General features: G+C 60.4%; 54 protein-coding genes (2 of these 54 only partly in view). 31 read left to right on the top strand and 23 right to left on the bottom strand.

Annotation, left to right across the window (positions count from 1 at the left end):
• From JMV15_RS00800 to yaaA, 4 genes are all read right to left on the bottom strand, one after another.
• A protein-coding gene (locus tag JMV15_RS00800; protein WP_201491223.1) for an alginate biosynthesis protein Alg44 crosses the window boundary here: on the bottom strand, window positions 1-663 show its 5' portion. It extends 504 nt beyond the left edge of the window; 663 of the gene's 1,167 nt are visible here — the first part of the coding sequence; the start codon lies at window positions 661-663; the stop codon falls past the left edge of the window.
• Between the two features lie 37 nt (window positions 664-700).
• Window positions 701-2,182 (bottom strand): mannuronan synthase, encoded by a 1,482-nt coding sequence (alg8, locus tag JMV15_RS00805; RefSeq protein ID WP_003188740.1) that lies wholly within the window; start codon window positions 2,180-2,182, stop codon window positions 701-703.
• 83 nt (window positions 2,183-2,265) lie between these two features.
• Complete coding sequence (locus tag JMV15_RS00810; protein ID WP_122299228.1) at window positions 2,266-3,582, bottom strand: nucleotide sugar dehydrogenase; 1,317 nt, start codon at window positions 3,580-3,582, stop codon at window positions 2,266-2,268.
• An 878-nt stretch (window positions 3,583-4,460) separates the two neighbouring features.
• Window positions 4,461-5,240 carry a peroxide stress protein YaaA gene (gene yaaA / locus JMV15_RS00815; protein WP_014717011.1) on the bottom strand — a complete coding sequence of 260 codons (780 nt, stop codon included), beginning with the start codon at window positions 5,238-5,240 and terminating at the stop codon, window positions 4,461-4,463.
• 120 nt (window positions 5,241-5,360) lie between these two features.
• Here yaaA and JMV15_RS00820 point away from each other — a divergent pair, with 120 nt between their 5' ends.
• The 6 genes from JMV15_RS00820 (at window position 5,361) to moaE (ending at window position 13,518) form a co-directional block, all read left to right on the top strand.
• On the top strand, window positions 5,361-6,485 hold the full coding sequence (locus tag JMV15_RS00820; RefSeq protein WP_014717012.1) for a polysaccharide deacetylase family protein: 1,125 nt from the start codon (window positions 5,361-5,363) through the stop codon (window positions 6,483-6,485).
• 340 nt (window positions 6,486-6,825) lie between these two features.
• Window positions 6,826-8,220, top strand: coding sequence for a PhoH family protein (locus JMV15_RS00825; protein WP_003188745.1), 1,395 nt, complete (start codon window positions 6,826-6,828; stop codon window positions 8,218-8,220).
• 295 nt (window positions 8,221-8,515) lie between these two features.
• Entirely contained in the window at window positions 8,516-12,244 is a 3,729-nt protein-coding gene (locus JMV15_RS00830; RefSeq protein WP_201491224.1) for an autotransporter domain-containing protein, read from the top strand.
• Window positions 12,245-12,353: 109 nt separating this feature from the next.
• On the top strand, window positions 12,354-12,827 hold the full coding sequence (gene moaC / locus JMV15_RS00835) for a cyclic pyranopterin monophosphate synthase MoaC (RefSeq protein WP_014717015.1): 474 nt from the start codon (window positions 12,354-12,356) through the stop codon (window positions 12,825-12,827).
• On the top strand, window positions 12,824-13,066 hold the full coding sequence (gene moaD, locus JMV15_RS00840; protein ID WP_014717016.1) for a molybdopterin converting factor subunit 1: 243 nt from the start codon (window positions 12,824-12,826) through the stop codon (window positions 13,064-13,066). The genes moaC and moaD overlap by 4 nt, the downstream gene beginning before the upstream one ends.
• 2 nt (window positions 13,067-13,068) lie before the next feature.
• Entirely contained in the window at window positions 13,069-13,518 is a 450-nt protein-coding gene (gene moaE, locus JMV15_RS00845) for a molybdopterin synthase catalytic subunit MoaE (protein WP_201491225.1), read from the top strand.
• Window positions 13,519-13,646: 128 nt separating this feature from the next.
• On the opposite strand, the gene rhlB is transcribed toward moaE, so the two are convergent.
• Both rhlB and JMV15_RS00855 read right to left on the bottom strand, forming a co-directional pair.
• Window positions 13,647-15,113, bottom strand: a complete 1,467-nt coding sequence (rhlB, locus tag JMV15_RS00850; RefSeq protein ID WP_014717018.1) for an ATP-dependent RNA helicase RhlB — start codon at window positions 15,111-15,113, stop codon at window positions 13,647-13,649.
• 95 nt (window positions 15,114-15,208) lie between these two features.
• The gene (locus tag JMV15_RS00855) at window positions 15,209-15,865 is read right to left on the bottom strand and encodes an alpha/beta hydrolase (protein ID WP_014717019.1); all 657 of its coding nucleotides are present in this window, start codon (window positions 15,863-15,865) and stop codon (window positions 15,209-15,211) included.
• 346 nt (window positions 15,866-16,211) lie between these two features.
• Here JMV15_RS00855 and JMV15_RS00860 point away from each other — a divergent pair, with 346 nt between their 5' ends.
• From JMV15_RS00860 to JMV15_RS00875, 4 genes are all read left to right on the top strand, one after another.
• On the top strand, window positions 16,212-17,243 hold the full coding sequence (locus JMV15_RS00860; RefSeq protein ID WP_014717020.1) for an amino acid ABC transporter substrate-binding protein: 1,032 nt from the start codon (window positions 16,212-16,214) through the stop codon (window positions 17,241-17,243).
• Window positions 17,244-17,315: 72 nt separating this feature from the next.
• Window positions 17,316-18,497 (top strand): amino acid ABC transporter permease, encoded by a 1,182-nt coding sequence (locus JMV15_RS00865; RefSeq protein ID WP_201491226.1) that lies wholly within the window; start codon window positions 17,316-17,318, stop codon window positions 18,495-18,497.
• A 10-nt stretch (window positions 18,498-18,507) separates the two neighbouring features.
• On the top strand, window positions 18,508-19,605 hold the full coding sequence (locus JMV15_RS00870; protein WP_014717022.1) for an amino acid ABC transporter permease: 1,098 nt from the start codon (window positions 18,508-18,510) through the stop codon (window positions 19,603-19,605).
• Between the two features lie 11 nt (window positions 19,606-19,616).
• Window positions 19,617-20,381, top strand: coding sequence for an amino acid ABC transporter ATP-binding protein (locus tag JMV15_RS00875; protein ID WP_003188759.1), 765 nt, complete (start codon window positions 19,617-19,619; stop codon window positions 20,379-20,381).
• Between the two features lie 53 nt (window positions 20,382-20,434).
• Here the strand turns inward: JMV15_RS00875 and JMV15_RS00880 are convergent, their stop codons facing one another.
• Together JMV15_RS00880 and JMV15_RS00885 are read right to left on the bottom strand one after the other, a co-directional pair.
• Complete coding sequence (locus tag JMV15_RS00880; RefSeq protein WP_014717023.1) at window positions 20,435-20,917, bottom strand: type II toxin-antitoxin system MqsA family antitoxin; 483 nt, start codon at window positions 20,915-20,917, stop codon at window positions 20,435-20,437.
• A complete protein-coding gene (locus JMV15_RS00885) occupies window positions 20,914-21,225 on the bottom strand; it encodes a type II toxin-antitoxin system MqsR family toxin (protein ID WP_019817631.1) in 312 nt (103 codons plus the stop codon). Before JMV15_RS00885 ends, JMV15_RS00880 begins: the two co-directional genes overlap by 4 nt.
• A 159-nt stretch (window positions 21,226-21,384) precedes the next feature.
• On the opposite strand from JMV15_RS00885, the gene JMV15_RS00890 reads away from it, so the two are divergent.
• Window positions 21,385-22,044 carry a FadR/GntR family transcriptional regulator gene (locus JMV15_RS00890; RefSeq protein WP_019817632.1) on the top strand — a complete coding sequence of 220 codons (660 nt, stop codon included), beginning with the start codon at window positions 21,385-21,387 and terminating at the stop codon, window positions 22,042-22,044.
• A complete protein-coding gene (locus JMV15_RS00895; RefSeq protein ID WP_014717026.1) occupies window positions 22,034-23,299 on the top strand; it encodes a CynX/NimT family MFS transporter in 1,266 nt (421 codons plus the stop codon). Before JMV15_RS00890 ends, JMV15_RS00895 begins: the two co-directional genes overlap by 11 nt.
• Here JMV15_RS00895 and JMV15_RS00900 read toward each other — a convergent pair.
• The 8 genes from JMV15_RS00900 to JMV15_RS00935 all read right to left on the bottom strand — a co-directional run bounded on the left by JMV15_RS00900 (window position 23,296) and on the right by JMV15_RS00935 (window position 31,124).
• A complete protein-coding gene (locus JMV15_RS00900) occupies window positions 23,296-23,937 on the bottom strand; it encodes a DUF1120 domain-containing protein (RefSeq protein WP_019817633.1) in 642 nt (213 codons plus the stop codon). The genes JMV15_RS00895 and JMV15_RS00900 overlap by 4 nt on opposite strands.
• 11 nt (window positions 23,938-23,948) lie before the next feature.
• On the bottom strand, window positions 23,949-25,088 hold the full coding sequence (locus tag JMV15_RS00905; protein ID WP_370694789.1) for a DUF1120 domain-containing protein: 1,140 nt from the start codon (window positions 25,086-25,088) through the stop codon (window positions 23,949-23,951).
• Window positions 25,089-25,099: 11 nt separating this feature from the next.
• Window positions 25,100-27,535 carry a fimbria/pilus outer membrane usher protein gene (locus tag JMV15_RS00910; protein ID WP_231982322.1) on the bottom strand — a complete coding sequence of 812 codons (2,436 nt, stop codon included), beginning with the start codon at window positions 27,533-27,535 and terminating at the stop codon, window positions 25,100-25,102.
• Window positions 27,536-27,654: 119 nt separating this feature from the next.
• On the bottom strand, window positions 27,655-28,359 hold the full coding sequence (locus JMV15_RS00915; protein WP_014717030.1) for a fimbria/pilus chaperone family protein: 705 nt from the start codon (window positions 28,357-28,359) through the stop codon (window positions 27,655-27,657).
• Window positions 28,360-28,387: 28 nt separating this feature from the next.
• A complete protein-coding gene (locus JMV15_RS00920) occupies window positions 28,388-29,071 on the bottom strand; it encodes a DUF1120 domain-containing protein (RefSeq protein ID WP_019817635.1) in 684 nt (227 codons plus the stop codon).
• A 3-nt stretch (window positions 29,072-29,074) separates the two neighbouring features.
• Window positions 29,075-29,695: a DUF1120 domain-containing protein gene (locus JMV15_RS00925; protein ID WP_019817636.1), complete on the bottom strand. Its 621-nt coding sequence runs from the start codon at window positions 29,693-29,695 to the stop codon at window positions 29,075-29,077.
• Window positions 29,696-29,707: 12 nt separating this feature from the next.
• Window positions 29,708-30,322 carry a DUF1120 domain-containing protein gene (locus JMV15_RS00930; RefSeq protein ID WP_038449004.1) on the bottom strand — a complete coding sequence of 205 codons (615 nt, stop codon included), beginning with the start codon at window positions 30,320-30,322 and terminating at the stop codon, window positions 29,708-29,710.
• A gap of 181 nt (window positions 30,323-30,503) precedes the next feature.
• Window positions 30,504-31,124: a DUF1120 domain-containing protein gene (locus tag JMV15_RS00935; protein WP_019817638.1), complete on the bottom strand. Its 621-nt coding sequence runs from the start codon at window positions 31,122-31,124 to the stop codon at window positions 30,504-30,506.
• 389 nt (window positions 31,125-31,513) lie between these two features.
• Here JMV15_RS00935 and JMV15_RS00940 point away from each other — a divergent pair, with 389 nt between their 5' ends.
• From JMV15_RS00940 to dacB, 7 genes are all read left to right on the top strand, one after another.
• Window positions 31,514-32,332: a response regulator gene (locus JMV15_RS00940; protein ID WP_038449006.1), complete on the top strand. Its 819-nt coding sequence runs from the start codon at window positions 31,514-31,516 to the stop codon at window positions 32,330-32,332.
• Window positions 32,333-32,531: 199 nt separating this feature from the next.
• Complete coding sequence (locus JMV15_RS00945; RefSeq protein WP_014717036.1) at window positions 32,532-33,167, top strand: response regulator transcription factor; 636 nt, start codon at window positions 32,532-32,534, stop codon at window positions 33,165-33,167.
• Window positions 33,168-33,399: 232 nt separating this feature from the next.
• On the top strand, window positions 33,400-34,044 hold the full coding sequence (locus JMV15_RS00950; RefSeq protein ID WP_014717037.1) for a DUF1120 domain-containing protein: 645 nt from the start codon (window positions 33,400-33,402) through the stop codon (window positions 34,042-34,044).
• 99 nt (window positions 34,045-34,143) lie between these two features.
• Window positions 34,144-34,614, top strand: coding sequence for a nuclear transport factor 2 family protein (locus tag JMV15_RS00955; protein WP_020301224.1), 471 nt, complete (start codon window positions 34,144-34,146; stop codon window positions 34,612-34,614).
• A 37-nt stretch (window positions 34,615-34,651) separates the two neighbouring features.
• Window positions 34,652-34,933, top strand: coding sequence for a GIY-YIG nuclease family protein (locus JMV15_RS00960; protein WP_014717039.1), 282 nt, complete (start codon window positions 34,652-34,654; stop codon window positions 34,931-34,933).
• Window positions 34,934-35,060: 127 nt separating this feature from the next.
• Window positions 35,061-37,475: a TonB-dependent siderophore receptor gene (locus tag JMV15_RS00965; protein WP_038449008.1), complete on the top strand. Its 2,415-nt coding sequence runs from the start codon at window positions 35,061-35,063 to the stop codon at window positions 37,473-37,475.
• Between the two features lie 169 nt (window positions 37,476-37,644).
• The gene (dacB, locus tag JMV15_RS00970) at window positions 37,645-39,102 is read left to right on the top strand and encodes a D-alanyl-D-alanine carboxypeptidase/D-alanyl-D-alanine endopeptidase (protein WP_201491227.1); all 1,458 of its coding nucleotides are present in this window, start codon (window positions 37,645-37,647) and stop codon (window positions 39,100-39,102) included.
• Window position 39,103: 1 nt separating this feature from the next.
• Here the strand turns inward: dacB and JMV15_RS00975 are convergent, their stop codons facing one another.
• Window positions 39,104-39,883 (bottom strand): IclR family transcriptional regulator, encoded by a 780-nt coding sequence (locus JMV15_RS00975; protein ID WP_014717042.1) that lies wholly within the window; start codon window positions 39,881-39,883, stop codon window positions 39,104-39,106.
• 120 nt (window positions 39,884-40,003) lie between these two features.
• Between JMV15_RS00975 and hmgA the strand changes: the two genes are divergently transcribed.
• The 4 genes from hmgA to JMV15_RS00995 all read left to right on the top strand — a co-directional run bounded on the left by hmgA (window position 40,004) and on the right by JMV15_RS00995 (window position 44,810).
• Window positions 40,004-41,287, top strand: a complete 1,284-nt coding sequence (hmgA, locus tag JMV15_RS00980; protein WP_038449012.1) for a homogentisate 1,2-dioxygenase — start codon at window positions 40,004-40,006, stop codon at window positions 41,285-41,287.
• 3 nt (window positions 41,288-41,290) lie between these two features.
• On the top strand, window positions 41,291-42,577 hold the full coding sequence (gene fahA / locus JMV15_RS00985; RefSeq protein WP_014717044.1) for a fumarylacetoacetase: 1,287 nt from the start codon (window positions 41,291-41,293) through the stop codon (window positions 42,575-42,577).
• Between the two features lie 12 nt (window positions 42,578-42,589).
• Window positions 42,590-43,225, top strand: coding sequence for a maleylacetoacetate isomerase (maiA, locus tag JMV15_RS00990; RefSeq protein ID WP_038449014.1), 636 nt, complete (start codon window positions 42,590-42,592; stop codon window positions 43,223-43,225).
• A 253-nt stretch (window positions 43,226-43,478) separates the two neighbouring features.
• On the top strand, window positions 43,479-44,810 hold the full coding sequence (locus tag JMV15_RS00995; protein ID WP_014717046.1) for an MFS transporter: 1,332 nt from the start codon (window positions 43,479-43,481) through the stop codon (window positions 44,808-44,810).
• Here the strand turns inward: JMV15_RS00995 and JMV15_RS01000 are convergent.
• Window positions 44,796-45,599, bottom strand: a complete 804-nt coding sequence (locus tag JMV15_RS01000) for a SirB1 family protein (protein ID WP_020301219.1) — start codon at window positions 45,597-45,599, stop codon at window positions 44,796-44,798. The two genes, JMV15_RS00995 and JMV15_RS01000, sit on opposite strands and share 15 nt — an antisense overlap.
• A gap of 187 nt (window positions 45,600-45,786) precedes the next feature.
• Between JMV15_RS01000 and JMV15_RS01005 the strand changes: the two genes are divergently transcribed.
• The gene (locus tag JMV15_RS01005) at window positions 45,787-46,806 is read left to right on the top strand and encodes a Glu/Leu/Phe/Val dehydrogenase family protein (RefSeq protein ID WP_014717048.1); all 1,020 of its coding nucleotides are present in this window, start codon (window positions 45,787-45,789) and stop codon (window positions 46,804-46,806) included.
• Between the two features lie 55 nt (window positions 46,807-46,861).
• Here the strand turns inward: JMV15_RS01005 and JMV15_RS01010 are convergent, their stop codons facing one another.
• Window positions 46,862-47,122: a YebG family protein gene (locus tag JMV15_RS01010; RefSeq protein WP_003188807.1), complete on the bottom strand. Its 261-nt coding sequence runs from the start codon at window positions 47,120-47,122 to the stop codon at window positions 46,862-46,864.
• Window positions 47,123-47,542: 420 nt separating this feature from the next.
• On the opposite strand from JMV15_RS01010, the gene JMV15_RS01015 reads away from it, so the two are divergent.
• The 4 genes from JMV15_RS01015 (at window position 47,543) to JMV15_RS01030 (ending at window position 49,045) form a co-directional block, all read left to right on the top strand.
• Window positions 47,543-47,788, top strand: a complete 246-nt coding sequence (locus tag JMV15_RS01015) for a DUF6124 family protein (RefSeq protein WP_014717049.1) — start codon at window positions 47,543-47,545, stop codon at window positions 47,786-47,788.
• A 151-nt stretch (window positions 47,789-47,939) separates the two neighbouring features.
• A complete protein-coding gene (gene relB / locus JMV15_RS01020) occupies window positions 47,940-48,128 on the top strand; it encodes a type II toxin-antitoxin system RelB family antitoxin (RefSeq protein ID WP_014717050.1) in 189 nt (62 codons plus the stop codon).
• Window positions 48,118-48,387, top strand: a complete 270-nt coding sequence (locus JMV15_RS01025) for a type II toxin-antitoxin system RelE/ParE family toxin (RefSeq protein WP_081088256.1) — start codon at window positions 48,118-48,120, stop codon at window positions 48,385-48,387. Before relB ends, JMV15_RS01025 begins: the two co-directional genes overlap by 11 nt.
• Before the next feature lie 169 nt (window positions 48,388-48,556).
• On the top strand, window positions 48,557-49,045 hold the full coding sequence (locus JMV15_RS01030) for a phosphate-starvation-inducible protein PsiE (RefSeq protein ID WP_014717052.1): 489 nt from the start codon (window positions 48,557-48,559) through the stop codon (window positions 49,043-49,045).
• Here the strand turns inward: JMV15_RS01030 and JMV15_RS01035 are convergent.
• The 3 genes from JMV15_RS01035 to JMV15_RS01045 form a co-directional block, all read right to left on the bottom strand.
• Window positions 49,042-49,359 (bottom strand): DUF3509 domain-containing protein, encoded by a 318-nt coding sequence (locus tag JMV15_RS01035; protein WP_014717053.1) that lies wholly within the window; start codon window positions 49,357-49,359, stop codon window positions 49,042-49,044. The genes JMV15_RS01030 and JMV15_RS01035 overlap by 4 nt on opposite strands.
• 265 nt (window positions 49,360-49,624) lie before the next feature.
• Window positions 49,625-50,914, bottom strand: a complete 1,290-nt coding sequence (locus JMV15_RS01040; RefSeq protein ID WP_014717054.1) for a serine/threonine transporter — start codon at window positions 50,912-50,914, stop codon at window positions 49,625-49,627.
• A gap of 61 nt (window positions 50,915-50,975) precedes the next feature.
• Window positions 50,976-52,352 carry an L-serine ammonia-lyase gene (locus JMV15_RS01045; RefSeq protein ID WP_014717055.1) on the bottom strand — a complete coding sequence of 459 codons (1,377 nt, stop codon included), beginning with the start codon at window positions 52,350-52,352 and terminating at the stop codon, window positions 50,976-50,978.
• A gap of 137 nt (window positions 52,353-52,489) precedes the next feature.
• On the opposite strand from JMV15_RS01045, the gene JMV15_RS01050 reads away from it, so the two are divergent.
• On the top strand, window positions 52,490-53,437 hold the full coding sequence (locus tag JMV15_RS01050; RefSeq protein ID WP_014717056.1) for a LysR substrate-binding domain-containing protein: 948 nt from the start codon (window positions 52,490-52,492) through the stop codon (window positions 53,435-53,437).
• Between the two features lie 213 nt (window positions 53,438-53,650).
• Window positions 53,651-54,061, top strand: coding sequence for an HPF/RaiA family ribosome-associated protein (locus tag JMV15_RS01055; RefSeq protein WP_003188815.1), 411 nt, complete (start codon window positions 53,651-53,653; stop codon window positions 54,059-54,061).
• A 56-nt stretch (window positions 54,062-54,117) separates the two neighbouring features.
• On the opposite strand, the gene JMV15_RS01060 is transcribed toward JMV15_RS01055, so the two are convergent.
• Complete coding sequence (locus JMV15_RS01060) at window positions 54,118-55,629, bottom strand: MFS transporter (RefSeq protein WP_019817649.1); 1,512 nt, start codon at window positions 55,627-55,629, stop codon at window positions 54,118-54,120.
• Between the two features lie 104 nt (window positions 55,630-55,733).
• On the opposite strand from JMV15_RS01060, the gene JMV15_RS01065 reads away from it, so the two are divergent.
• Window positions 55,734-56,544: the 5' portion of a LysR family transcriptional regulator gene (locus JMV15_RS01065; protein WP_038449017.1), read on the top strand. 62 nt of this gene lie beyond the right edge of the window; 811 of the gene's 873 nt are visible here — the first part of the coding sequence; the start codon lies at window positions 55,734-55,736; its stop codon lies beyond the right edge, outside the window.

Genomic DNA, 56,544 nt, shown 5'->3' on the forward strand with positions numbered 1-56,544 from the left:
CTTGGCCGCAACCGAATCACCTTTGAGCAGGCTCTGCACGGTGCCGTCACGGGGCATGGTCACGTTCATGCCCGGTACGCTGACGAGGCCGGCCTGGGCGTGGCTGACGAAGTACATGCCGTAGAGCGACTTGACCACAAAGCCGAAGGCCGCCAGGCCGACCAAAAAGATCGCCAGGCTGAATGTCACGGCGCGCAGGCGACCGAACGCAGTCATGCCGCTGCCGCCGTCCTTGACCTTGCGCGCTTTGGTGAAGTTGTCGCGTTGCAGGGTCGCCAACACATCGCCCATGGTCACGATGTCGCCGGACAGGTGCGAAGTGATCAGGTGACGCAGGGTAGAAATATCCTGGGCATCGAGGTTCTGGAACTGGCAGCCGGTGCGGCCGGTCTGGCGGTCGTAGGAGCGAATCTGCAGCTCCACATCCATGGCCAGGCCGAGGTTATCGATCACGAACTGCAGGCGGCCCTTGTGCACTTGGCCGACGGTGAGCGGCTGGGTGGCGGTAAAGGCCAGGCCACCGGCGGACAGGTCGATCACGCGTGCTTCAGTTGGCGTGCGGTCGCTGTTGAAGAAGCGCAGCTTGGCCGGGATTTTCACCCGGGCGTGCTGGCGCTGGGCTTCGGATTCGTGGACAACGTTGGCGTTTACTTGGCTGTTCATAGTATTCGATTTCCTAGTTAATTCAGGCTTGGCAGGGTCAGACCATCATCAGCAACACGGCAACGAAGATGCTGCCGGCGGAGAAGGTCATGGTCCGAGACGACCAGGTGTTGAACCAACGTTGAAAGCTGGCCAAATCGCGGGTCAGTTTGGTGTCCTGGCGGGTCCAGGACTGTTGATCAAGGCGGAAGAACACGTAGATCTTCACCAACGCGCCCATGATCTGGTTGTAATAGAGAATCAGCGGGTAGGCCGGGCCGATCTTGTGGCCGGAGCACGACAGCAGCAGGGTGAGGATCAGGCGGGTGATGCCGATCCACAGCAGGTAGGCGAGGATGAAGGCGCCGCCGTACTTGAAAGTGGCAATCATCGCTACGGTCAGGCCGAGCAGGGAGGTCCACATCGACACGCGCTGGTCGAACAGCACCACGCTGGTGAACAGGCCCAGGCGACGCACGCCCAGGCCGAGGGCACGGGAGTTCTGGCGCAAGTTGTTGCCGTACCAGCGGAACATCAGTTTGCGGCTGGCCTTGATAAAGCTCTTTTCCGGCGGGTGTTCCACGGTGTTGATGGCGGCGTCCGGCACGTAGAAGGTGTCGTAGCCCAGGCGCATCAGGCTGAACCAGCTGGACTTGTCATCGCCGGTGAGGAACTTGAAGCGGCCCAGGCGCCAGTGTTGCAGCGAGTCGCTTTCCACATCGGCGATAAAGCCCGGGTCAGTCACTACGCTGGCGCGGAATACCGACATGCGCCCGGTCATGGTCAGCACGCGCTTGGACAGTGCCATGGAGCACATGTTGATGTGGCGTTGGGCAAAGCGCAGCTTGTGCCACTCGCTCATGATGTAGCCGCCGCGCACTTCGCAGAATTCGTTGGTGGTCAGGCCGCCGACATTGCCAAACAGCTGGAACCAGGGGACAGTCTTGCGCACGACGCCTTCGGCCAGCACGGTGTCGCCATCGATCACGGCCACCACGGCGCGATCGTCCGGCAGGTGGCGGGAGATGGCGCGGAAACCAAACGCCAGGCCGTCGCGTTTGCCGGTACCGGCGATGCGCACGAAGTCGAGCTTGACGTGAGCCGGCGGGTTGAGCTTTTCCCAGAGGCTCTTGACCAGCAGCTCATCGGACATTTCCACCAGCGAGCACACCACGGTGGTGGGAAAGCCGCAGTCGATGGCTTCACGAATCACCGAGCTGTAGACCTGGGCGGTGGTCAGCGCGTCGATACGGAAACTGGTGACCATCAGGAACACATGGGACGGGTCGGCGGCCTTGCCCAGCTTGCGCACTTTGCGGCGCAGGTGCGGGTACACCACGTAGAGAAACAGCATGCCGCGAAAGAAATGCGTCGCACCCATCGAGTAGCGCCAGATACCCACAGCGCCAATCAGGAAAATAAAATTCTTCGATTGCGAATCGAAGGTACTCGCCGGCAACAGCAGGGCGAGACCCATCAGCAGGCTGAGAAAGAACAGCCAGCCGGCCGATTGCAGAAATACATGTTTTAACTTGGACATAAGCGTCATCCGCAAGGTGAGGAGGCTTCAGGCTGCAAGCGCTGGGGATAAAGCCACTGGCAGCCTGAAACTTGCCGTTGCTGTTACCAGCAAATACCTTCGGTACGGCCGCTCGCGCTGGTGGCCTTGGACATGAAGCCCACCAGGTCGACCACTTGCTTGCCTTCCGGAGCGTTATGCGCCAGGGCACGGAACTTCTCGTCACGGTTACCGAGGATGATCACGTCGGAGTTGTTGATCACATCATCGAAATCCGAGTTGAGCAGGGACGACACGTGCGGGATTTTGCCTTCGATGTAGTCCTTGTTCGCGCCGTGCACGCGGGCGTATTCGACGTTGCTGTCGTAGATGCTCAGGTCGTAGCCCTTGCCGATCAGCATTTCTGCCAGCTCTACCAGGGGGCTTTCACGCAGGTCATCGGTGCCGGCCTTGAAGCTCAGACCCAGCAGCGCAACTTTGCGTTTGTCGTGGCTGGAGACGATGTCGAAGGCGTTCTGTACCTGGGACTCGTTGCTGCGCATCAGCGAGTTGAGCAGCGGTGCTTCCACGTCCAGGGAGCCGGCGCGGTAGGTGAGGGCACGCACGTCTTTGGGCAGGCACGAACCGCCGAAAGCGAAACCTGGGCGCATGTAGTACTGGGACAGGTTGAGGGTCTTGTCCTGGCAGACCACTTCCATCACTTCACGACCGTCAACGCCGACGGCCTTGGCGATGTTGCCGATCTCGTTGGCGAAGGTGACTTTGGTGGCGTGCCATACGTTGCAGGTGTACTTGATCATTTCGGCAACGGCGATGTCCTTGCGGATGATCGGCGCGTCGAGTTCTTCGTACAGCGATTGCAGCACATCGCCGGAGGCTTTATCAAACTCGCCGATAACGGTCATCGGTGGCAGGTCGTAGTCGGCGATGGCAGTGGATTCACGCAGGAATTCGGGGTTGACCGCAACGCCGAAGTCGACGCCGGCTTTCTTGCCGGAGCAGTCTTCCAGGATCGGGATTACCACGTTGGCGACAGTGCCCGGCAGTACGGTGCTGCGCACCACGATGGTGTGGCGGGTGGTCTTGTCACGCAGCACAAAACCGATCTCGCGGCATACCGACTCGATGTAGTTCAGTTCCAGGTCACCGTTCTTCTTGCTTGGCGTGCCGACGCAAATCATCGACAGGTCGGTATCGCGAATCGCCTCGGCGAAGTTGGTAGTGCCACGCAGTCGGCCCGTCTGGATACCCTGGCTCAACAGCTCGCCCAGACCCGGTTCAACAATCGGCGACTTACCGGCATTGATCAGGTCGATCTTTTCCTTGGAAATGTCTACGCCGACCACTTCGTGGCCACGGGCAGACAGGCAACCGGCACACACTGCGCCAACGTAACCCAAACCAAATATGCTGATGCGCATCGCAATTACCTCTTTGTTTAATTCATGCCATTAAATGGCCGGAGTTCATGTTTGCAAGCGTCACTGATGCCGCGAAAGTTAGGCGAATAGACGCCGACTTACCGCGTGCAGGCATGTTGAATAACGAGTGACTAACTATTGCACTCAAGTTGTGCGCAACGAGGCCTTATTATTGGGGCTTGCCCTGAAATGCAGCCGTGCTTCCTTGGAGGAAGGCTCCGGCGCCGGTGCGGCAAGGTTTTGATGCAGGCAAAATGCCTTTTTTATCAATGCCTTGTGTGTTTGCACGGGCTCATTTAGGTCAGCGCTGCCTTGGCCTGCAGGGGATAGCAATGCGTACTTATCGCCACCCTTAACTCGATCAGTTGATGTTATGACCATAGAACCAAAGTGCTTTATGACAACTTGGCTACTTCCGTTGGTCGCTATGTAAGTCATCTCTTACGTAAGCAGAGAATTTCGTTACCGGTGGTATGAGCGGTGCTTCAGGACGAAGTTCCGGGCCACTCATCCCCTTTCCCGAAATTTTTTGAAATATTAGAAAAGATGGCACTGGTACTATATTGATAGCACTTGCTATTTAGGCCAGTAGTTATGGGGAGTTGGTGCGAGGGGATAGTTTTGTGCCACTACCGTTTAAAAAAAGTGGTGCCACTACGAAAAAAACCGACGGGTGTCGAGTGAAGAAATCGTTAGGGTTGTGTCTGGATGTTTTTCTGGCGCCAAATAAATGACGATTGATGGGGTGGAATGCAGGCAAAAAATGTGGGAGCTGGCTTGCCTGCGATAGCGGTGTATCAGCGACATGTGAGTCGGCTGACCCTCCGCTATCGCAGGCAAGCCAGCTCCCACAGTTGATGTTGGTGGCTGTACAGGCCTTATTCCGGTGCGTGATCGCGCAAAAACACCAGGTTATCCGGCTTGGATTGCTCCGCATTGAAGCGATAACCCTGCACATCGAACTGCTTGAGCTTGGCCGGGTCGTTGATGCGTTCTTCAATCACAAAACGGCTCATCATGCCTCGGGCCTTTTTGGCGTAGAAGCTGATGATCTTGTACTGACCGTTCTTCAGGTCCTTGAACTCGGTGTTGATGATCCGCGCGTTCAAGGCCGTGCGCTTGACTGCCGAGAAGTACTCATTGGAGGCCAGGTTAAGCAGCACATCGTCGCCTTGTTCGGCCAGGGCCTCATTCAACCATTCGCTGATGCGTGTGCCCCAGAACGCGTAAAGGTCCTTGCCGCGGGCGTTGGCCAGCTTGGTGCCCATCTCCAGACGATACGGCATCATCAGGTCCAGCGGACGCAGCAGGCCGTACAGGCCCGAGAGCATACGCAGATGGTCCTGGGCATAGCTGAAATCGGCATCGCTGAAAGTCTCGGCATTCAGGCCGGTATACACATCGCCCTTGAACGCCAGCAGCGCCTGCTTGGCGTTGGCCGGAGTGAAGGCCGGCGTCCAGCTGCCGAAGCGCGCGGCGTTGAGGCCACCGATCTTGTCGGAGACGTGCATCAGCTCACTGATTTGCGCCGGGCTCAGTTCGCGCAGTTGCTCGATCAGTTCCTGGGAGTGGTCCAGGTACTGCGGCTGGGTGAAGCGCGCAGTGACCGGCTTGGACTCGAAGTCGAGGGTTTTGGCGGGGGAAATCACCATCAGCATGAAGTTGGCTCCTGGAATCGTGGGCGAGATTCTAGGGGTTGGGGCGTTTTGACTCCACCTATGATGGCGATAGATGCGATCCGCTATGATGGGCGGTAACTCTGTAGAGGGAGACCCCGTGTGCGATTAGCGCTTTTATTGTCCGCTTGCCTGCTGTGCCTGAATGCCCAGGCCGCGCCGGTGGATGTCGCCAGCCTGGACCGTGGTACCTGGCCGGAAAAACTCGCCAGCCCGGCGCTGTTCGATGTGGCTTCGCGGGCGGAGATCCTGATGTTCGCCCACGGCCTGCTCGCCAGCGAAGCCCTGGACGACGCGGCGCTCAAGCAACGGCTGGGTCTGAAGATCATCAACCTGGCCGCCATCGATGACCTGCGTCGCCAGCTCTGGCAACGGCTGTTGGAGAACTACACATTCGCCCAGCAGAGCTGCGAAGCAGATGCCTCGTTCTGCTACCTGGTGGAAAACATGGACGATCTGCGCGAGCAGGCCGGCAAGTTCGAGGTCAGTGACAACTCTTTCTATATAGGCTGGGCTGCCCCCAGTCGGCACTTTCATGAGCGCTATCTGGATGAGCTGCTGCGCAAGGCTGCGCTGTTTCCGCAGATCAGCAGTGAAGTGGCGCGCTTTGGCGATCATGAGCGCAATGGCGACGAGCTCAACGATCGCATGTTCCTGCTGACCTTCGACGGTGGCCCGGCGTTGATGGGCGGTAATACCGATTGGCTGACCGACTACCTGCGCAAGCAAAAGATGAACGCCGCGTTCTTCGCCCTTGGCAGCAGTTTGCAAAGCCGTGTGGAGCGCAGTTCTGTCTCGGATGTGCAGGCGCTGTATCAGGGGCAGTGCGTGGGTATCCAGGGGTGGCAATACCGTTCCCATAGCCATTGGGTTGACTGGCAAAGCTCCATCACCCGCAGCGCAGCGCTGGTGCAGAATCTGCTGCCGGAAAACTATGTGCCGCTGTTCCGTCCGCCCTATGGGCAGCGCCGTGCGGACAGCCAGGGCTTCTTCCAGCAACAGGGTTTGCAGGTGGCGTTATGGGACATCGATTCCCAGGACGAGCCGGGCAAGCTCAAGGCCGATGAGTCGGCGCAACGGGTGCTGACGTTGATGCTGCTATGGCGCAAAGGCGTGATCGTGTTTCATGACACCCAGGACAAGGCGCGGGTGGCATTGCCGATGGTATTGCAGGCAACGACGCAGAGTGGCTTGGGTTGGCAGGAGTGTCGCGAGGCATTTCGATGAAGTGCCCGGCTTTGCTGGCGATGGGGTGTTTTCGGGGTGATTTGCTACGACATTTCGATGCAGGCGGACTTCCGACTTTAACGGGGTACATGGCACTCGGCTAGTGCTATTCGTCATCCTGAAAAATAAACTTCAAAAAAACGTCAAAGTGCTTTTTCCTGTCATGGGTTTTGCGGTATTACGAAGTCAGATCGCCGAAACCTGCAGCACAGGTGGCGTCTTCCAAGACTCCTCCTGTGGGCACTGCACTTGACCTTGTTCAAGGTGCAATCGGTGGTCGAATCGAGGCGCAGCACCGCCCAGGTATTGCGTCGAATGGCTCCCACAAAGGTGACCGAGTATGGATGATCATGGACGTAACCCTTCTTCCGACCAGCCAATCCTTTATGTGCTTGATACCAACGTATTGATCCACGATCCAAACGCACTGCTGAACTTCGAAGAACACCACGTCGCCATCCCGATGATCGTGCTTGAGGAGCTCGACAAACTCAAAAGCGGCCACCACAGCGTTGCCGCCGAGTGCCGCCAGGCCATCCGCCTGATCGACAAGACCCTGGGTGAAGCCTCGCCCGAGGACGTTGAAGTCGGCGTACCGATCCAGCGTGGCAAGGGCGGCCCGAAGGGCTTGCTGTCGATCCTGATGAGCAAGCGCAGCGAGCCCAACAGCCTGCTGCCGGAAAACCTGAACGACAACAAAATCATCAACCAATTGATCGACCTGCACGCCCGCGACAAGGACCTGCGCGTGGTGCTGGTGACCAAAGACATCAATATGCGCCTCAAGGCACGAGCGTGTGGGATCGCTGCCGAGGACTACAGTACCGACCAACTGGTCGACGATGTGTCGATGCTCTCGCGTGGTTATCACATGATGACCGGCTCGTTCTGGGACCGTGTGAGCAAGGTCGAAACCCGTCAGGACCACGGCCGCACCTGGCATCAGGTACAGCTGATCGACAACCTGCCGGCCGTGCATATCAATGAGTTTATCGTCGATGAACAGGGCTTCGTGGGCTGGATCAAAGAGATCCAGGTCGACAAGCTGCTGATCCTCGACCTGCATCAGGAACCCCTGTTGCACCAGGAAGCCTGGGGCCTGAAACCGCGTGATATCTACCAGAGCCTGGCGCTGTATGCGCTGCTCGATCCGGACATTCACCTGGTCAACCTGACCGGCGCCGCAGGTTCGGGCAAAACCATCCTGGCCCTGGCCGCCGCCATCGAACAGACCATGGTCACCAAACGCTATCGCCGCATCATCGCCACCCGCAGCGTGCAGGGCCTGGACCAGGAAATCGGCTTTCTGCCCGGTACCGAGGCGGAAAAAATGGAGCCGTGGCTGGGGGCGATTACCGACAACCTCGAAGCCTTGCACATGGATGACGAAAACACCCATGGCAGCGTCGACTACATCCTCAGCAAAGTGCCGTTGCAGTTCAAATCCCTCAACTACATCCGAGGTCGCAGCTTCCAGCAGAGCCTGATTCTGATCGATGAATGCCAGAACCTCACACCGCACCAGATGAAAACCATCATCACCCGTGCCGGCGCCGGTTCCAAAGTGGTGTGCCTGGGCAACCTGGCGCAGATCGACACCCCTTACCTGTCCGCGACCAGCTCCGGGCTGACTTACCTGACGGAACGCTTCAAGGACTTCCCGAACGGCGTGCACATTGCGCTGCAAGGGGTACCGCGTTCGATCCTGGCTGAATACGCCGAGTCCCATCTGTAACTACGCTGAACCCGCTGCGAAAAGCCCTGGATTTTTCACGAAATCCGGGGTTTTTGTTATGTGCGACATTTGCCTGCGTTAACGCGTCCTGGGTGCTTGTGGTTTCTGTAATTATTTTGTTACATTTTTTCTGCGGTAAAAACAATAAGAAGACTGCTTGACCCCGTCGGAACGCCACCTCCTTGATTCGACGAACGCTTGGAAAACCTGTCCAGGGTTTTCACCGTGACCCTGCCTATTACAAAAGCCCGAAACACCGCTCATTGATGACGCACATATCCAAAGGGAAAGGAAAATGGACGTAGCAGGTAATGGCTTCACTGTGTCGCAACGCAATCGTACCCCCCGTTTCAAGACCATCCCCCTCACACCCATAGCACTCGGCCTGGCGTTATGGCTGGGCCACGGTTCCATGGCCAGGGCAGACGATAACCCTTACACCCCGCAGGTATTGGAGTCGGCGTTCAGGACAGCCGTCGCCTCATTCGGCCCTGAGACTGCCGTGTACAAAAACCTCAGGTTTGCCTACGCGGATATCGTCGATCTCGCGGCCAAGGATTTCGCCGCCCAGTCCGGCAAGTTCGATTCGGCCCTCAAGCAAAACTACGAGCTACAACCCGAAAACCTGACCATCGGCGCCATGCTCGGCGACACCCGGCGGCCACTGGACTATGCCTCGCGCCTGGATTACTACCGCAGCCGGCTGTTCAGCAACAGCGGCCGTTACACCACCAATATCCTCGACTTTTCCAAAGCCATTATCGCCAACCTGCCGGCCGCCAAGCCTTACACTTACGTCGAGCCGGGCGTTAGCAGCAACCTCAGCGGGCAGTTGAACGCAGGCCAGTCCTGGGCTGGGGCAACCCGTGACTGGAGCGCCAACGCGCAAACCTGGAAGACCCCGGAAGCCCAGGTCAACTCCGGCCTGGACCGCACCAACGCGTATTACGCCTATGCCCTGGGCATCACTGGCAAGGGGGTCAATGTTGGCGTGCTGGACTCGGGCATCCTCACCGAACACTCCGAGTTCCAGGGCAAGAACGCTCAGGGCCAGGACCGGGTGCAGGCGGTGACCTCCACGGGCGAGTACTACGCCACCCACCCGCGCTACCGCCTTGAAGTGCCCAGCGGCGAGTTCAAGCAGGGCGAACATTTCAGCATCCCAGGGGAATACGACCCCGCGTTCAACGACGGGCATGGCACAGAAATGTCCGGGGTGCTGGCCGCCAACCGCGACGGCACCGGTATGCACGGCATTGCCTTCGACGCCAATCTGTTTGTCGCTAACACCGGCGGCAGCGACAACGACCGCTACCAAGGCTCCAACGACCTCGACTACAACGCATTCATGGCCAGCTACAACGCCCTGGCGGCGAAGAACGTGGCGATCGTCAACCAGAGCTGGGGGCAGAGCTCGCGTAATGACGTGGAGAACCACTTCGGCAACGTCGGCGACAGCGCCGCGCAGAACCTGCGCGACATGACCGCCGCCTATCGCCCGTTCTGGGACAAAGCCCACGCCGGGCAGAAAACCTGGATGGACGCCATGGCCGATGCGGCCCGGCAAAACACGTTCATCCAGATCATCTCTGCGGGCAACGACAGCCACGGTGCCAACCCGGACACCAATGCGAACCTGCCGTTTTTCAAGCCGGATATCGAAGCTAAGTTCCTCTCCATCACCGGCTACGACGAGACCAGCGCCCAGGTCTACAACCGTTGCGGTACCTCCAAGTGGTGGTGCGTGATGGGCGTGTCGGGCATCCCGTCCGCCGGCCCCGAGGGCGAAATTATCCCGAATGCCAACGGCACCTCGGCCGCCGCGCCGAGCGTTTCCGGAGCCCTGGCGTTGGTGATGCAGCGCTTCCCCTATATGACGCCCAGCCAGGCGCGGGACGTGTTGCTGACCACCTCCAGCCTGCAGGCGCCGGATGGCCCGGACACGCCGGTTGGCGAGCTGACCGGAGGCCGCACCTATGACAACCTGCAACCGGTGCATGATGCCGCGCCGGGTGTCCCACAAGTACCAGGTGTGGTCAGTGGCTGGGGCTTGCCCAACCTGCAAAAAGCTATGCAAGGGCCGGGGCAGTTCCTCGGTGCGGTAGCAGTGGCGTTGCCCAGCGGTACCCGCGATATCTGGGCCAACCCGATTTCCGATGAGGCCATTCGCGCCCGTCGCGTAGAAGACGCTGCCGAACAGGCGACCTGGGCCGCCACCAAGCAGCAAAAAGGCTGGCTCGATGGCCTGCCCGCCAATGCCTCGGCCGACGATCAGTTTGAATACGACATGGGTCATGCCCGGGAGCAGGCAACACTCACCCGCGGCCAGGACGTGCTCACCGGCAGCACCTACGTCGGTAGCCTGGTCAAGTCCGGGGATGGCGAGTTGGTGCTGGAAGGCCAGAACAGCTATTCGGGCAGTACTTGGGTGCGCGGAGGCAAATTGTCGGTGGACGGCGCATTGACCTCTGCCGTGACGGTAGATAGCAGCGCCGTAGGCACGCGCAATGTCGATAACGGCGTGATGACCACACTGGGCGGCACCCTGGCCGGCAACGGCACGGTGGGCGCCTTGACCGTCAACAACGGTGGGCGAGTGGCCCCGGGGCATTCGATTGGCACACTGCGCACCGGCGATGTCACGTTCAACCCGGGTTCGGTGTATGCCGTCGAAGTCGGGGCCGATGGCCGCAGCGACCAGTTGCAGAGCAGCGGGGTGGCGACCCTCAATGGCGGTGTGGTGAACGTGTCCCTGGAGAACAGCCCCAACCTGTTGACCGCCACCGAGGCGCGCAGCTTGCTGGGCCAGCAGTTCAATATCCTCAGTGCCAGCCAAGGTATCCAGGGGCAGTTTGCAGCGTTTGCCCCCAACTACCTGTTCATTGGCACTGCGCTCAACTATCAACCGAACCAATTGACCCTGGCGATAGCCCGCAACCAGACCACCTTCGCCAGTGTCGCGCAAACCCGCAATGAGCGAGCGGTGGCGACGGTGGCCGAGACATTGGGCGCTGGCAGCCCGGTCTACGAAAGCCTGTTGGCGTCGGATTCCGCCGCCCAGGCGCGGCAGGGCTTCAAGCAACTTTCAGGGCAATTGCATTCGGACGTGGCGGCAGCGCAAATGGCTGACAGCCGCTACCTGCGTGAAGCGGTCAACGCTCGCCTGCAACAGGCGCAGGCACTGGACTCCAGCGCGCAGATCGACAGCCGTGACAACGGCGGCTGGGTACAGCTACTTGGTGGGCGCAACAACGTCAGTGGTGATAACAACGCCAGCGGCTACTCCTCGTCCACCAGCGGCGTACTGCTGGGCCTGGACACCGAGGTGAACGACGGCTGGCGCGTGGGCGCGGCGACCGGTTATACCCAAAGCCACCTCAACGGCCAGTCGGCGTCGGCCGACAGCGACAACTATCACCTGTCGGTCTACGGCGGCAAACGCTTCGAGGCGATTGCCCTGCGCCTGGGCGGTGCCAGCACCTGGCACCGTCTGGACACTTCGCGTCGGGTGGCCTATGCCAATCAGTCGGACCATGCCAAAGCCGACTACAACGCGCGCACCGACCAAGTGTTTGCCGAGATCGGCTACACCCAATGGCGCGTGCTTGAACCCTTCGCCAACCTCACGTATCTGAACTATCAAAGCGAGTCGTTCAAGGAAAAAGGCGGTGCTGCAGCCTTGCATGCCAGCCAGCAAAGCCAGGACGCGACGCTCTCCACCCTGGGCGTGCGTGGCCATACTCAGTTGCCACTCACGTCCACCTCGGCGGTGACCCTGCGCGGTGAGCTGGGGTGGGAGCACCAGTTTGGTGACACCGATCGTGAAGCTTCTCTGAAGTTTGCCGGTAGTGACACGGCCTTCGCCGTCAACAGCGTGCCTGTGGCGAGGGATGGCGCGGTGATCAAAGCCAGTGCGGAAATGGCCCTGACCCAGGACACCTTGGTGTCGTTGAACTACAGCGGCTTGCTCTCCAACCGAGGGAACAATAACGGCATCAATGCCGGGTTTACTTTCCGGTTCTAACCTTGAATGTAGGAGCGAGCAAGCTCGCTCCTACAGGATGGGATAAACAGCCCTGCGCAAATTTTGACCCACAGGTTTACAATCGCTGCTCCTGATCAGGAGTATTGCTGTGCTGACTCATCTCGATTCTCAAGGTCGCGCCCACATGGTCGACGTCACCGACAAAGCCGTGACGTTCCGTGAGGCCGTGGCGCAAGCGCGGGTGCGCATGCTGCCCGCCACCCTGCAAATGATTGTCGACGGCGCCCACCCCAAAGGCGACGTGTTTGCCGTGGCCCGCATTGCCGGGATCCAGGCAGCGAAAAAAACCAGTGACTTGATCCCTCTGTGCCACCCGTTGATGCTCACCGGCGTCAAGGTGGAGCTGAGTGCCGACGGCACAGACGCGGTTCGTATCGTGGCGCGCTGCAAACTCTCCGGGCAGACCGGCGTTGAGATGGAAGCCCTGACCGCCGCCAGCGTCGCCGCACTGACGATTTACGACATGTGCAAGGCGGTGGATCGCGGCATGACCATTGAGAGTATTCGCCTGCTGGAAAAGCTGGGCGGTAAGAGTGGGCATTTCAAGGCGGATGAGCAATGAGTATCAACGTACTGTTTTTTGCGCGCTACGCCGAAGCGGTGGGCTTCGATTCGCTGGAGATGGAAGGTGAGTTTGCCACTGTTGACGCCGTGCGCCTCGCGCTGGCTGCTGATCCGGAATTCGCCGTGCTCAACGAAGCGAGCCTGATGTGTGCGCGCAACGAGGAGTTGTGCAGCCTGGACGAGCCGGTGCAAGCCGGCGATGAAGTCGCCTTCTTCCCACCCGTGACCGGAGGCTGATCATGGCCATTCGTGTGCAGGTCGAAGCCTTTGATCCAGGTGCCGAAGTCAACGCCATGCACGCGGCCAACGTGGGCGTGGGCGCGGTGGTGAGCTTTGTCGGCTATGTACGCGACTTCAATGACGGGCGCGAGGTGTCGGGGATGTTTCTTGAACACTACCCCGGCATGACCGAAAAAGCCCTGGCCAAGATCGCCGTGGAAGCCGAACAGCGCTGGCCGTTGCTCAAGCTGGAGGTGCTGCACCGTATCGGCACGCTGGAACCGGGCGAGCCGATTGTGTTTGTCGGCGCGGCCAGTGCGCACCGGCATGCGGCGTTTGATGCCTGCGCATTTGTGATGGATTACTTGAAGACGCGGGCGCCGTTCTGGAAGAAGGAAAACACCAGCGAGGGGCCGCGTTGGGTAGAAGGGCGCAGCAGTGACCACGCCGCAGCGGATCGCTGGAAGTAGCCAGCCAGACGCAGAAACCAATGTGGGAGCTGGCTTGCCTGCGATAGCATCACTCGGAGTGACTGAAAAACCGAGGTGTCTGCATCGCAGGCAAGCCAGCTCCCACATTTTTTTATCGCATTCCTGTATCAGGGGCGTTTGCGTTCTACAGCCCGCAGCAAGTGCGTCGGCGGCGTCTCGCAGCTGATCTTGCGCCCCAGCAACGCCTCGATGGACGGCAGCTGGTACGAGTCATCTTCCCCTGCAAAGCTGATCGACACACCCGCTGCCCCGGCACGTCCGGTACGGCCAATGCGGTGCACATAGTCGTCCGGCACTTCCGGCAGGGTGAAGTTGATCACGTGGCTGATGCCGTCGATATGAATACCGCGACCGGCTACATCGGTAGCCACCAGCACGCGGATCTTGCCTTCACGGAAGCCTTCCAGGGTCTTGATGCGCTTGTGCTGCGGCACATCACCCGACAGTTGCGCAGCGTTGACGCCGTCGCGCACCAGGCGCTCTTCAATGCGGCGCACTTCGTCCTTGCGGTTGGCGAAGACCATCACGCGTTCCCAACCGTTGTCGTTGACCAGGTTGTAGAGCAGCTTGTACTTGTCGGCACCGGCGACGGCGTAGATATGCTGCTCGACGTTTTCGCTGGCAACGTTGAGTGCTTCGATCTCGACGATGGATGGGTCGGTGGTCCACTGCTTGGCGAGGTTCATCACGTCTTCGGTGAAAGTCGCGGAGAACAGCAAAGTCTGACGCTCGGCTTTCGGCGGCGTCTGACGAATGATCTGGCGTACTTGCGGGATAAAGCCCATGTCGAGCATGCGGTCGGCTTCGTCCAGTACCATCACTTCGACCATGTCCAGGTGCACGTCGCCACGCTGGTTGAAGTCGAGCAGGCGGCCCGGGGTGGCGACGAGGATGTCGCAATGACGGGCCTCAAGGTGCTTGAGCTGCTTGTCGAAGTCCATGCCGCCCACGAACGTCATGACGTTGAGGCCGGTGTACTTGGTCAGGTCGGCGGCGTCCTTGGCGATCTGCACCACCAGCTCCCGGGTCGGGGCGATGATCAGCGCACGCGGTTCACCCATGTAGCGCTCTTTGGGCGGCGGCGTTTGCAGCAGTTGGGTGATGATCGAGATCAGGAACGCGGCGGTCTTGCCGGTGCCGGTCTGGGCGCGGCCGATGGCGTCTTTGCCCGCGAGGGTGAAGCCCAGCACTTGCGCCTGGATGGGCGTGCAGTACGGGAAACCCAGGTCCTGGATGGCGTGCATCAGTTCCGGGGCCAGTTTGAAATCGTGGAAGCGGGTCTTGCCTTCCTGGGGTTCGACGACGAAGTCTTCGAGTTTCCAGGGGGTCACGGGCGGCTTGGGCGCACGTTCGCGACGGGGCTTGGCCACAGGCGTCGGGGCGGGCTCGGCAGGCTTTACCTGTTCAGGCGGCGTCACCGTGGTTTTGCTCGGTGAGGCGGCGGGTGCGTTCCGGCCGGGCTGTTGACCGTCATTGCGGTTGCCGGGCTTGGGGGCAGGAGCACTGGGAACAGGCGCGAGCGGCTCAGCCTCGCTTTTGCCGAACATCTTCTTGAGTGCTTTGAGCACGGTCATCTCATTAATTGGTTAAGGAATGTACGCCGGCCAGTGTAATGCAAGAATCGAGCGCGGCGTAGTGCGTCTGTCATACGGCTACATAAACACGGGGTTCAGCGCAGGCGTTCAGTCAGCCAGGTGCCAATATCGTGTATCTCTTGGGGTAACACTTCGTGGCCCATTGGGTATTCCTGCCATGTCACGGTGACACCACGGCCCTTCAAATGCTCGTAGGCGCTGCGGCCCATGGCGTTTTGTACCACTTCGTCGTACTGGCCGTGCAGGCACAGCGTGGGGATGCGTTGCTGGCTGGCGGATAATTCCAGCTCATTATCGAAGGTGGGCGCATAGGTGGAGAGGGCGATCACACCGCCCAAGGGGCCCTCCCATTTCTTAAACGCGGTGTGGAAGACCACCGCGCCACCTTGAGAAAAACCGGCGAGGAAAATTCGCGAGGTGTCTATTCCGGTTCTCTGTTGCGCCTCGATCAGGTCGGTGACCATTTTTGCCGACGCTTCCAGTTCTTCCAGGCTGATCGAACGGGCCGGGCTCATGGCCTTGATGTCGTACCAGCTAGGCATCTCGTAGCCACCATTAATGGTCACCGGACGCGTAGGTGCCTGGGGCAAAACGAAGCGGGTGGTTAGCAGGGTTTCCTGCAGGGCTTCGGCCACCGGCAAGAAGTCGTAGCGATCGGCGCCCAGGCCATGCAACCAGATAACGCAGGCGTCTGCGGGCTTGGCGGGCTGAAGAATCAAGGGTTCGGTCATGTCTGCTCCATAGATGTGCGGGCGCTCCGATGAGGTGCGTCGGAACGGTGCGCAACAGGTTGATCTGTTAAGAGAATGTCGCAAGGCTGAATCTTTTGCCATGTAACCGCAGTTGCAGCCACTCGACCAAGACTCTGGTACGCGCCTTGCTATGTGTAGCTCGATGTCAGAACTCTCCTAGGACGGTAACACTATCAGTGACTGCCGCCTGTGGGAAAGCAACTGGAATTACCGCAAAAACCTCATGCTGCTTGGCCCCAAAAAAAACCAACACGGGTCGATATCGCCTCATAAGGGTGCGCTGAGGTTGGAGCTCCGACACAACAAGAGCAATTGGAGGTTTGTAATGAAGGTATTGAAATCCACCCTGGCCATCGTCTCTGCGGCGGCTGTACTGGGTGTCAGTGGTTTTGCCCACGCGGGCGCCACCCTGGACGCCGTGCAGAAGAAAGGCTTTGTGCAGTGCGGTGTGAGTGACGGCCTGCCGGGTTTCTCGGTGCCGGATGCCAGCGGCAAGATCCTCGGGATCGACGCTGACTATTGCCGCGCGGTGGCGGCTGCCGTATTTGGCGATGCCACCAAGGTCAAGTTCAGCCAGTTGAACGCCAAGGAGCGTTTCACCGCGCTTCAATCCGGCGAAGTCGACATCCTGTCGCGCAACACCACCATGACCAGCTCGCGTGACGCGGGCATGGGCCTGAAATTCCCGGGCTTCATTACCTACTACGACGGCATCGGCTTTCTGGTGAACAACAAGCTGGGCGTGAAAAGTGCCAAGGAACTGGATGGTGCAACCATCTGCATCCAGGCCGGTACCACCACCGAGCTGAACGTTTCCGACTATTTCCGCGCCAACAACCTCAAATACACCCCGATCACCTTCGACACCTCCGATGAAAGCGCCAAGTCGCTGGAATCCGGGCGTTGCGACGTACTGACTTCCGACAAGTCCCAGCTGTTCGCCCAGCGCAGCAAGCTGGCCTCGCCGAAAGACTACGTGGTGCTGCCGGAAACCATTTCCAAGGAGCCCCTGGGCCCGGTCGTGCGTAACGGCGATGACGAGTGGCTGGCCATCGTGCGCTGGGTGGGCTACGCCATGCTCAACGCGGAAGAGGCCGGTGTGACCTCCAAGAACGTCGAGGCTGAAGCCAAGGCCACCAAGAACCCGGACGTTGCGCGTCTGCTCGGTGCCGACGGCGAATACGGCAAAGATCTGAAAGTGAAGAAGGACTGGGTGGTACAGATCGTCAAGCAAGTGGGTAACTACGGCGAGATGTTCGAGCGCAACCTGGGCAAGAGCACGCCGCTGGAAATCGACCGTGGCCTGAACGCCCTGTGGAACAACGGCGGCATTCAATACGCACCCCCTGTGCGCTGATCGCTGATGGTTCTGTCACCCGGTAGGCCAACTGCCGGGTGATGTTCTGTTCCATTATTTTCGGGGCACTTCATGCAAAATAAAATCGGCGCACCCAAGCAGAAGCTCAGCTTCAGCGACCCCAAAGTGCGTGCGTGGCTGTTCCAGATCATCACGATCATGGCGGTGGTCTCGCTGGGCTGGTACCTGTTCCATAACACCCAGACCAACCTGCAACACCGGGGCATCACCTCGGGTTTCGACTTTCTTGAGCGCAGTGCCGGCTTCGGCATCGCGCAGCACTTGATCGACTACACCGAATCGGACAGCTATGCCCGGGTGTTTGTCATCGGCCTGCTCAACACTTTGCTGGTGACCGTCATCGGTGTGGTGCTGGCAACCCTGCTCGGCTTCATCATCGGCGTGGCGCGCTTGTCGCCTAACTGGATGATCAACAAGCTGGCGACGGTGTACGTGGAGGTGTTCCGCAATATTCCGCCGCTGTTGCAGATCCTGTTCTGGTACTTCGCGGTGTTCCTGACCATGCCAGGGCCGCGCAACAGCCATAACTTCGGTGACACCTTCTTTGTCAGCAGCCGTGGCCTGAACATGCCGGCAGCGCTGGCCTCTGACGGGTTCTGGCCGTTTGTCGCCAGCCTGGTGGTCGCCATCGTTGCCATCGTGCTGATGACCCGCTGGGCCAACAAGCGCTTTGAGGCGACGGGGGTTCCCTTCCATAAATTCTGGGCGGGCCTGGCGCTGCTGGTGGTAATCCCGACGCTGTGCGTGTTGATCTTCGGCACGCCGCTGCATTGGGAAATGCCCAAGCTTGCGGGCTTCAACTTCGTCGGTGGCTGGGTGCTGATCCCAGAGTTGTTGGCGTTGACCCTGGCGTTGACTGTGTACACGGCGGCGTTTATTGCGGAGATCGTGCGCTCGGGCATCAAGTCCGTCAGCCATGGCCAGACCGAAGCGGCACGTTCACTAGGCCTGCGCCCGGGGCCGACGCTGCGCAAGGTCATCATCCCGCAAGCGCTGCGCGTGATCATTCCGCCGCTGACCAGCCAATACCTGAACCTGGCGAAAAACTCGTCGTTGGCCGCCGGTATCGGTTATCCGGAAATGGTTTCGCTGTTTGCCGGCACGGTGCTCAACCAGACCGGCCAGGCCATTGAAGTCATTGCCATCACCATGAGCGTGTACCTGGCGATCAGCATCAGCATCTCCCTGCTGATGAACTGGTACAACAAGCGCATTGCGCTGATCGAGCGGTGAGGACACACCCATGACTACGCATACGTTCAAACCTGACATGCCACCGCCGAGCAAAGTCTTCGGGCCGGTGGCCTGGATGCGCGCCAACTTGTTCTCGAGCTGGCTCAATACACTGCTGACCTTGCTGGCGATCTACCTGGTGTACCTGGTGGTGCCACCGATCCTGCACTGGGCCATCCTCGATGCCAACTGGGTGGGCACCACCCGCGCCGACTGCACCAAGGAGGGCGCCTGCTGGGTGTTTATCCAACAGCGCTTCGGGCAGTTCATGTATGGCTACTACCCCGTCGACCTGCGCTGGCGCGTGGACATGACGGTGTGGCTGGCCATCGTGGGCGTGGCGCCGTTGTTCATCTCGCGTTTCCCTCGCAAGGCGATCTACGGCCTGGGCTTTCTGGTGTTGTACCCGATCATCGCCTACTGCTTGCTGCACGGCGGCGTGTTCGGCCTGAGTAATGTGGCGACCAGCCAATGGGGCGGCCTGATGCTGACCCTGGTGATCGCCACCGTGGGCATTGCCGGCGCCTTGCCGCTGGGCATTGTGCTGGCGCTGGGACGGCGTTCGAACATGCCCGCCATTCGGGTGGTCTGCGTGACCTTCATCGAGTTCTGGCGCGGCGTGCCGTTGATCACCGTGCTGTTCATGTCGTCGGTGATGCTGCCGCTGTTCCTGCCTGAAGGCATGAACTTCGACAAGCTGCTGCGGGCGCTGATCGGTGTGATCCTGTTCCAGTCGGCCTATGTGGCCGAAGTGGTGCGCGGTGGTTTGCAGGCGATTCCCAAGGGCCAATACGAAGCCGCTGCGGCGATGGGACTGGGCTACTGGCGCAGCATGGGCCTGGTGATCTTGCCGCAGGCCTTGAAGATGGTGATCCCAGGGATCGTCAACACCTTCATCGCCCTGTTCAAGGACACCAGCCTCGTGATCATCATCGGCCTGTTCGACCTGCTCAACAGCGTCAAGCAAGCCGCCGCCGACCCCAAATGGCTGGGCATGGCCACTGAAGGCTACGTGTTCGCCGCCCTGGTGTTCTGGATTTTCTGTTTTGGTATGTCGCGCTATTCCATGCATCTGGAACGCAAGCTCGACACAGGCCACAAGCGTTAGGAGTTCTTTTTATGAGCGAAGCAATCAAACAGCCTGTGAGCCCTGAAGGCATTATCCAGATGCAGGGCGTCAACAAATGGTACGGCCAGTTCCATGTGTTGAAAGACATCAACCTCAACGTCAAGCAGGGCGAGCGTATTGTGCTGTGCGGCCCTTCGGGGTCGGGCAAGTCCACCACCATCCGCTGCCTCAACCGCCTGGAAGAGCACCAGCAGGGCCGCATTGTGGTCGATGGCGTGGAGCTGACCAACGACCTCAAGCAGATCGAAGCGATCCGCCGTGAAGTCGGCATGGTGTTCCAGCACTTCAACCTGTTCCCGCATTTGACCATCCTGCAAAACTGCACGCTGGCGCCGATGTGGGTGCGCAAGATGCCCAAGCGCAAGGCCGAGGAAATCGCCATGCACTACCTGGAGCGTGTGCGCATTCCGGAGCAGGCCCACAAGTTTCCCGGGCAGCTTTCGGGTGGCCAGCAACAGCGCGTGGCGATTGCCCGCGCGCTGTGCATGAAGCCCAAAATCATGTTGTTCGATGAGCCGACGTCGGCGCTGGATCCTGAGATGGTGAAAGAGGTGCTGGACACCATGATCGGCCTGGCTGAAGACGGCATGACCATGTTGTGCGTGACCCACGAAATGGGCTTTGCCCGCACCGTGGCCAACCGCGTGATCTTCATGGACAAGGGCGAGATCGTGGAACAGGCGGCACCGAATGACTTCTTTGATAACCCGCAGAATGAGCGGACCCGGTTGTTCTTGAGCCAGATACTGCATTGATGGAGTGTTAAAAATAAACCCGGCCTAGTGCCGGGTTTGTTTTTTGCCCTCAGTCAGGGCGTCGTCGCGATCTCGTGTTCTTTGTGGGTTGTATGCGTGGTGTTACGCATATCAGCACCCTCACTCAAGGTTTTTGCATCAACGAGCAGATGCGGGTGGCGATCAAGCAAGCGCATAAGCACGACGAGGGATTTTGGCGCCAGCAGCTCACCGCGTTCGTAACGTGAAAGTGCGTTATGTCCGCCGCCGGAAAGCAGTTGCACAGTGTCCTTTTGTGAAAGATGCAATTTGCGACGAATGCGCTTTATCTCGTTACCGATCATTCGTCTGAAGCTGTAGACCATCTCATCACAGTGATCTGAATAGCGGTCCGCGTCTTCAGGGTCAAAGATCACCTCACCACAACTTTGGCACTCCCAGCCTGAAAGGTTGTCGATTCGGCGGTGCAAGCCTTTGACTTCCGATGTTTCGCTGCGACCCGAAAAATGCCGCATTCCGTCATGCTGGCCGCAGCTGAAGCACTGTTCTGTCTTCATAGGTTACTCTCCTTGAAGGAGATCACCGGAGGTTTACCGTCCGTGCGGTACGTCACCTTGATGTAGATCTCCAGGCCATGTGAGTGAATGTGATAAACGTCTTGCCAGACGCAATGGTCGCCATAACTTGTCATGGATTTAAACAGCATCTTGCCCGTTAGCTTGTAAACAACCTCCTGCATTTGCGTGATGCTCAGATCGAGCTTTTCCCCGCAGTTGCGTGCTGTTTTGGTAAAAGCTTGTTTTCCAAGCCGCCTGACATCCGCCTTGATCAGGGCCAAATCGTAATGAGGTGTGTACTTTTCCATAAGACACCTGAGTCCAATAATTACCCTCTAAGGGTAATTTTACCAATCGAAAATACTGCTCCTTTTCCTGCCTAAGAACCCTAGTGCGTTGCCTTTGTAGGCAACTCCGAATAGCCTGTAGGAAAATTCATCCTATGATTGGACGAAAGCGCTAAACCCATGACAGACATCGCCCCGCTGATCAAACGCTCCCTGGTCGACCAGGCCCTGGAGCAACTGCGCCTGCGCATCTCCCAAGGCGTATGGGCCATCGGCGAGCGCCTGCCCACCGAGCCCGAGTTGTCCGCCGAGCTGGGGATCAGCCGTAACACCGTGCGCGAGGCCATGCGGGTATTGGCCTTCTCTGGCTTGATCGACATTCGCCAGGGCGATGGTAGTTACCTGCGCTCGATGACCGACCCGCTGGGCACAATGCGGGCGCTGTCTCATTGCACGCTGGAGCAGGCGCAGGAGACGCGTCAGATTCTGGAAGTGGAGGCCATCGGCCTGGCTGCGTTGCGTCGTACCGAAGCGGACCTTACGGCGTTGCGCAAGGCGCTCGACCTCAGCGCCGAGCGTTATCACGGTGACCTGGAGGCCTATATCAGTGCCGACCTGATCTTCCACCAGCACTTGGTGGATGCGGCGCACAACCCAGCCTTGAGCGAGCTGTACCACTACTTCTCCGCCATTGTCGGCGCGCAGCTGCGCCAGACCCTGAACCGCTCACCGCGACGCCAGGCGGTGTTCGACCTGCATGGAGCGCTACTCGATGCGGTGGAACAACAAGACCCGGACCGCGCCAAATCCCTCTGCCGGCAGTTGATCAATGAACCCTGAAGCCCCACGCAAGACCGAACTCGAAGAACTGTTGATCGACGCCGAAGCTGACGACGACAGCGTGCAGCAGGCGCAGCCGAGCGTGGTTCGGCCATGGCTGCTGTTGCTGGGCCTGGTGTTGGTGGCCTTGAACCTGCGCCCGGCCTTGTCGAGCCTGTCGCCGTTGCTGGCAGAGGTTTCGAGCAGTTTAGGCCTGTCCGCCGCCAAGGCCGGTTTACTAACCACCTTGCCGGTGCTGTGCCTGGGCCTGTTTGCACCTACCGCGCCGATGCTGGCCCGGCGTTTCGGCGCCGAGCGCGTGGTGCTCGGCATCCTGCTGACCCTGGCCGCGGGGATCATCCTGCGCAGTTCGTTCGGTGAGGTGGGGTTGTTCCTCGGTAGCCTGGTTGCAGGTGCCAGCATTGGCATCATCGGCGTGTTGCTGCCGGGTATCGTCAAGCGCGATTTCGCCAGCCAGGCCGGCGCCATGACCGGTGTCTACACCATGGCGTTGTGCTTGGGCGCCGCCATGGCGGCCGGTGCCTCGGTGCCACTGAGCCACGCCTTTGGCGACAGTTGGAAGATCGGCCTGGGCTTCTGGATCCTGCCGGCCCTGGTGGCGGCCCTGGTCTGGTTGCCCCAGGTTGGGCAGAAGCACGGAGCCCATCGTGTGGCCTATCGTGTGAAGGGTTTATTGCGCGATCCGCTGGCCTGGCAGGTCACCCTGTACATGGGCCTGCAGTCGTCACTGGCCTACATCGTGTTCGGCTGGTTGCCGTCGATCCTGATTGGCCGCGGCCTGAGCGCGACCGAAGCCGGGTTGGCGCTGTCGGGCTCGATTATCGTGCAACTGCTCAGCTCCCTGGCCGCGCCGTGGCTGGCGACGCGGGGCAAGGACCAGCGCCTGGCGATCGTGGTGGTGATGCTGTTGACGCTCGGCGGCTTGTTCGGGTGCCTGTACGCGCCGCTGGATGGCCTGTGGGGTTGGGCGATTGTGCTGGGCCTGGGGCAGGGCGGGACGTTCAGCCTGGCGCTGACCCTGATCGTGTTGCGTTCACGCGATTCCCATGTGGCGGCCAACCTGTCGAGCATGGCCCAAGGCATTGGCTACACCCTGGCCTCCCTCGGCCCTTTCGCGGTCGGCCTGGTACATGACTGGACCGGCGGCTGGACGGCTATCGGCTGGATCTTCGCCGTGATCGGCCTGGGCGCTATCGTCGCGGGCCTCGGCGCCGGCCGTGCGCGCTATGTGCAAGTCACCAGCGAGAAAGTCTAGAGATACACCACTTCCAGCGTGGCCGAGCCATCGAGCGGTGTTTCTACGCTCAAGTCCAGATTCTTGCGCGCATTGATCACGGTCTGCACCGTCACCATGCCTCCCAGGATACCGATCGCCGTGGGCCCGCTGACGCTGCCCTCGACGTCCGTGAAGCCCAGGTAGCTCCTGGAGCCGATGTCGATGGGGTTGAGGTTGGAGGTTCGCCACGCCAGGCCACCGGTGGTGGATTCAGTGCCGTAGATCTGTGCGGTGTTGCTGGCCTGCGTCTGCCGAGGGTCGAAGGTCATGGAGTAGACGCCCAGGCGGTTACCGCTGTTATCGAACCCCAACCCGTAGTAAATCTCGCTGTTGACCATGGCCGAGCCGTCGCGGTTGTCAGCCATGCGCAAGGCATAGCGCACGGGGCCGTTGCAGGCAATGCCGATGTGCAGGCTCTTGACAGGCAGGCGCGTGGCGGTCTCCAGGTTCAGATCTTGTTGGGCAATCTTGCCGTAGTCGATCAGGCCGCCGCTGGAGAGTTGTGGCAAGCAGGCGGCGGGAATGATCAGGCCCTGGACGCTCAGGTCAACCGTGGAGGCCGCCAGTGCCTGGGCGCTGCCGCATAAAAGCAGGCTGCAAAGAAGGTGTCTTTTCATGATGCGAACTCCTACAAGTAGACAATTTCGAGAGTGCCGGACCCATTGATGCGCACGACATCACGCAGATCCAGGCTTTGCATGGGCGCCAGATACGTCTTGATGCGCATCGTGCCGGTCAGTGTCTGCATGGACACCGGCCCGGTGGTGACACCTGTCTTGTCGGTAAAACCCAGCAGGCTGTTGGCCGCCATGGGGATCTGCCGGGCGGTGGAACTGCTCCACGCCACGCCATTGCTGGTGGAGTCGGTGCGGTACAAGGTGGGAAAGCTATCGGCGCTGAATTCCCCCGGGTCGATGGTCAAATAAAAACGCCCGATTTTGTTACGGCTGGCGTCCAAGTCCAGTCCATAGGCCGTTTCATCAGTGCCGCCGGTGGCCGAACCGTCGCGGTTGTCTTTCATGCGCAGGCCAAAGCGGATCGGCGCGTCGCAGCTCACGTTCAGGCGCAGCGTACGAGTGGGCAGGGGTGTTTCGTTGGTGGCGCTGAGGTCCTTGGCGTACAACGTGCCATAGTCGACCACGCCGTGGTCCGACAGTGTCGGCAGGCAAGCAACGGGCGCAAAGTGCGCGCGCAGCGTCAGTTCCCGGTAGCGGCCGTGGCTTGCGCCGTACAGCATTCCAGAGACTTCCCAGGTAGTTGCGTCTCTGGCTTGTATTGCCGCCACACCGGCCCAGGCGCGTAGCGTCAGTTGCAACGAAAGGGTTTTGCCCATGAGCACGGCACCTTGTTCAATTGGTGCGATGCCGTGCCCGGGGCGCCACTCCAGTACCGTTGCACTCATCACGGGGGGCTGGCCGGCAGCGGTCAGCAAGCCCAATTCAACGGCGCGACCGTCGAGCACGGCATTGCCGACCTCGATGGCATAGCTGCCGTGTTCGGTAAATTGCAGGCGCTGCGGGGTGGCAGCCAGCGCACGATAGAAGAGGCTGAGGTCTTCGGCCTGGGGGCAGTTGACGTTCACGCTCAGGCGGCGCTCACCGAGCAAGCGTTCCGGCGCGCCGTCGTGTTGCGCAAGACGGTTCATCAGACCGAAATCAACCTGAGCTTCGCTGACGTTCAGTTGGCATTCTTCCAAGGCTTGGGCCGTGCCGGCGATGCCGAGCAGTAGCCACATACAGAGTGAGCGCATACAGGTTGCAAGGGGCATGACAGAAATCCTCAAGGTACGCGGCAACGTGCGGGAGCCGATTCGAAGTACACCGACGGGTCGGCTTTGGCTGCCAGTTGGTAGTGCAACTGGCAACGGCCTCCCAGGGGTGTGGTTATCCACAGCGTCGTTTGATCCAGTACGTTGGGCAGGAAGACCTGGCTGCCGTCCTGCACCAAGGTCACAAACTCACCACTGGCACTGCTGACGGAGGCGCCCGCAGGCAGCGGCGAGCCGTCGTCGTGACTGACGGTGAGCAACACACGGCGGGTCAAACCGACGCCGAACTCGACCCTGTCCACCGCGCCGCGTCCGGCCGAGATCATTGCCAGGCCGTTGTTGATATCGGCATTGCGCGGCAGCGAGCGGGTCTGGACTTCCACCGGGCTGCGCCCGTACGCGGCTACTTGCGGCACCACGGCCTGGCCTTGCCAGTCGGTCCAGACCGGCCCGCTGGGGGTACTGAGCTTGATGCCGCTCATGTCGCCGACGGACACCAGGGCAAAGGTGTCGCGCACCGGGTAGGGGGAAAGGGTCACGCCGCCACCGTGCATCACCACTGCACCGCGGGCCCCCCCTTGATAACTGGAGCGCTCGGCATCGGAGCGGCTGTAGCTGAAGTCGAGCTGGCTGTAGCGTGGCAACGCCGAGACGCCGACGGTGGTTTCCACCTGATGATCGCTGCTGTCATGTTCGGCGCTGACCCGGTAGCTGAGCTGGTCGTCGATCTGTTCGGTCACGCCCATGCCGGTGCGGTTTTCGCCGCCGGAGTTGCGTACCCAACTGCGCAGTCGGCGACTCTCGCCCAGCGGCACACTGATGTTGAGGTAAACCGCGTTATCTTGTTGCTGGCTGCCGCCCATTTGCCATTCGGCGCTGGCTGACAAAGACACCGCGCCAATACTGGTGCCCCAGGATGCCAATGCGCGGCTGCTGCTGTCGCCGGCGAAGTTGGATGAGCGCGAAACCCCGGCGCTGAATGCACCCAGTATTGGGTGCGACCACCCCAGGTTGAGGCTTTGCTGGTCGCGGTAGCGTGAAGCGCGATTGCGGTCGTCGCGCTCGTAGGTGCTCTCTTCGAGTTCGCGGTAGCCGGGGCTGCGCCAGGAATTGGCGGCGCTGAATGACCACTGTTCGTTGAGGCGCTGGGACCAGGAAAGATCGGTTTGCACACCGGAGACTTTTTCACGCGCCTGGGTGTTGGACACTTGCGTGGACAGTTGGACCTGACTGTCCAGCCAGGGAATCCAGCCCAGGCTGGCGCCCACCGAGCGGTATTCGCTGGCCGCCAGCACGCCGCTGCCCAGGGTCACTTGAGGATGCAGGGCGCCTGTCCAGCCGGCACTGACCACCCAAGGATCATCCCCTTTGGCGTCGCCGACATTACGTACCCGGCCCGCCGCCACGGAGTAACCCGGCGCTGGCAACCCGAGACCCAGCATGGCCGCCGGCACAGTGAAGCGTCGCTCACCGCCGACACTTTCCTTGACCGTGACCTCCACATCCGAGCGCGTGTTCAACCGGCGCACATCGGACAGGACAAAGGGGCCGGCAGGCACCACGGTGGAGTGAATCAACGCACCGTTCTGCCGCACTTCGACCTGTGCGGGACTGTTGGCGATACCTTGAATCAGCGCACCCTGGCCCTGCTCCTGAAGGGCGTGTTCGGTGAGCACTTGCACCCCGGTGATCTGTGCGCCGGACAGCACCGGGTTATACAGATTGATCTGCCCGGCCTGAAGCACTGCCTGATGGCTGGCGAAGGTGCGTTGAGCATAGGCTTCCAAGTGGGTGCTGCGTGACAGGCCATCCTGCCAGGTCTGCACCTGGCGACTGCGCACGATCCAGTCGCCGGCATTGAAACCCACCTCGGTATTGGCCGAGCCGAACCGGCTGGCGTCATCGCCGAAGCGGTTGTAGAAGCCGCTGAGGTCGTAATTGAGTAGCCCGGCAAATCCGCCGGTTTCGTAGCCGGAAATATCCTGCCGCACCGGGCGCAGCGCTTCGGTGGGCACCACCAGGGATACCGTCAGTGTCGCCGGATCCGGCTCCACCAGGCTTTGCGGATATTGCCCAAGGAAGTCCTGGCAACCTTCGGTTTCACTGGGCAGCTGCAGGTTGGCGGCGTCCAGCAAGGCCCGGTCAAAGCACAGGTTGCCCTGCTGATCAAAACTGACATCATGCCGGCCGCGTCGCTCGCCGTTGACCCGCAGGTGGACGGTATGTCGCCCGGCGGCGAAGCGCGGTGCGGCCAGCAACAGGCTGGCCAGCTGTGGGTCAATGCCACGTTGATGCAAGGTCTGGGTGTCGAAGCCGGCCGGGCTCGAATCATCGGCCCAGGCCTTGGTCGACAGCACTGCGCACAGCAGCAGCGCCAACGGCAACGGCGGTCGGGCAAGGATGGCGGGCACGGCTTCGCCGTCACGGTAACTCAATACTGTTATCACGCAAGGTACTCTTGTAGTGAACACTCAGGCCGTGTGCGCCCGGCGTCCTGGTGACGGTCGATATGCCGTCACTTCGTTATCCAGGCGTCGGTCGATGGTGCGACGCCTGTGGTTTTCCGTCAGAGGGTGATCGGTGCGTCGTAGGCCTTGACCGCAAAGCCATACACCGTGGCCGGCTGCAGCCTGACTGTGCTGGCCTGGCCACCGCTGGCCGGTACGCTGATGGCTTCGCCCGGCAGCACGTAGGTGCGCGGCAGCATGGCTTTGCCGTTACCTGGCAACAGCAGCAGCTCCTGCGCCAGGCGCACCACATAGGGCGTGTCATTGCGCACCTGCAACTGGCCGTCGCGCAGGGTCCATGTCAGGTCGGTCCACGGTGTGCGGTTCGGCGCCAGGCCCTTGGGGTGCACGATTACCGGCAGGTTCTGGCGCACAGTCACGCCCACGCGGGCATGCCCGGCGGCAGTGGCGGCGCGACCTTGCGGCATGCCTTCGAACACGGCGCGTTTGAGTCGCTGAGTGAGCAGCGGCTGCTGGTTCTGCAGGATGAACCGCACCAGCTGGGATTTGGACGCCTCAACCCGTGACAACGGCGGTGTCACCACCAGCAGCGGCTCGGTGTCTTCTGGAATATCCAGCAAGGTCACATGCAGCAGCGCGAGCTGGCTGTCGGTGTTGGTCACCGACACGGCGGCTTCGCCCTCGGCTTCGTGCACGATCACCACGGAGGTGTCGGGTACCATGCCATCGGCTTTTACTGGATTACCCAGCACCAGTAGCAGGGCCAGGGCGCCGACGGCGGTGTTTGAGCGTGTCATGGTCATGACGGTTTTCCATTAGGCGATAGTTGGGTCAGAGGTAGCGCAAATCCAGGACGATGGAGCCGTCCAGAGGGACTTCCTGGTCCAGTGTCAGGTACTGCGAAAAGTTGATGGCCGTGTCCACCTGCAGCCTGACCAGCAACTGGCTGATGAACTCGGGCTGACGGTCACCGGGCGGCGCGAAGGCCATGTAGGAGCGTGGATAGGCATTGGGGTCTTGTGACCAGGTCTCGCCGCTGTTGATGGAGGCCAGTACCTGCAGCGGCTGTGAGTCGCCCAGGGCGTCGCGATAGGACAACGCTACGGAACCGAGACGCTCCTCAGGGGCGTGTATGTTTCTTCCCAGCCCATAGAAGTAGTCGGGCGCCAGTGACGACTCGGCACGATTGTCGATGCCCACCAATGCAAACAGCATGGGCCGGGCGCACAGCACGTGCAGATCAAGCATCTGGCTGGGCAGCACGGTGAACTCGTCGACGTTGAGGCTGTGGGACGGGATCTTGCCGTGATCGACAATGCCCTCGTCCGTCAGCTCGATATGACAGGCGTCCGGTGTGACCCGGCCGGTTACCGTGAGGTCGACGAACGAGCCCGCGTGTGCCTGTAACGCGATGAGCAGGCACAGTACGGCGGCACAGAGACGGGCGGGTGCAGCCAACACAGGCATCGGCAGGCGCAGCCCATGCCTGTCAATGTTCAAGGGATGGGCCGCCATGGGTTAAAGGTACTTCACTTCAAGGGTGGCGGAGCCGTCGATGGTGACCTCATTGCTCAGGTCCAGGCCATCGGCGCGATTAATGATGGTTTGCACTTCCAGGTCGAGGCTCAGGTCCTTGACCGCCAGTGGCTGGGTGTCGTCATCCATCGCGGCGACTGACATGTACAGGCCTGGGTCCCAGAACTTTTCCCTGTACCAGGTATTACCTTGGTCGCCCGACGCAATCGGCTGCACCACGACGCCACCTTCGGCAACCGGGTTGGCGAACGTCAGGATGTACCCGCCAAGCACCTGGGTCTCATTGATAAATCCAAGACCGTAACGTATCGAGCTGCCGGACGCTGCGCGGTTATCGATCGAGTGCAGAGCAAACTGGATCGGCGCGTCGCAATTGACCGCCATGCTCAGTGTGTTGTTGCCGATGACCGTATTTTTGTCCGGGTTCAGGTCCTTGGCGGAAATCTTGCCGTGGTCGATCACGCCACCACCGGACAGGCTCGGTGTACAGGCACTGGGCACGATCAGGCCTTTGACGGTCAGGTCAACGGTGGACGCGGCGAAGGTGGCGGCCGAGTTGAGCAGCAACAGGCTGGCGGCCAGGGTGGTCAAGCGGGTTTTCATGGTGCGGGCTCCTTAGAGGTAATTGACTTGCACAGTGGCGTGACCGTCGATGGGGACTTCGTCGGTAAGCGTCAGGTCGTTGGCGGGTGCAATGTGGGTGATCAGGCGTATCTCGGCGTCCAGTTCCTGGATCGCAATGGGGGTCACGTCGTCGTTGTTGGCGACCGCCGTCAGCAAGGTGTGACTGAGCATCACGGAGGGCATCCAGGTCGTGCCGCCATCCCTTGAAGTGATGGTGCGCACCGATACGTTGTCGGCCACCGGGTTATAGAGGCCAAGCCCGGCGTCGCCGACTTTTTCATCGTTGGCCGTGGTGCCCAGGCCGTGCCAGTTGAAGTGGCTGGCAGCCGTACCCGGGCGGTTATCGATGGTGTTGAGGGTAAAAAAAGTCGGCCCGTCGCAACGCACGCTCAAGAGCATGGTTTCCCTGGGCAAATCGGTATAGGTGTGGGTATTGAGGTCTTTGACCGACACCTTGCCGAAGTCGACAATGCCACCGCCGGAGACCACCGGGGCGCAGGCGCTGGGGGTGATGACGCCTTGGACCAGCAACTCGGTGTTGCTGTTGGCGAATGCTGGCGGGCAGAGCAGCAACACGCCTGTCAGGCTGAACGTGAGTACCTTCATGGTCGAATGGATCTCCTGGGGGTGGTTTGAATCTTCTAGAGGGAGTTACAGATACAAGCGTTCTGCAGTGCCCGGGCCTGGACGCTTATCTACAGCGCTGGCGGCCAATAGGCGGGCGCTCGCCGCCAGCGACAGGACGCTGCCGAGTAGGGCTAGGCAGAGCTTCATCGAAGAAGCCCCCTTACAGATAGTTGACTTCGAAGGTCGCGGAACCGTCCATTGCCACCTCGCTGTCCAGTGTCAGGGTATTGGTAGGTGCAATGGCGCCACGTACGGAGATGTCCATGACCACGTCCTGAAGTGGCTGCGGGGCCCAACCGCTATCACTGCGACCGCCAAAACCTACCAATGTGTTGGGGGTGACCCCGTCATCCGGGTAAAGCACAGTCCATGTCGGGCTCCAGGGGTACTGGATCAATGCTGTGGAGGGCGTTTCAGAGGTATGACTGAGCAGCGACAGCTCAAACCCACCGAGCTTCTCGTTTTCGTCGGTCAAGCCCAGGCCAAAGGTGCCGATGGTTGACGAGCCGGCCCGATTGTCGACGGTGCGGATGGCGAACAGCGTCGCCGCATCGCAGTTCACGCTCAGTTTCAGTGTCCGATGCTCAAGCCAGGTATGGCTGTCGGGGCTCAGATCCTTTGCTGCGATTTTTCCGTAATCAATGTCGCCTGGCAGGTTGGGGGTGCAGGCGCTGGGGGTGATCACCCCTTTGACGGTCAGGTCCACGCTGCTGGCGGCGAACGCAGACGAAGTCATTGCCAGCAGCAGGGCGCTGCTCAGCAGAGATATACGGATCTTCATTTCAATTTTTTCCATTGCAGGCTGGCAGATGGAGGCGCGTGCAGGGCAGCGTCCGACCCGACATGGACGGGCGGTTTGCCGAGTGGCGCTCTCGATTTTTTCGCGGCTGCCGAGTGGCAAACCGTCCCTCTTTTGGGGTGGGCCCAATTTAGCCAGGGGGTGGCGCGTTGGAAATACAACTAATACGACATTGGCCTGATGCGCGGCGGCCATGAGCCAGTGGATTTTTTCGTAGTTGTTGTATCGGCTTTTAATTGCTCAAAAGGTTATTTGTTTCAGGTCGATAACATTCAAATGGATGTGGCGATCGTTGCTGCCGAATAGGCCTTTTTGGCTATTGCACCAGTGCTGCGGGTTGCCGCCGGATCAATAGTCACGAAGAGGTACTGATGGTTTCGCTTTCAGGTTCAACCGCAGGAGCGAGCCAGACACTCAAGCCGCCTGTTGCCGTACCGCGTCATTGGCAACAGTTGAATATCCTGGTCGTAGAGGATCACTCCGCCTACCGCCTGTTGTTGGGATGGCTGTTACAGAAGCTGGGGCTGGGGCACGAGTTGGTCGCCGACGGGTTCATGGGCCTGGTCGCGTTCACCAGCCGGCCCTTTGACTTGGTGATCAGCGATTGCCAGATGCCGTTCATGGATGGCTACAGTATGGTCCGTGCCATTCGCCAGCATGAGCGCGACCACGGTTTGAAACGGGTACCGATCATTGCCTTGACCGCCAACCTGCAGAACGACAGCCCTCAGCGATGTCTTGACGCCGGAATGGATGCCTGGCTGCTCAAACCGCTGACCCTGGAACAACTGCATGCCCTGTTGGTGCGCTGGTTGCCAGGCGGTGATGCTGGCCAACCCGACCGGCAGGACACATTGCCGTGCGCCGTTTGGCCAACACGTGCCACGCTGGTTGCGACGTTTGGCAGCGACCTGATTGTTGACTCGCTGCTCGAAAGCCTGTTGATCGAAGCATGGGAGGACCACCGTGTCTTGCGTCATGCCTGCGCGACACTGAATGCGCCACTGGCTGCGGAGCGCCTCCATCGCTTGGTTGGCAGCCTGGTGTTTTTGGGGAGTTGCGACCTTGAAATCACCGCTACACAGTTGATCAAGCAAGTGCAGACCGATGGAGTTGCAGCACACAGCAGGGATTTGGACGTGTTCCAGACACGCTTGTGTGTCTGTCTTGAGTACCTGTCCAGCATTTGAAGCAAGAACCCGCCGGGGTTGTAAGTGCTGCTGACTGCCTAGTTTTGGTTGTAGGTACTTTCCTATTGTGTTGTAGTCCAAAAAATACCCACTACTGAATATTGGGCGCGGCTGCAAGCAGCTCTTTGTTAGCAGTTGTTGATGGGCGCTGGCGGAGGTATTTTGCGCGGGTCCAAGTTGCCATCATGCGTGGGTATCTATGCTTCGAGTAATTATTGCTGACGATCATCCTATTGTCCGAGTCGGGCAGAAAGTCGTGATTGAGGCGAATGGCAAGTGCAAAGTGGTGGGTGAGGCCGACGGTCCTGATCAGTTGCTTGGGGTATTGAGCACCACCCCGTGCGATGTGCTCGTCACGGACTTCGCCATGCCGGGCGGCCAGCACGCTGACGGTTATGGTTTGTTGGGGCTGCTGCATCGCCAGTATCCGAAGTTGCCGGTGATTCTGGTGACCATGTTCGCCAACGTCGCCACCTTGCGCGCGTCTTTCGCTCATGGTGCCAAGGCGGTTGTCGCCAAAAGCGCTTCGGCCAGGGAGTTGCCCCTGGCCATAAAGGCGGTGTGCGCCGGGCAGACCTTTGCCAGCGAATGCCTGCGAGTGCAACTGGTTGAGGCGGGAACGGGCGATCAATCCCAAGAGCCGCAGTTGTCGGGCAAGGAACGCGAGGTGGTGCGGATGCTGGCCAGCGGCATGACCGTCAGCCAGATCGCAGCACAGGTCAATCGCAGTATTTCAACTATCAGCAAGCAGAAAAGCACCGCCATGCAACGGTTGAGTATTTCTACCGACGTTGACTTGTTTGCTTACGCCCGAGATGCGGGAATGGTGCCTTAGAAAGTTACAGTTTTATGACGAGGCTGAAACTAACCGGTGTTTTTTTCAATTCGTATTAGTTGTATGGGGTTTGAAAGAGGCGGTCTTTAAAGTAGCCACGGTGCCTTTGCAATATGTGCGATGGCCGTCCCCAAATCCCTAGTCTATTAGATGAGTCGAACATGCAGGTTGATGGCGCACGTGCAGGTGCCTTTTGTCCTGTGTAGTTGAACGACCGCAAGTGAGCGCTTATATGCATCCCTCTCGTGTACTTATTACCGCCGCGTTTGTGCTGGCCGGTGTTTCCAATGCAATGGCCGCCTCCAGTGTGGACCTCAGTGTCGTCGGTGTGATCACGCCCTCCGCCTGTACACCCACATTGTCCGGTGATGGGGTAGTGGACCATGGCAAAATCTCGATTCAGGACTTCCCGGAGTTTGGCTATAAAGTACTTCCAAAGGCCACGCTGCAGCTCGAGGTGGCCTGTGATGCGCCGGTGCTGATGGCCGTCAAGAGCACGGATAATCGCCCGGGCACTGCAATTCCCACGTATCCAACTCAGCCGCAAGACCTTTCACGTTTTGGTCTGGGCCTGACCAGCGCCGGGAAGAAAATCGGTTGGTACGAACTGTCAACGTCTAACGCTACCGCCGACGATAACCCTGTTGGTTTAATCGAGTCCCCGACTGGTAATACCTGGGTGAATGCACCCGACCGTTCGACGTGGCAGCCAGGCTGGATGCGTACCGCCCACGACAGCAGTAGTGCGCCTTTTCCAATGACCAGATTCAGTGCGCAAGTGGGCGTTGCCACGACCCTGACGGGCAAGAGGGATTTGCCGATTGCCGAGGAAGTTTACATAGACGGTAGCGCTACGCTCGACGTCGTCTACCTTTAACGCTGTGGGGCATCACGCATTCCTTACGGGTAAAGCCATAGCTTTCTGCTGTAACGCGGACTATTGTTCAGCCCCCTGTTCATTGTGCGGAACCTGCCCATGAGTGATGCCCACAACGCCCTGATCACCCAGTTCTATAGCGCTTTCCAGCGGCTGGATGCCGAAGCCATGGCGGCCTGCTACACCGACGATGTGCTGTTCAGCGACCCGGCATTTGGCGAATTGCGCGGTCGGGATGCCGGCGACATGTGGCGCATGCTCACCACGCGAGCCAAGGACTTTTCCCTGGTGTTCGATCAAGTGCGCAGCGATGACACGGGTGGCAGTGCCCACTGGGTGGCGACGTATCTGTTCAGTGCGACGGGCAATACGGTGGTCAACGATATCCAGGCGCGGTTCGTGTTTCGCGACGGCAAGATCTGCGAGCATCACGACCATTTTGACCTGTGGCGTTGGTCGCGCCAGGCCTTGGGTGCCAAGGGCCTGTTGCTGGGGTGGACGCCGCTGGTGAAAAACGCCGTGCGCGCGCAGGCCAATAAAGGCCTGAAGGTATTTCAGAGCGGGCGTTGATAGACTGGGCGCTCCCTTGCGTTAACCGAATCAACTTGTGAATACTCCTGAACCAAAACCCTGGTTTGTCTATCTGGTGCGCGCCGCCAATGGTTCGTTGTATTGCGGCATCAGCAACGACCCTTTGCGCCGGTTTGCCAAGCACCAGAGCGGTAAGGGGGCGCGTTTTTTCCTCTCCAGCCCTGCGGTGGCGCTGGTGTACACCGAGCAATGCGCGAGCAAAGGCGAAGCGTTGCGTCAGGAACGCTTGATCAAGAAGTTGAAAAAGAGCGCTAAGGAGTGCCTGGCGGCAAGTGGCTCCCCCACCAACGCCTCCTGAGTACGCGAGGGCGGCTAAAAAAGTTATTTGCATAAAAAAGGTGAGGTAAACCCTCGGCCCATCCGTGTAATGCTTGAAACTGCGATCAATTCGCATTAACAGCGTTTTTTACACGGATTCTCACAGCATGAAGTCGACGGCGGGCGGTTGGATCAAACAGTGGCTGGGAGCCTCGGCATTAGCGGTATCGGGGCTGGCGTTGTTGCCGCTTGGCATTGCCCAGGCGCAGGAGCAGCAAAGCACTCAATTCAAGTTTGCCCTGGCGGCCAAGCCATTGCCTCAGGCGCTGAGCGAGTTCAGCCGGATCACCGGTATCAGCGTGATCTACACCGATGAAGCGCCCTACGGCCTCAATGCCCCGGCGGTCAGCGGGCCGATGACTGCAAGCCAGGCGCTGCAACGTCTGTTGAGCCAGTCCGGCTTCACCTTCCGCCAGATCGACGCCCGAACCCTGGCGCTGGAGCCGGTGCCTACCGATGGCGCGGTCAACCTCGGCGCTACTACCATCAGCGGCACCAACCTCGCTCAGGACAGCACCAGCTACCAACCGCCACCGACCAGTTCGGTGATGCGCTCCCATGGGTTGCTGCTGGAAGCCCCGCAGACCGTCAACGTAGTCCCGGCTCAAGTGCTGCGCGACCAACAACCGCGCAACCTGGATGATGCGCTGGGCAATATCAGTGGCATCACTCAGTCCAATACCCTGGGCAGCACCCAGGATGCGGTGATGTTGCGCGGCTTCGGCGACAACCGTAATGGCTCGATCATGAAGGACGGTATGCCAGTGGTGCAGGGCCGGGCGTTGAACGCTACCGCCGAGCGTGTCGAAGTGCTCAAGGGCCCGTCATCGCTGTTGTATGGCATCCAGGACCCGGGCGGTGTGGTCAATATCGTCAGCAAAAAGCCTGAACGGGTGCAGTCCACCTCCCTGACAGCGCGCGGCTCTACCTTCGGCAGCGGCAAGAATGGCAGCGGCGGCAACCTCGATACCACCGGCCCCCTCGGTGACAGTGGCTTGGCCTATCGCCTGATCGTCGACCATGAAGACGAAGACTACTGGCGCAACTACGGCACCCACCGCGAGACCCTGGTGGCGCCGTCCCTGGCCTGGTACGGCGACACCACCCAAGTGGTGCTAGCCTATGAGCATCGCGAATTTCTCGCGCCGTTCGACCGGGGCACCGCCATCGATCCCAAGACCAACCATCCGTTGAACATCCCCGCCACCCGCCGTCTGGATGAGCCTTTCAACAACATGGAAGGCCGCTCCGATCTGTACCGCTTGACTGTCGATCATGATCTCAACGACGACTGGAAAGCCCACTTCGGCTACAGCTGGAACCGCGAAACCTACGACGCCAGCCAGGTGCGCGTGGTCAAGGTCAACCCCAACGGCACCCTGACCCGCAGCATGGACGGCACTCAGGGCGCGCTGACCACCGACCGCTTCGCCACCGCCAGCCTCGAAGGCAAGGTCGATGTCGCGGGTATGCAGCACGACCTGGTGTTCGGCCTGGACGATGAGTACCGCAAGATCTACCGCGCCGACCTGATCCGCCAGGCACCGCGAGGCAGCTTCGATTACAACAACCCGGTGTACGGCAACGAAGTCGCCGGTTCCAAAGTCAGCGCGCCGGACAGCAACCAGACCGATCTGCTGCGCAGCGATTCGTTGTTCTTCCAGGATGCCATCCACCTCAACGAGCAATGGATTCTGGTCGGCGGTGCGCGTTACCAGATGTACGACCAATACGCCGGCAAAGGCGTGCCGTTCACCGCCAACACCGACGGCAATGGCCAGAAGTGGGTGCCGCGGGCTGGGCTGGTGTATCGCTATAGCGATGAACTGTCGTTTTATGGCAGCTATACCGAGTCGTTCAAGCCCAACTCCACCATCGCGCCACTGGCCAATAAAACCGTGTTGAACGGCAGTTTGCAGCCGGAAGAATCCAAGGCATGGGAATTGGGTACCAAGTTCGACCTGCCGGGGCGCATCACTGCCAGTGCGGCGCTGTTCACCATCGATAAACGCAACGTGTTGGTGCAGGTGGGCGAGGGCCTGACCTCGGAGTACAGCGTGGCCGGCAAGGTGCGCTCTCGCGGCCTGGAACTGGATGCCAGCGGCCAACTGACGGATAAGTGGAGCCTGATCGGCAGCTATGCCTACACCGATGCCGAGGTCACCGAAGACCCCAAGCTCAAAGGCAATCGCCTGCAGAATGTGGCAAAAAGCACCGGCTCGTTGTCGGCGGTGTATGACTTCGGCAGCATCCTGGGCGGTGATCAACTGCGCGTCGGCGCCGGGGCGCGTTATGTCGGCGAGCGGGCAGGGGACGCGGCCAACAGTTTCGAGCTGCCCAGCTACACCGTGGCTGATGTGTTCGCCAGCTACGACACCAAGCTTGAGGGGCAGAAGGTCAAGTTCCAGCTCAACGTGAAAAACCTGTTCGACCGTACCTACTACACGTCCTCGGTGAATACGCAGTTTGTGTCCATGGGCGATGCGCGGCAGGTGTCGGTGTCCAGCACCTTGACCTTCTGATTCATTTATCTGTGGGAGCTGGCTTGCCTGCGATGGCATCGACTGGGTTTGCTTGGTACACCCAGTTGTCTGCATCGCAGGCAAGCCAGCTCCCACAGGAAAGCGGTCGCCACATTGATAGCGAGCTGTTAGCGTTGCCGCCATTGCATGCTTATGGAAAACGCGACTGATGTACTTTGGAAAATGGTTACGCACCGGCACCCTGCTGGTCGGTTTGAGTTTTTTACTGGGCGGCTGCGCCAGCGTCTCCCAAACTTCCACGCCGGCAACCCTGGATAAACTGCTGAGCGATCCGGCGCTGCAAGGTGCTACGGTCTCGCTGATGGTACGTGACGCCCGCACGGGCTCCACGCTGTATCAGCACAACCCACGCACCCGGTTGGTGCCCGCGTCCAACCTCAAGTTGTTGACCACGGCGGCGGCCATGGATGTGCTGGGGCCGCAATACCGCTTCGCCACCCAACTGCTGAGCAACGGCATACGCCAGGGCGACCGCCTGACCGGCAACCTGTACCTGCGTGGCCTGGGCGACCCGAGCATTCAGTTTGCCGACTACCAGGCGCTGGCCGCGCAGTTGGCCAGCCAGGGCGTACGCCAGGTACAGGGCGATCTGGTGTTCGACGACACCTGGTTCGATGCTGAGCGATTGGGGGTGGATTGGTCCCATGACGATGAAACCACCTACTACGGCGCGCAGATTTCGGCGCTGACTGTGGCACCCAATGCGGACTTTGATGCAGGCAGTGTGCTGGTCACGGCCAAGGCGCCGTTACGGGCCGGCACCCCGGTGAGTGTCGATATTTTCCCGCCTACTGATTACCTGCAACTGAGCAACCGTGCCATGAGCGGTCCGGGCAACAGTTATGGGATCAACCGTCGCCATGGCACCAACCTGTTGCAACTCAGCGGCGCAGTGGCGCCGGGAAAGCAGAGCCAGCAATTGGTCAGCGTCTGGGAGCCAACGCAACTGGTCGCGAATCTGTTTGAACAAGCCTTGGCGCAACAGGGCATCACCGTACTGGGGCGTCGGGTGATGGGCGGGGCGAGCCCGACGGCGGTAACGGTGCTGGCCGAGCACCAATCGGCGCCGTTACAGGATTTGATTACGCCGTTGCTCAAGCTTTCGAACAACAACATGTCCGAAGCCTTGCTCAAGGCCATGGGGCGCCAGACCGCCAATAGCGGCACGGCAGCAGCGGGCGCCGTGGCGGTGGCCGGGTTCCTCAAGCGCCAGGGGCTGGACACCGCCACGTTCAACCAGGTCGACGGCTCCGGCCTGTCACGGCGCAACCTGGTGTCGTCGCAAACCCTCACCGACCTGTTGCTGTCCGCCAGCAAACAGCCGTGGTTCGACGCCTGGTACAACGCGCTGCCGATTGCCGGCAACACCGACCGCATGACCGGCGGCAGCCTGCGCTATCGTCTGCGCGACACGCAGGCGCAAAACAACCTGCACGCCAAGACCGGCTCCATGGGCGGCGTGTCGTCATTGAGTGGTTACATCACCGACGCCGGCGGGCGCAAGCTGGTGTTTTCGATGCTGACCAACAACTACGTGGTGGCCGGCGCCCAGGTCAAGGCGCTCGAGGATCACGTGGCAGTGGCGCTGGCGCGCAGCGACGAGTGATTCAGGGCTGATAGCCCATGCGCCAACTCACGGCCCGGGTCGCCGCCAGTAAGTGCTGCGCCGCCGGGCCATCTTCATCGGCATGGAACAGCGAGGTTGGGCCGACCACGGTCATCACCGCCGCCACGTGCCCGACCGCATTGAACACCGGCGCCGACAATGCATCCACGCCGGGCATCAGCAAGCCATGCACAAAGTGCAGGCCACGGCGGCGGATTTGCTCGCACACGCTGGCATAGGCCTGATCGTCCGCCAAGCTGTGGGCGGTGCCGGCCTGAACCTCGCGTTCGCGCAGTTCTACAGTTTCCCGTGACGGCAGATAAGCGCTGAACACCAGCCCGGTGGAAGAGCTGAGCAGCGGCAACACTGAGCCCAGTTGCGTCACCACGGTAACGGCGCGCACTGCCGGCTCGATCTGCACCACGGTCGCGCCCTGGTTGCCCCACACCGCCAGAAAGCAGGTTTCGTTCAATTCATCGCGCAGTTCGGCCAGGGGCATGGCGCCGACTTTCAACACATCCATGCTGCCCAGCGCCGCCAGCCCCACTCGCAATGCCTCCCGGCCCAGGCCGTAATGGTTGGTGGCTGCGTTCTGTTCGGCAAAACCCGACGCGATCAGGGCCTGCAAATAGCGGTGCACCTTGCTCGCCGGCATCTGCACATGTTCGGCCAGGCGTGACAACGAGGTGGCCGGGGACAGTTCGGCCAGGGCCTTGAGGATATCGGTGCCGACTTCCGCCGAGCGGACTTTCTGTTTACCGGTGTCGCGAGGCTTTTCCATGGAAGGGCGAGAATCCGAGAGATGAATGGGCGTCTTTATAGCTTGACGGTCGATAGTGATCAAATTACGTTATGCGTAACTGGATTACGATAAATACAACTGACCCTCAGAGGACGATCCATGAACCTCGAATACCTGTCGGGCTTCGGCAATGAATTCGCCAGCGAAGCCTTGCCCGGCGCGCTGCCGGTTGGCCAGAACTCGCCGCAGAAAGCCCCTTACGGCCTCTACACCGAACTGTTTTCCGGCACCGCCTTCACCATGGCCCGCAGCGAAGCCCGTCGCACCTGGCTTTACCGCATCCAGCCGTCGGCCAACCACCCGGCATTCGTCAAGCTTGCGCGGCAATTGGCCGGTGGCCCGTTGGGCGCGGTCACGCCGAATCGCTTGCGTTGGAACCCGTTGGATATCCCGAGTGAGCCGACGGACTTTATCGACGGCCTGGTGGGCATGGTCGCCAATTCGGGGGCGGAAAAACCAGCGGGCATCAGCATCTATAATTACCGCGCCAACCGCTCCATGGAGCGCGTGTTCTTCAATGCCGACGGCGAACTGCTGATCGTCCCCGAGCAGGGCCGCCTGCGCATCGCCACCGAACTGGGCGTGCTGGATGTCGAGCCGCTGGAAATTGTCGTGCTGCCCCGTGGTCTCAAGTTCCGTATCGAGCTGCTGGATGCGCAAGCACGCGGTTACGTCGCCGAGAACCACGGCGCCCCGCTGCGTCTGCCTGACCTAGGGCCGATTGGCAGCAACGGCCTGGCCAACCCCCGCGACTTTCTTACGCCGGTGGCCCGCTACGAAGACCTCAAGCAACCGACTACGCTGGTACAGAAGTTCCTCGGCGAACTGTGGGCCTGCGAGCTGGACCATTCACCGCTCAACGTGGTCGCCTGGCACGGCAACAATGTGCCGTACAAATACGACCTGCGTCGCTTCAACACCATTGGCACGGTGAGTTTCGATCATCCGGACCCGTCGATCTTCACCGTGCTGACCTCGCCCACCAGCGTGCATGGCCTGGCCAACCTCGACTTCGTGATCTTCCCGCCGCGCTGGATGGTGGCCGAGAACACCTTCCGGCCGCCGTGGTTCCATCGCAACCTGATGAACGAATACATGGGCCTGATCCAGGGCGCCTACGACGCCAAGGCCGAAGGCTTCCTGCCGGGCGGCGCATCGCTGCACAGTTGCATGAGCGCCCACGGCCCGGATGGCGAGACCTGCACCAAGGCCATCAACGCGGACCTTGCGCCGCACAAGATCGATAACACCATGGCGTTCATGTTCGAGACCAGCCAAGTGCTGCGCTCGACCCAGTTCGCTCTGGAGTGCCCGCAACTGCAACCTGCTTACGACGCGTGCTGGGCTGCGCTGCCCGCCACCTTCAACCCGAATCGGAGATAACCCATGACGCAACCAACGCAGACTCGCAGCTGGGTGGCCTCGGCCAACGGTCACGCGGATTTCCCCCTGCAAAACCTGCCCCTGGGCGTGTTCAGTATCAACGGCTCGGCACCGCGCAGTGGCGTGGCGATTGGCGACATGATCCTCGACCTGCACGCTGCGCTGGATGAATTTGACGGTGACGCCCGGCGTGCGGTTGAAGCGACAGCGGGCGGCCAATTGAACGCCTTTTTCGAACTGGGCCGTGGGCCACGTGTGGCGTTGCGCGAACGCCTGCTGGCGCTGCTGGCCGAAGGCAGCCCACTGCAACAGCGCCAAGCGCAGGTGCTGCACCGCGCCGCCGATTGCCGGATGCACTTGCCGGCGAAGATCAATGACTACACCGATTTTTACGTCGGCATCGAGCACGCGCAGAACGTCGGCAAACTGTTCCGCCCGGATAACCCCTTGTTGCCCAACTACAAGTACGTGCCGATTGGTTACCACGGCCGTGCATCGACCATTCGCCCATCGGGCACGGATGTCCGACGCCCCAAAGGCCAGACATTACCGGCCGGCCAGACCGAGCCGACCTTCGGCCCTTGCGCGCGCCTGGACTATGAGTTGGAGCTGGGCATATGGATCGGCCAGGGCAATGCCATGGGCGACGCGATTGCCATCGGCGATGCCGCCGAGCATATCGCCGGTTTCTGCCTGCTCAACGACTGGTCGGCGCGGGATATCCAGGCCTGGGAGTACCAGCCGCTGGGGCCGTTCTTGTCGAAAAGCTTTATCACCAGCATCTCGCCGTGGGTGGTGACTGCCGAAGCCCTGGAGCCCTTCCGCAAAGCCCAGCCGCCGCGCCCTGAAGGTGATCCGCAACCGCTGCCTTACCTGTTGGATAAGCGTGATCAGAACGCGGGCGCCTTTGATATCGAACTGGAAGTGCTGCTCACCACGGCCTCGATGCGTGAGCAAAACCTGCCCGCCCATCGCTTGACCCTGAGCAACACCGAGCATATGTACTGGACCGTGGCGCAAATGGTGGCGCACCACAGCGTCAATGGCTGCCAGTTGCAGGCCGGCGACCTGTTTGGTTCGGGCACGTTGTCTGGCCCGCAGCCGGGGCAATTTGGCAGCCTGTTGGAGATTACCGAAGGCGGTAAAAAGCCGATTGAACTGGCTTCCGGCGAGGTGCGCAAATTCCTCGAGGATGGCGACGAAATCATTCTGCGTGCCCGTTGCAGCCGCGAGGGTTTTGCCTCCATCGGCTTCGGCGAATGCCGCGGTACCGTGGTCGCGGCGCGCTGAGAGGGCAGGGCCATGGAACTCTATACTTACTACCGTTCTACCGCGTCGTATCGAGTACGTATTGCCCTGGCCCTCAAAGGCCTGGATTTCACCGCGCTGCCGGTCAACCTGCTGGTGCCGGCAGGCGGCGCCAACCGCCAGCCTGAATACCTGGCGATCAACCCCCAAGGGCGGGTGCCGGCACTGCGTACTGATGAAGGGGCGTTGCTGATCCAGTCACAGGCGATCATTGAGTACCTGGAGGAGCGTTATCCCCAGGTGCCGTTGCTCTCCAAAGACCTGGTAGCGCGCGCTCATGAGCGGGCGGTGGCGTCGATCATCGCCTGTGATATCCACCCGTTGCATAACTCCAGTACCCAGAACTTGCTGCGTAAATGGGGGCACGATGAGGCGCAATTGCTGGAGTGGACCGGACACTGGATTAGCCAGGGCCTGGGCGCGGTGGAGCAGTTGATTGGCGACACCGGGTTTTGCTTTGGCGAGCAGCCGGGCTTGGCCGATGCGTTTCTAATTCCACAGCTGTACGCGGCCGAGCGTTTCAAGGTGCCCTTGGCGGCGTACCCACGCATTGGGCGGGTGGCGGCATTGGCGGCCCAACATCCGGCCTTCGTGCAGGCCCACCCCGCCAGTCAGCCTGACACACCCTAGGCCCCCTGTGGGAGGGGGGGAAGCCCCAATGCCGTTCAGTTAAGCGAGCGCAATGCTCACAGCCATGAAGATCAAATGTGGGAGCTGGCTTGCCTGCGAAAGCGTTAGTGCAGTGGCAGATGCGGTGACTGTCACACCGCCTTCGCGGGCAAGCCCGCTCCCACAGGGGATTCGCGCTTAACTGACTGGCATTGGGGTAAACCCCTCCCACATTTGATCGCACCAACCTAATAAAAAATAAAGGTACCTTGCGATGCACAATCAGATTGCCAGCTTTCGTGCGGCACTCGACGCCCGTCCGGTGTCGCGCTACCAATGGTTGATTCTCCTGCTGCTGGCACTGCTACTGGTCACCGATGGCTACGACGCCCAGGTGTTGGGCTATGTAGTGCCGGCGCTGGCTCAGGACTGGGGCCTGGAAAAATCCGCGTTTGGCCCCGTGTTCAGCGCCAACCTGCTGGGCCTCACCCTCGGCTCGCTGTTGGTGACGCCGCTGGCGGATCGGTTTGGCGTGCGACGTATCCTGCTGGCATGCGTGCTGATCTACGCCAGCCTCACGGTATTGATGGTGTTCGCCAATTCCCTGACCACGTTGATGGCGGCGCGTTTTATCTGCGGCATCGGCATGGGCGGTGCGATGCCCAGTGCCATGGCGTTGATGTCAGAGTATTCGCCGCCACGCCTGCGCACCTTGATGGTGACCCTGGCCGCCTGTGGCTTTTCGTTCGGCGGCGCGGCGGGTGGCTTCGTGGCGGCGGGGTTTATCGACAGCTTTGGCTGGCAGGCGGTGTTCCTGGCCGGCGGTGTGACGCCGTTGCTGCTGTTCCCGTTCCTGGTGTGGCTGTTGCCCGAATCCTTGCCGCGCCTGTTGCGCGATGCGCCGCCCTATCTGCGTTTGCGCAGAGTCACGGCGCGGATGCTGCCCGACTGGCAGCCACCGCCCGCGACCGAAGCGGAAAACTTGAAGGAGCAAGGCAGCAAACTGACGGTAGTGGAGCTGTTTCGCAACGGCTACGCGCGCCCGACGCTGCTGATCTGGGCGACTTTTTTCGTCAGCCTGATCCTGCTGTATTTCATGATCAGTTGGTTGCCGTCGCTATTGCTCGAAAGCGGCCTGGCGTTGAACGAAGCCAACCTGGTCACCTCCATGTTCCTGTTCGCCGGCACCTTGGGCGCCATTCTCATGGCCTGGTTTGCCGACCGCCTGAAAAGCAAAGTACGGTTGCTGTCCGGCGTGCTGGCGGCGGCAGCGTTGTGCACCGTCCTGCTGGGCTTGAACCACGACAACCCACGCTACCTGGTGGCCTGCGTGTTCGCTGCCGGGTTCTGCATCATCGGCGGGCAACTGACCCTCAATGCCTTTGCGAGCAACTTCTACCCGGCGCACGTGCGCGCCACCGGTACGGGCTGGGCGTTGGGGGTGGGGCGGTTCGGGTCGATTCTAGGGCCGCTGTTTGGCAGCCTGTTGTTGGCGATGCATATACCGGTCGAGCAGATTTTCTTTTTTTGCGCGATTCCGGCGGTGATTGCAGCGTTGCTGATTATTCAAGTGCGGGCTCCTACAGTGGGGTCAGTGCACCACTGAGTTGGGCGGCAGATGCCCCAGCCGCTCGGTCAGGCGCAAGCGCTGGATCGGGTCGTCGCTGAGCAGCAGCGCGTGTTCCAGGTCGAAACGTTCGGCGCTGGGGCAGTCCAGGCGTTGATACAGGCTGGCCCGCGCCAGGTAGTCGGAGGCGCTGGCGTTGCCCAGTTCCAGTACGCGCTCGGCGTCCACCAGGGCGGCCAACGGTTCGTCGTTGGCAAGGTAGAGTTGGCGCAGGTTGCGCGACAGCCGTTGCAGGATGGCCCGTGGCTCGGCGGTCAGCAGGTGGTCGGCCTGCAATTTCAGCTTCGACCCATATTGGCGCGCCAGCAACTCCCGGCAGTCGTTGGGGTACAGGCGCCGGCCGCCGCAAGGGTCCAACAGGTGATCGGCTCCCGGTACCCGCAGCAGGAAGTGCCCAGGGAAGTTCACGCCGACCATGGGGATATCCAGGCGCCGTGCCATCTCCAGTGCGATCAGGCCCATGGCCAAGGGTTGCCCGCGTTTGCGTTGCAGCACTTTGTCCAGCAGCGCGGCGGCGGGGCGCAACGGCGTATGGTCATCCTGGGCAAACCCCAGGTCATTCATGCGCCGCAGTAGCGGCTGGCCGAGTTCATCCGCCGGTAGCAAGGGCATGCCCAGGCTCACCTGTTGTTGTAGCGCACCAAGGTCGTGCAGGATCAACGCGGGCTGCACGCTGGCGTCATGCTCGGCAGCAATCCACAACGCGGCTTCAAACAGCGCGGGGGGTGAACGGTCCAGGCAGGCGAAAAAGGCTGTGCGGGGATTCATTGAGTTCTCCGGCGTATGCCCCCGTTTTAGCCTTGCTGCGAATTTTCGTCCAGCATCTTGAGAGATATCCCAAACTCTTATGTCGTAGATCCCACGAAAACGCGCGGCTTATTCCAGCGCAATCCAGCAGTTTTCTGCCGCAAGCCTATACTTGGCCCACTACCAGAAGTGATTCGGGAGCTCATTGATGTTTGCGCTCATGCACAGCACCCGCCTTGAATCGCTGCACCTGAGCGTTGATCCGGTGACCGGCTTGAAGGCGATCATCGCCATCCACAACAGTCGCCTGGGCCCAGCGTTGGGTGGCTGTCGTTACCTGGCTTACCCTAATGATGAAACCGCCGTGGCCGATGCCGCGCGCCTGGCGCAAGGCATGAGCTACAAAGCGGCACTGGCCGGGCTGCCGGTGGGCGGCGGCACGGCGGTGATCATCCGCCCCGTGCACGTGGAAAGCCGTGCGGCGCTGTTCGAGGCGTTTGGCCGTTGTGTGGAAAAACTCGACGGCCGCTTCATCACCTCGATCGACAGCGGTACCTCGGTTGCCGACATGGACTGCATCGCCCAGAACACTCGCTTTGTCACCAGCACCACCGCCGCCGGAGACCCTGCCCCTCATGCTGCCATGGGGGTGTTTGCCGGTATCCGCACTACCGCCATGGCGCGCCTGGGCAGCGACAACCTCGAGGGCCTGCGCGTCGCGGTGCAAGGCCTGGGGAATGTCGGTTATGCCCTGGCCGAACAATTGCACGCAGCCGGTGCCGAACTGCTGGTCAGCGATATCGACCACGGCAAGGTGCAACTGGCCATGGAGCAACTGGGCGCCCACCCGATTGCCAACGACGCCTTGCTCAGCACCCCCTGCGATATCCTCGCACCGTGCGGCGTCGGCGCCGTGTTCAACCGTAACAGCGTCGGCCAGTTGCGTTGCGCCGCCGTGGCGGGTGCGGCCAGCGCACAACTGACCAACCTGGACATCGCCGACCAATTGGAAGGCCGCGGCATCCTCTACGCGCCAGACTACGTGATCAACTCTGGCGGGCTGATCTACGTCGCCCTCAAACACGCCGGCACCGACCTGCCTGGCATCACCGCACACCTGTCGAACATCGGCAGCCGCCTGACCGAAATCTTTGCCCACGCCCAAGCCGAAAAACGCTCCCCCGCGCGGGTGGCCGATGAACTGGCCGAACGCTTGCTGTACAAATAGGCCAGGCATTAAAAAGGCCTTGAATCCATGATTCAGGGCCTGTTCAATTCGGGCTTTACTCTGCTGCCGGGTTCAGCAACTCGGACAGCGCGTCCGGTTGGCTCTTGAACGCCTTGGCAAATACATCACGGTTCTTCGCCATGTAAATCCCGGCTTCCTCCACCTGCTGCTCGCTCAACGACGGCACGGCTTTTTGCAACACCTCTGCCAGCAACTCAGCGAGTTCAAGCATCTTGTCATGACGGTCAGCTTCGGCTTTATCCATGAACAAACGCTCCAGATCTCGGCTGCTGCGGTATACCACTTCGACGGCCATTCACCACCTCACATGCCTTCACGATAGTTGTCTTTTGCGAATACTGTATTTATATACAGCGAAAAGGATAAGCCAAACGCTGGGGTTTGGGTAGTAGGTTTTTAATGTAGTTGGGAAATTGGGGTTTGCTACACCGGAAATTTCTGACAACTTGCCGGGGTTGCGCTGGAATTGTCCGGTGGCTTACCTTCTTCGGGCGCTGCATTTGCAGCGAGCGGGCTTGGCGGCCCACCAAGGAAGCGCAACGACCCCCTATGAGATTGCTGGGTTTTTACACGGCACTCTTGTTTTTATGGCGGGTTGCGCATGGACCCTTCGGGGTGCCGGGTTGTTCCTTACCGGTCCGCCAACCTTGTGCAATCCGTCACCCAATCTGCTTGGCGGCAGACGGTGATGGTTTCTTAACTAAGGAACTAGTCGATGAAGAAACACACACCCACCCCCCCGTCTACCGAGTCAGTGCTTTTCAGTGTCACTCCTGAAGCTGATACAGAAACCTTGCTGGCAAACGCCAGCGAAACCTTGAACAGCGCCCGTGAGATGGCCAGTACCCTGGCATTCGACCTTGATGGTCCACAGCGAAGCTTGGTCCTGGCGATTCATCAACTGATTGAAATGGGCGGTCTGCTGGTCGATCGAGCGCTGGAGCAAATTGCACCAGCTTGATGCCATGATCTGATCGTTCCCACGCCTGTGGGGACGGTCTAAAAAGTGATTGGTGAACACGGATTTTTTCTGTTACTCACTTCATCGCCGGGAGCACGACAGCGAAAACGCTAGCGACTAGACTCCTTTTACATCAACAACGGAGGCTTTTATGGACACTTCCTTTTCCTCAGGTATCCAAGCAGATATCGAAGAGCAGGCTGACAGCTACGACCGCTGGTTTCGCGCGAGAGTGCAGGCCGCTCTTGATGACCCAAGCCCTGGCATTCCTCACGACGAGGTGATGGCCGAGATGCAAGCGCTGATCGAATCTAAACTCAAGAAAGGCGATGCTGATTGAGTGGTCGCCCGCAGCGCGGGTAGAACTCCGGCAAATTATTGAGTACCTCAGTCATCGTAATCCTGTAGCAGCGCTTGAGCTTAAGCGATCAATCGAAGCTTCAGTGCTTGCCCTCTCGCGCAGACCCCATCTTTACCGCCCCGGCAGAATCGGCGGAACACGAGAGATGGTGGTACATCCGAATTATCTGGTTGTATACAAAGTGACAGACAATATTCGGATTCTCTCGGTTTTACACGCACGCCAGCGATATCCTTGAAGTTTTCGTTTTTCGGATGAGCAAAAGATCTACTCTGCTCATCCTCCTGCGTGCCTCATGCTAGCCAGTCATCATCTCATGCCTGCCCTCTGGCCTTGTTTCTGCATACAGAACAACCGTCACGTCCACCCCGCATTATCCGGTCGAGCCGACCTAAGGAAGCATCATCGTGAAAATCAATTGGGCCGAAAGGCTGCGTCAGCAAGTACATGGGCTGGCCGAGTCGTTGGGTAATCTGTTTGTCGAGTCGTTCCATTACCTGGCGCTGTTCGCCATTGGTGCGGTGACCGCCTGGGCAGCGGTGATGGAGTTCTTGGGGATGCTGGAGAATGGGCACATCAAGATCGATGACATCTTGCTGCTGTTCATCTACCTGGAATTGGGCGCCATGGTCGGGATTTACTTCAAGACCAACCACATGCCGGTGCGCTTCCTGATCTACGTGGCGATTACCGCGCTCACGCGTTTGCTGATCTCCAACGTGTCTCATCACAACCCGCCGGATCTGGGCATCATCTACCTGTGCGGCGGGATTCTACTGTTGGCGTTTGCGATCCTGGTGGTGCGCTACGCGTCGTCTGCCTTTCCTTCGGTGAAGGTCGAAAGCCCGCGTCGCAAGGGCGAGGCGAGCCTTGAGACCGAGAAAGGCGAGCTTTAAAGCCCCACGCTGAAGGGCAGGGTGCGGGCGGGCGGTCGCTGCAGGAGTTTGTGGCTGTCGCCGTCCGTCATCAGCTCCAGGATTTCCACGGCGCTGTGGCCCTGTTCGATGGCGATGCCGAACTGGATGCTTTGCACCAGGCGCCTGAGGCGCTGCGGGTCGTTGCGTTGTTCGGCGCTGATCATGCGCTTGGCCACTACGCCGGTCTCGTTCGAGAGGGTGAGCATGATGCTGCCGTCCAGCCGTTGAATGCTCAGGTTGACGCGGTATTGGGGGCTGAACGTGTCGGTGATGATCTGAAAAGGATTGTCCATGGTGCGTTACCGCCTGATAAGAACATGCAGTCATTGACGGCCGGTGTCGGGATTAGTTCGCATTGCCTGACCACTGGCCAAATTCCGTTTTCCTCAAAAGCTCTACAGCAAAGGCCGTGCCGTACAGCGATTTACCCGGCACAGAAATCCAAATGTGGGAGCGGGCTTGCCTGCGATTGCGGTGTATCAGCCAATCAATAGTTGGCTGAATGATCGCTATCGCGGGCAAGCCCGCTCCCACATTGGATGTATGTCGTGAGCTAATTCAGGGCATTACGGAAAAAACGATCGCAGACAGCGCAATCAGGCCGATGACCACCACAAATACATTCGATACCTGACCTGAATACTGGCGCAAAGATGGCACGCGGCGAATCGCGTACATCGGCATCAGGAACAGCAGGCACGCGATGATCGGTCCGCCCATGGTTTCGATCATGCCCAGGATGCTCGGGTTGAAGGTGGCCACGGCCCAGCACGTCAGCACCATGAACAACGCGGTGCAGCGTTCCAGCCATTTCGCCGACATCGAACGGTTGCGCCCGCGCAGGGATTTGACGATCAAGCCTTGGAAGCCTTCGCTGGCACCAATGTAGTGGCCCAGGAAGGATTTGGTGATCGCCACCAGCGCGATCAACGGTGCGGCGTAGGCAATCACCGGCGTCTGGAAGTGGTTGGCCAGGTACGACAGGATCGAGATGTTCTGCGCCTTGGCAGCGGCCAGGTCAGCCGGTGACAGCGCCAGCACGCAGCTGAAGCAGAAGAACATCACGGTCAGCACCATCATGCCGTGGGCGGTGGCCAGGATGCCGCTGCTTTTGCGCTCGGCCTGGGCGCCATAGACGCGTTTCTGGTCCACGGCAAAGGCGGAGATGATCGGCGAATGGTTGAACGAGAACACCATTACCGGGATCGCCAGCCACAGCGTCTTGAAGAACAGCGGCAACGGCATGCCTTCGCTGGCCGAGGCGAAGAACGCGCCGTTCCAGTTGGGAATCAGGCTGAACGCCAGCAGCAGCAAGGCGGCCACGAAGGGGTACACCAGCACGCTCATGGCCTTGACGATCACGCCCTGGCCGCAACGCACGATGGCCATCAGGCCGAGGATCAGCACCAGCGACAGAATCGCCCGTGGCGGCGGCGCCATGTGCAATTGGTGCTCCATGAAACTGCCGAGGGTGTTGGTCAGCGCCACGCTGTACACCAGCAGGATCGGGAAGATCGCAAAGAAATACAGCAGGGTGATCAGCTTGCCGGCGCCGACACCAAAGTGTTCCTCGACCACTTCGGTGATGTCGCCGGATTTGCCCGACAGCACAAAGCGCGTCAGCCCACGGTGGGCGAAGAAGGTCATCGGAAATGCCAGCAATGCCAGCACGATCAGCGGCCAGAAGCCGCCGACGCCGGCATTGATCGGCAGGAACAGGGTGCCCGCGCCGATGGCGGTGCCATAGAGGCCGAGCATCCAGGTGGTGTCGTGTTTGGTCCAGCCGGTGGTTACTGTGCTTTCTCTGACATCGGGATTTTCGGCAGCAGGTGTACGTACATCAGTCATCGGTATTGCCTCGTTATTATTTTTGCGCGGGCTCACGTTGGGGCGGGTAGCAGTGCTCCGATCAGCACTCCACCCAGCTGACCGCCAGGCCGCCCCGTGAAGTTTCTTTGTATTTGTCATGCATATCGGCGCCGGTATCGCGCATGGTGCGGATGACCCGGTCGAGGGAGATGAAGTGTTTGCCGTCGCCGCGCAGGGCCATCTGCGTGGCGTTGATCGCCTTGACCGCCGCAATGGCATTGCGCTCGATGCAGGGCACCTGTACCAGGCCACCGACCGGGTCGCAGGTCAGGCCGAGGTTGTGTTCCAGGCCGATTTCGGCGGCGTTTTCCAGTTGCTCCGGGGTGGCACCGAGGATATCGGCCAGGCCGGCAGCGGCCATGGCACAGGCCGAACCCACTTCGCCCTGGCAGCCGACTTCGGCGCCGGAGATGGAAGCGTTTTTCTTGCAGAGGATGCCGATGGCAGCGGCGGCCAGGAAGAAATTGACCACGTCGTCGTCAGACGCGTCGGCGTTGAATTTCATGTAGTAATGCAGCACTGCCGGGATAATTCCGGCCGCGCCATTGGTCGGGGCGGTGACCATGCGTCCGCCGGCGGCGTTTTCTTCGTTGACGGCGAGGGCGAACAGGTTGACCCATTCCATCGCCGACAAGGTCGAGGTGATCACGTTGGGCTTGCCGATTTCCAACAGGCTGCGGTGCAGCTTCGCGGCGCGACGGGGTACATCCAGGCCACCGGGCAGGATGCCTTCATCGCGCAGGCCCTGTTCCACGCACTCGCGCATCACCGACCAGATATGCAGCAGGCCGCTGCGGATTTCTTCGTCGCTGCGCCACGCCCGTTCGTTGGCCATCATCAGTTCGGATACCCGCAGGCCGTGCTTGTTGCACAAGGCCAACAGTTCTACGGCACTGGAAAAGTCGTAGGGCAATTGCACGTCGCTGGTCGGCGCAATGCCTGATGCAGCTTCGGCGGCTTCGATGATGAAACCACCGCCCACCGAGTAATAGGTTTGTTCGCTCAGCAGGCCGCTGTCGCCATAGGCGTGCAAGGACATGGCGTTGGGGTGGTACGGCAGGCTTTCGTCCAGCAGCAGCAAGTCGGTGTGCCAGTTGAAAGCAATTGCCTGAGAGCCCGCCAGCAGCAATTGGCCGGACTCGCGCAGTTGCTGGATACGCGCATTGATCGAGGTGGGGTCGACGCGGTCTGGCCATTCACCCATCAAGCCCATGACACAGGCGCGGTCGGTGGCATGGCCGACACCGGTAGCGGACAGCGAGCCATACAGGCGCACTTCGACGCGACGGGTTTGGCTGAGCACATGCTGGTCGGTCAGGGCTTGGGCGAACGTCGCGGCAGCGCGCATCGGGCCGACGGTGTGGGAACTGGATGGGCCGATGCCCACCTTGAATAGATCGAAAACACTGATAGCCATGCTAAAGCCTTACAAGCAATGGAGTAGAAATCGCTGCCATGTTTTGTAGAGCAGGCGGAATTGGCGCGATACTGAGCCTCTGGCTCGGCACTGACCAACGAATTATCCTAAGACACCCTTTAGCAGGACTAAACGCTATGACTCGCCCCCTCCACGGCCAGACCTATGTCTGGTTGCATGTGTTTTCCTGCGCCGCACGGCATCTGTCGTTCACCCGCTGCGCCGAAGAACTGCACATCACGCCCGGAGCGGTGAGCCAGCAAATTCGCCAACTGGAGGAGCGCCTGGGCTTTCGACTGTTTCATCGGCGTGCGCGAGGCGTTGAACTCAGCGCCGAGGGGCAGCGCCTGGCGGCCGTGGTGGGGGAGGCTTATGGCAGCATTGATGCCGAACTGCAGCGCCTGGACGCCGGGATGATCAGCGGCACCTTGCGCCTGCGTTCGATCCCCTCGTTTCTGGGCAAGTGGCTGACCCCGCGTCTGCCACGTTTTCAGCAGCGTTTTCCGGACATTCAACTGCGCATGGTCGCCGAAGACAGCAGCATCGCCCTGCATGAAGGCGACTTCGACCTGGCCATCGACCTGAACGACGGCAGCTACCCTGGGTTGTTATCCACAGCCCTGTTGGATGAACAGATATTCCCGGTGTGCGCCCCCAGCCTGTTGCGTGGCCGCCCGCCCTTGCATGGCCCGGCGGATTTGGCGCATTTCCCGCTGCTGCACGACATCACGGCCTGGCGTGGGAGTTATGAATATGCCGAGTGGGAGTTTTACCTCAATGCCATCGGCTACCACGGTGCCGACGTACGGCGCGGGCACACCTTCAACCGCAACCACTTGACCATCGAAGCCGCCATTGCCGGCATGGGCGTAGCGATTGCGCGGCGCACCTTGCTGAACGATGAGCTGGAGCGCGGCACCCTGATCGTGCCGTTCGGCCTGGCGGTGCCCAACCATAAACGCTATGTACTGCTGTATGCGCCGGGCGCGTTGAACCATCCGGGCGTGCGTGCGGTGCATGATTGGCTGGTGGAGGAAGCGGGGATTTTTCGCAGCTTGCACCCGTTGGGAGAGGAGCAATTGTGAGGAAAACAGGACGTAAGAAGTTGTAACTAACTCCCCACCCTACCAGCGTTTTTGCTCGTCGTCAGGGTTAATTTGTAATGTAGGATTTATCTTTGCAAAGGGGTTGAAATGTTTCAGCAGGTGCTCAATTGTGTAATCAAGAGGTCATGGTTTCACCACCCCGGTGTTGCAGTTTGTGACCTCTGGCGAGCTAGCTGAAATAAGGGAAGAACTATGCAAATCCAAGTCAATAGCGATAACCATATTGAAAGCAGCATCCGACTGGAGGAGTGGGTACGTACTACCATTGAGAGCACGCTCGAACGCTACGAAGAAGACCTGACCCGTGTAGAGGTCTACCTGCGAGACGAGAACGGCGACAAGCCCGGCCCTCACGATTTGAGTTGCCGTCTGGAAGCACGGCCAAAGGGCCATCAACCAGTTTCCGTGTGCCATAAAGCCGATACGCTGGAGCAAGCGATCGATGGCGCCGCAGTCAAGCTCGACCACGCACTGGAACATCTGTTTGGCAAACTGCAAGGCAAGCCGCGCGCTGCCGGTAAAAACCAGCCAATCAACAAAGTGAACGAAGACGCTTTGGAAGAGGAATTCCTGGAAAACGAAAACGCTGCTATTAACGGCTGATTGTTTTTTTATTCCCCCACTGAAAACGGGCCTGCACATGCAGGCCCGTTTTTCGTTCAGCGCTCACGCCGGAAGAAATGCCGGCTCAGCATCGCCAGCCCGCAGGCGCCCAACCCCGCAAACAACATGGCCCAGCCGGCGCCGCTGCGCAGCGCTGTTTGCGCATCCTGAACGGTCAGCCCCGGCGCATCCAGCTTGCCGGCGGCAATATGCTGGCTGAGTCTTGTCCACTCCAGTGTTGTGCTGTCAGGCAGCACGTGGGCCAGGTTGTGGCTGATCCCCAACAACAGCACCAGGCCCATCAGCGCGATATTGAGCGCGAGGGTGATCAGCCGTGCGCTGAAGTCGATGCCCGAGGCCATGCCTGCGCGGTCATTCGAGACGGAGCCGGTGGTGGTGTTGGTGGTCGGCGAATTGGTCAACGCCAGCCCGATACCGGCGATCACGCAACTGAGCAGCACCAGCGCGGTGCTGGGTTGTCCGGCGTAATTAACGGCGGCCATCCCCATGAACCCTGCGCCCATTGTCCCCAGGCCCAGGGGAATGATGCGTTCGGCGCCAAAGCGCAGGGCCAGGCGTTCGGCCAGCGGCGGCACCAGCAAAGTGGGCAAGGTGTAGGCGAGCAAGGCGGCGCCGGTGGTCAGCGTGTCGTAACCCAGGCCTGCCTGGAAGTACAACGGCAGGTAAATCATGAACGGCCAGAAGCTGAAGTTCATGCCGATCGAGCCCATCAACGCGCCATTGAAGCGTTGGATGCGGAACACCGAGAAGTCGAACATCGGATGGGCGCTGCGCCGCTCAATCAAGATAAACAGCAGCAGCCCGAAGACCGCCAGGCCGCCCCAGCCGAGCATCGCCGGCGCGCCAAAGCCGATTTCGCTGCCCTGGGTGATGAAATAAACCAGCGCAAACACCGTGAGTGTCATGGTCAGCATGCCGGCGATGTCGAGGCGATGGTTGGCCGGGTCGCGGGATTCCTGCACGCTGATGTGCAACAACGCCAAGGTGAACAGGGTCAGCGGTACATGCACCAGGAACACCCAGCGCCAGTCCGCCACGGCCAGGATCAAGGCTCCCACCATCGGTCCGAAACCCAGGCCCACGCCAGCGATCACGCCCCATATCGCAAAGGCCCGCGCACGCGTTGCCGGTTCGCGGAACTGATGGGACAAGATCGCGAACTGGCAAATCATCATGGCCCCGGCCCCAATGCCCTGGACGAACCGCGCCGCGATCAGTGTCGGCGCATCGTTGGCCAAGCCACAGGCCAGTGAGGCCAGGGCGAATACCCACAGACACACCACCAGCACACGCCGACGACCGAAGCGATCCGCCAGGGTCCCCGCCGCCATCAGCACGCTGGTGCAGGCCAGGGTGTAGGCATTCATGATCCATTGGGCGTCTTGAAAGCCCGTGCCCAGTTCCTGTTCCAGCGTCGGCAGGATGACCGGCACGCTGGAGATTTCCAGGCCGAACATCAGGGCCACCAGGCAGACGGCGGTGAGGGCCAGGCCGTTTCTGGCGGTGCGCGGGGGAGTGAGGGCCGAGAGTGCGGCGGCGCGGGACATACGACATTCCTTTCGAAAGCGGGAGGGGCTATTCTCTCGGGAATCAGGTTCTTTATTGGCGATAACTTTTCCATAGACAAGGGAATACAAGGCGACAATTAAGCATGGCTACCCCACGTTTTGATGGTGTCGAACTCTTTCTGCAGATTGTTGAAAGCGGCAACCTCACCGAAGCCGCCGAACGCCTGAACCTCACGCGTTCTGCGGTGGGCAAGGGCCTGGCGCGCCTGGAAGCACGCCTGGGCACTTGCCTGTTACAGCGTTCCACCCGGCGCCAGCGGTTGACCGAGGACGGGCAGGCGTACTACGAGCATTGCCTGCGCGCATTGGCAGAGCTGGAGGCCGCCGAGTCCGTGCTGGAAAGCGGCCGCCAGCAACCTCGGGGGCGTTTGAGAGTGAGCGTGCCCCTGGCGTTTGGTCATCACTATGCCGCGCCGGCGTTATGGGCTTTGCTGGATCGTTATCCGGAACTGGAAATCGACATTTGTTTTTCCGACCGCATGATCGACTTGGTGCAGGAAGGCTTCGATATGGCCGTGCGCATCGGCCCGTTGCCCGACACCGACCGCCTGAGTGCACGGCGCCTGGGTCAGCAGGTCATGGGGCTGGCAGCGTCGCCTGCGTATTTGCAGCGCAAGGGTGCTATTGGCAGTATCGAAGACTTGGCCGCTCATCGTGGCATTGCCTACCGCAGCAACACCGCGCAGCGCTCGCGCCTGGCTTCGCCCTTGATCGTGGACGACCTCCAGGCGGTAGCCGATGCCGCTATCGCGGGCGTGGGCCTGGCCTGGTTGCCGAGTTGGTTGATTGCCCACTATGCGCTGCGCGGGCAGTTGCAGGCCGTGCTGCCCAGCTACCGTGAGCAACCTGCGCCGATCCATGTGATCTGGCCGACGGCGGCGCATATGCCGGCCA

It is taken from the genome of Pseudomonas paracarnis (assembly GCF_904063055.1).
Classification (GTDB): Bacteria; Pseudomonadota; Gammaproteobacteria; order Pseudomonadales; family Pseudomonadaceae; genus Aquipseudomonas; species Aquipseudomonas paracarnis.

Excerpts from the sequence above, each read along its gene's own strand:
- JMV15_RS00890 (WP_019817632.1), top strand. The coding sequence starts at position 21,385 with ATGACAGACATCGCCCCGCTGATCAAACGCTCCCTGGTCGACCAGGCC.
- JMV15_RS01015 (WP_014717049.1), top strand. The coding sequence starts at position 47,543 with ATGAAGAAACACACACCCACCCCCCCGTCTACCGAGTCAGTGCTTTTC.
- JMV15_RS00855 (WP_014717019.1), bottom strand. The coding sequence starts at position 15,865 with ATGACCGAACCCTTGATTCTTCAGCCCGCCAAGCCCGCAGACGCCTGC.
- JMV15_RS00880 (WP_014717023.1), bottom strand. The coding sequence starts at position 20,917 with ATGAAGACAGAACAGTGCTTCAGCTGCGGCCAGCATGACGGAATGCGG.
- JMV15_RS01055 (WP_003188815.1), top strand. The coding sequence starts at position 53,651 with ATGCAAATCCAAGTCAATAGCGATAACCATATTGAAAGCAGCATCCGA.
- JMV15_RS00975 (WP_014717042.1), bottom strand. The coding sequence starts at position 39,883 with ATGGAAAAGCCTCGCGACACCGGTAAACAGAAAGTCCGCTCGGCGGAA.
- JMV15_RS00870 (WP_014717022.1), top strand. The coding sequence starts at position 18,508 with ATGACTACGCATACGTTCAAACCTGACATGCCACCGCCGAGCAAAGTC.
- JMV15_RS01025 (WP_081088256.1), top strand. The coding sequence starts at position 48,118 with ATGCTGATTGAGTGGTCGCCCGCAGCGCGGGTAGAACTCCGGCAAATT.
- JMV15_RS01050 (WP_014717056.1), top strand. The coding sequence starts at position 52,490 with ATGACTCGCCCCCTCCACGGCCAGACCTATGTCTGGTTGCATGTGTTT.
- JMV15_RS01060 (WP_019817649.1), bottom strand. The coding sequence starts at position 55,629 with ATGTCCCGCGCCGCCGCACTCTCGGCCCTCACTCCCCCGCGCACCGCC.
- JMV15_RS00915 (WP_014717030.1), bottom strand. The coding sequence starts at position 28,359 with ATGACCATGACACGCTCAAACACCGCCGTCGGCGCCCTGGCCCTGCTA.
- JMV15_RS01040 (WP_014717054.1), bottom strand. The coding sequence starts at position 50,914 with ATGACTGATGTACGTACACCTGCTGCCGAAAATCCCGATGTCAGAGAA.
- yaaA (WP_014717011.1), bottom strand. The coding sequence starts at position 5,240 with ATGCTGATGGTGATTTCCCCCGCCAAAACCCTCGACTTCGAGTCCAAG.
- JMV15_RS00940 (WP_038449006.1), top strand. The coding sequence starts at position 31,514 with ATGGTTTCGCTTTCAGGTTCAACCGCAGGAGCGAGCCAGACACTCAAG.
- JMV15_RS00825 (WP_003188745.1), top strand. The coding sequence starts at position 6,826 with ATGGATGATCATGGACGTAACCCTTCTTCCGACCAGCCAATCCTTTAT.
- JMV15_RS00935 (WP_019817638.1), bottom strand. The coding sequence starts at position 31,124 with ATGAAGATCCGTATATCTCTGCTGAGCAGCGCCCTGCTGCTGGCAATG.
- JMV15_RS00900 (WP_019817633.1), bottom strand. The coding sequence starts at position 23,937 with ATGAAAAGACACCTTCTTTGCAGCCTGCTTTTATGCGGCAGCGCCCAG.
- JMV15_RS00865 (WP_201491226.1), top strand. The coding sequence starts at position 17,316 with ATGCAAAATAAAATCGGCGCACCCAAGCAGAAGCTCAGCTTCAGCGAC.
- moaD (WP_014717016.1), top strand. The coding sequence starts at position 12,824 with ATGAGTATCAACGTACTGTTTTTTGCGCGCTACGCCGAAGCGGTGGGC.
- JMV15_RS01000 (WP_020301219.1), bottom strand. The coding sequence starts at position 45,599 with ATGAATCCCCGCACAGCCTTTTTCGCCTGCCTGGACCGTTCACCCCCC.
- JMV15_RS00895 (WP_014717026.1), top strand. The coding sequence starts at position 22,034 with ATGAACCCTGAAGCCCCACGCAAGACCGAACTCGAAGAACTGTTGATC.
- JMV15_RS00945 (WP_014717036.1), top strand. The coding sequence starts at position 32,532 with ATGCTTCGAGTAATTATTGCTGACGATCATCCTATTGTCCGAGTCGGG.
- JMV15_RS00965 (WP_038449008.1), top strand. The coding sequence starts at position 35,061 with ATGAAGTCGACGGCGGGCGGTTGGATCAAACAGTGGCTGGGAGCCTCG.
- JMV15_RS01045 (WP_014717055.1), bottom strand. The coding sequence starts at position 52,352 with ATGGCTATCAGTGTTTTCGATCTATTCAAGGTGGGCATCGGCCCATCC.
- dacB (WP_201491227.1), top strand. The coding sequence starts at position 37,645 with ATGTACTTTGGAAAATGGTTACGCACCGGCACCCTGCTGGTCGGTTTG.
- fahA (WP_014717044.1), top strand. The coding sequence starts at position 41,291 with ATGACGCAACCAACGCAGACTCGCAGCTGGGTGGCCTCGGCCAACGGT.
- JMV15_RS00860 (WP_014717020.1), top strand. The coding sequence starts at position 16,212 with ATGAAGGTATTGAAATCCACCCTGGCCATCGTCTCTGCGGCGGCTGTA.
- JMV15_RS00885 (WP_019817631.1), bottom strand. The coding sequence starts at position 21,225 with ATGGAAAAGTACACACCTCATTACGATTTGGCCCTGATCAAGGCGGAT.
- maiA (WP_038449014.1), top strand. The coding sequence starts at position 42,590 with ATGGAACTCTATACTTACTACCGTTCTACCGCGTCGTATCGAGTACGT.
- JMV15_RS01010 (WP_003188807.1), bottom strand. The coding sequence starts at position 47,122 with ATGGCCGTCGAAGTGGTATACCGCAGCAGCCGAGATCTGGAGCGTTTG.
- JMV15_RS00925 (WP_019817636.1), bottom strand. The coding sequence starts at position 29,695 with ATGAAAACCCGCTTGACCACCCTGGCCGCCAGCCTGTTGCTGCTCAAC.
- JMV15_RS00830 (WP_201491224.1), top strand. The coding sequence starts at position 8,516 with ATGGACGTAGCAGGTAATGGCTTCACTGTGTCGCAACGCAATCGTACC.
- moaE (WP_201491225.1), top strand. The coding sequence starts at position 13,069 with ATGGCCATTCGTGTGCAGGTCGAAGCCTTTGATCCAGGTGCCGAAGTC.
- JMV15_RS00950 (WP_014717037.1), top strand. The coding sequence starts at position 33,400 with ATGCATCCCTCTCGTGTACTTATTACCGCCGCGTTTGTGCTGGCCGGT.
- alg8 (WP_003188740.1), bottom strand. The coding sequence starts at position 2,182 with ATGTCCAAGTTAAAACATGTATTTCTGCAATCGGCCGGCTGGCTGTTC.
- JMV15_RS00995 (WP_014717046.1), top strand. The coding sequence starts at position 43,479 with ATGCACAATCAGATTGCCAGCTTTCGTGCGGCACTCGACGCCCGTCCG.
- hmgA (WP_038449012.1), top strand. The coding sequence starts at position 40,004 with ATGAACCTCGAATACCTGTCGGGCTTCGGCAATGAATTCGCCAGCGAA.
- relB (WP_014717050.1), top strand. The coding sequence starts at position 47,940 with ATGGACACTTCCTTTTCCTCAGGTATCCAAGCAGATATCGAAGAGCAG.
- rhlB (WP_014717018.1), bottom strand. The coding sequence starts at position 15,113 with ATGACCGTGCTCAAAGCACTCAAGAAGATGTTCGGCAAAAGCGAGGCT.
- JMV15_RS00930 (WP_038449004.1), bottom strand. The coding sequence starts at position 30,322 with ATGAAGGTACTCACGTTCAGCCTGACAGGCGTGTTGCTGCTCTGCCCG.
- JMV15_RS01035 (WP_014717053.1), bottom strand. The coding sequence starts at position 49,359 with ATGGACAATCCTTTTCAGATCATCACCGACACGTTCAGCCCCCAATAC.
- JMV15_RS00920 (WP_019817635.1), bottom strand. The coding sequence starts at position 29,071 with ATGGCGGCCCATCCCTTGAACATTGACAGGCATGGGCTGCGCCTGCCG.
- JMV15_RS00905 (WP_370694789.1), bottom strand. The coding sequence starts at position 25,088 with ATGCCCCTTGCAACCTGTATGCGCTCACTCTGTATGTGGCTACTGCTC.
- JMV15_RS00875 (WP_003188759.1), top strand. The coding sequence starts at position 19,617 with ATGAGCGAAGCAATCAAACAGCCTGTGAGCCCTGAAGGCATTATCCAG.
- JMV15_RS00810 (WP_122299228.1), bottom strand. The coding sequence starts at position 3,582 with ATGCGCATCAGCATATTTGGTTTGGGTTACGTTGGCGCAGTGTGTGCC.
- JMV15_RS01005 (WP_014717048.1), top strand. The coding sequence starts at position 45,787 with ATGTTTGCGCTCATGCACAGCACCCGCCTTGAATCGCTGCACCTGAGC.
- JMV15_RS00955 (WP_020301224.1), top strand. The coding sequence starts at position 34,144 with ATGAGTGATGCCCACAACGCCCTGATCACCCAGTTCTATAGCGCTTTC.